The organism is Aquibium pacificum (assembly GCF_040839445.1).
GTDB classification, from domain to species: Bacteria; Pseudomonadota; Alphaproteobacteria; order Rhizobiales; family Rhizobiaceae; genus Aquibium; species Aquibium pacificus.
In genome coordinates, this window is sequence record NZ_JBDPGJ010000002.1 from 558,130 (window position 1) to 613,122 (window position 54,993).

General features: G+C 66.1%; 58 protein-coding genes (2 of these 58 cut by a window edge). 32 read left to right on the forward strand and 26 right to left on the reverse strand.

Features of this window, described 5'->3' with window-relative positions:
* A protein-coding gene (locus ABGN05_RS09050) for a cytochrome b (protein WP_367953680.1) crosses the window boundary here: on the reverse strand, positions 1-139 show its start. It extends 383 nt beyond the left edge of the window; 139 of the gene's 522 nt are visible here — the first part of the coding sequence; its start codon is at positions 137-139; its stop codon lies off the left edge, out of view.
* A 172-nt stretch (positions 140-311) separates the two neighbouring features.
* Here ABGN05_RS09050 and ABGN05_RS09055 point away from each other — a divergent pair, with 172 nt between their 5' ends.
* Together ABGN05_RS09055 and ABGN05_RS09065 are read left to right on the forward strand one after the other, a co-directional pair.
* Positions 312-1,136, forward strand: coding sequence for a chromate resistance protein ChrB domain-containing protein (locus ABGN05_RS09055; RefSeq protein WP_367953681.1), 825 nt, complete (start codon positions 312-314; stop codon positions 1,134-1,136).
* 259 nt (positions 1,137-1,395) lie between these two features.
* Positions 1,396-1,590 carry a hypothetical protein gene (locus ABGN05_RS09065; protein WP_367953682.1) on the forward strand — a complete coding sequence of 65 codons (195 nt, stop codon included), beginning with the start codon at positions 1,396-1,398 and terminating at the stop codon, positions 1,588-1,590.
* Between the two features lie 110 nt (positions 1,591-1,700).
* Here ABGN05_RS09065 and ABGN05_RS09070 read toward each other — a convergent pair whose 3' ends face one another.
* A complete protein-coding gene (locus ABGN05_RS09070) occupies positions 1,701-2,087 on the reverse strand; it encodes a DUF2267 domain-containing protein (protein ID WP_367953683.1) in 387 nt (128 codons plus the stop codon).
* Between the two features lie 171 nt (positions 2,088-2,258).
* Between ABGN05_RS09070 and ABGN05_RS09075 the strand changes: the two genes are divergently transcribed.
* From ABGN05_RS09075 to ABGN05_RS09085, 3 genes are read left to right on the forward strand one after another with little or no spacing between them, the layout of a single operon-like run.
* Positions 2,259-3,173 (forward strand): DNA-binding protein, encoded by a 915-nt coding sequence (locus ABGN05_RS09075; RefSeq protein WP_367953684.1) that lies wholly within the window; start codon positions 2,259-2,261, stop codon positions 3,171-3,173.
* Positions 3,170-3,610, forward strand: coding sequence for a DUF3775 domain-containing protein (locus ABGN05_RS09080; protein WP_367953685.1), 441 nt, complete (start codon positions 3,170-3,172; stop codon positions 3,608-3,610). The genes ABGN05_RS09075 and ABGN05_RS09080 overlap by 4 nt, the downstream gene beginning before the upstream one ends.
* A 26-nt stretch (positions 3,611-3,636) precedes the next feature.
* On the forward strand, positions 3,637-4,311 hold the full coding sequence (locus tag ABGN05_RS09085; RefSeq protein ID WP_367953686.1) for a phosphoribosyltransferase: 675 nt from the start codon (positions 3,637-3,639) through the stop codon (positions 4,309-4,311).
* Positions 4,312-4,333: 22 nt separating this feature from the next.
* Here the strand turns inward: ABGN05_RS09085 and ABGN05_RS09090 are convergent, their stop codons facing one another.
* Positions 4,334-4,981, reverse strand: coding sequence for a BON domain-containing protein (locus tag ABGN05_RS09090; protein ID WP_367953687.1), 648 nt, complete (start codon positions 4,979-4,981; stop codon positions 4,334-4,336).
* Positions 4,982-5,257: 276 nt separating this feature from the next.
* Between ABGN05_RS09090 and ABGN05_RS09095 the strand changes: the two genes are divergently transcribed.
* The 4 genes from ABGN05_RS09095 (at position 5,258) to ABGN05_RS09110 (ending at position 8,800) form a co-directional block, all read left to right on the forward strand.
* Entirely contained in the window at positions 5,258-5,563 is a 306-nt protein-coding gene (locus ABGN05_RS09095) for a hypothetical protein (RefSeq protein ID WP_367953688.1), read from the forward strand.
* Between the two features lie 127 nt (positions 5,564-5,690).
* On the forward strand, positions 5,691-5,966 hold the full coding sequence (locus ABGN05_RS09100) for a hypothetical protein (protein ID WP_367953689.1): 276 nt from the start codon (positions 5,691-5,693) through the stop codon (positions 5,964-5,966).
* A gap of 39 nt (positions 5,967-6,005) precedes the next feature.
* Complete coding sequence (glgP, locus tag ABGN05_RS09105; protein ID WP_367953690.1) at positions 6,006-7,703, forward strand: alpha-glucan family phosphorylase; 1,698 nt, start codon at positions 6,006-6,008, stop codon at positions 7,701-7,703.
* A gap of 116 nt (positions 7,704-7,819) precedes the next feature.
* Positions 7,820-8,800: a ribose-phosphate diphosphokinase gene (locus tag ABGN05_RS09110; protein ID WP_367953691.1), complete on the forward strand. Its 981-nt coding sequence runs from the start codon at positions 7,820-7,822 to the stop codon at positions 8,798-8,800.
* Here the strand turns inward: ABGN05_RS09110 and ABGN05_RS09115 are convergent.
* Both ABGN05_RS09115 and ftsH read right to left on the reverse strand, forming a co-directional pair.
* Positions 8,745-9,785 (reverse strand): hypothetical protein, encoded by a 1,041-nt coding sequence (locus ABGN05_RS09115; protein ID WP_367953692.1) that lies wholly within the window; start codon positions 9,783-9,785, stop codon positions 8,745-8,747. The two genes, ABGN05_RS09110 and ABGN05_RS09115, sit on opposite strands and share 56 nt — an antisense overlap.
* An 80-nt stretch (positions 9,786-9,865) precedes the next feature.
* A complete protein-coding gene (gene ftsH, locus ABGN05_RS09120; RefSeq protein WP_367953693.1) occupies positions 9,866-11,686 on the reverse strand; it encodes an ATP-dependent zinc metalloprotease FtsH in 1,821 nt (606 codons plus the stop codon).
* Positions 11,687-11,957: 271 nt separating this feature from the next.
* Here ftsH and ABGN05_RS09125 point away from each other — a divergent pair, with 271 nt between their 5' ends.
* The gene (locus ABGN05_RS09125) at positions 11,958-12,419 is read left to right on the forward strand and encodes a BA14K family protein (protein ID WP_367953694.1); all 462 of its coding nucleotides are present in this window, start codon (positions 11,958-11,960) and stop codon (positions 12,417-12,419) included.
* Positions 12,420-12,493: 74 nt separating this feature from the next.
* Here ABGN05_RS09125 and galE read toward each other — a convergent pair whose 3' ends face one another.
* Positions 12,494-13,495: a UDP-glucose 4-epimerase GalE gene (gene galE / locus ABGN05_RS09130; RefSeq protein WP_367953695.1), complete on the reverse strand. Its 1,002-nt coding sequence runs from the start codon at positions 13,493-13,495 to the stop codon at positions 12,494-12,496.
* Between the two features lie 279 nt (positions 13,496-13,774).
* Here galE and ABGN05_RS09135 point away from each other — a divergent pair, with 279 nt between their 5' ends.
* From ABGN05_RS09135 to ABGN05_RS09165, 7 genes are all read left to right on the forward strand, one after another.
* The gene (locus ABGN05_RS09135; RefSeq protein WP_367953696.1) at positions 13,775-14,590 is read left to right on the forward strand and encodes a class I SAM-dependent methyltransferase; all 816 of its coding nucleotides are present in this window, start codon (positions 13,775-13,777) and stop codon (positions 14,588-14,590) included.
* Positions 14,587-14,985 (forward strand): GtrA family protein, encoded by a 399-nt coding sequence (locus ABGN05_RS09140; RefSeq protein WP_367953697.1) that lies wholly within the window; start codon positions 14,587-14,589, stop codon positions 14,983-14,985. Before ABGN05_RS09135 ends, ABGN05_RS09140 begins: the two co-directional genes overlap by 4 nt.
* Positions 14,986-15,014: 29 nt before the next feature.
* Complete coding sequence (locus ABGN05_RS09145) at positions 15,015-16,214, forward strand: glycosyltransferase family 2 protein (protein ID WP_367953698.1); 1,200 nt, start codon at positions 15,015-15,017, stop codon at positions 16,212-16,214.
* 3 nt (positions 16,215-16,217) lie between these two features.
* On the forward strand, positions 16,218-16,907 hold the full coding sequence (locus ABGN05_RS09150) for a class I SAM-dependent methyltransferase (protein ID WP_367953699.1): 690 nt from the start codon (positions 16,218-16,220) through the stop codon (positions 16,905-16,907).
* A complete protein-coding gene (locus tag ABGN05_RS09155) occupies positions 16,898-18,868 on the forward strand; it encodes an ArnT family glycosyltransferase (protein ID WP_367953700.1) in 1,971 nt (656 codons plus the stop codon). Before ABGN05_RS09150 ends, ABGN05_RS09155 begins: the two co-directional genes overlap by 10 nt.
* Positions 18,869-19,054: 186 nt before the next feature.
* Positions 19,055-21,013 (forward strand): FAD-binding monooxygenase, encoded by a 1,959-nt coding sequence (locus tag ABGN05_RS09160; protein ID WP_367953701.1) that lies wholly within the window; start codon positions 19,055-19,057, stop codon positions 21,011-21,013.
* Positions 21,014-21,133: 120 nt separating this feature from the next.
* On the forward strand, positions 21,134-21,364 hold the full coding sequence (locus tag ABGN05_RS09165) for a hypothetical protein (protein WP_367953702.1): 231 nt from the start codon (positions 21,134-21,136) through the stop codon (positions 21,362-21,364).
* A 7-nt stretch (positions 21,365-21,371) separates the two neighbouring features.
* Here ABGN05_RS09165 and msrB read toward each other — a convergent pair whose 3' ends face one another.
* Positions 21,372-21,776, reverse strand: coding sequence for a peptide-methionine (R)-S-oxide reductase MsrB (gene msrB, locus ABGN05_RS09170; protein ID WP_367953703.1), 405 nt, complete (start codon positions 21,774-21,776; stop codon positions 21,372-21,374).
* 99 nt (positions 21,777-21,875) lie between these two features.
* Positions 21,876-23,066, reverse strand: coding sequence for a vWA domain-containing protein (locus ABGN05_RS09175; RefSeq protein WP_367953704.1), 1,191 nt, complete (start codon positions 23,064-23,066; stop codon positions 21,876-21,878).
* Positions 23,067-23,162: 96 nt separating this feature from the next.
* Here ABGN05_RS09175 and ABGN05_RS09180 point away from each other — a divergent pair, with 96 nt between their 5' ends.
* Entirely contained in the window at positions 23,163-23,414 is a 252-nt protein-coding gene (locus tag ABGN05_RS09180) for a FitA-like ribbon-helix-helix domain-containing protein (RefSeq protein ID WP_367953705.1), read from the forward strand.
* A complete protein-coding gene (locus tag ABGN05_RS09185) occupies positions 23,411-23,860 on the forward strand; it encodes a type II toxin-antitoxin system VapC family toxin (protein WP_367953706.1) in 450 nt (149 codons plus the stop codon). The genes ABGN05_RS09180 and ABGN05_RS09185 overlap by 4 nt, the downstream gene beginning before the upstream one ends.
* Before the next feature lie 36 nt (positions 23,861-23,896).
* Here ABGN05_RS09185 and ABGN05_RS09190 read toward each other — a convergent pair whose 3' ends face one another.
* The 5 genes from ABGN05_RS09190 to ABGN05_RS09210 form a co-directional block, all read right to left on the reverse strand.
* The gene (locus ABGN05_RS09190) at positions 23,897-25,105 is read right to left on the reverse strand and encodes a cytochrome P450 (RefSeq protein WP_367953707.1); all 1,209 of its coding nucleotides are present in this window, start codon (positions 25,103-25,105) and stop codon (positions 23,897-23,899) included.
* A gap of 57 nt (positions 25,106-25,162) precedes the next feature.
* Positions 25,163-25,600 (reverse strand): GNAT family N-acetyltransferase, encoded by a 438-nt coding sequence (locus ABGN05_RS09195; protein ID WP_367954351.1) that lies wholly within the window; start codon positions 25,598-25,600, stop codon positions 25,163-25,165.
* Between the two features lie 36 nt (positions 25,601-25,636).
* Entirely contained in the window at positions 25,637-26,530 is an 894-nt protein-coding gene (locus ABGN05_RS09200) for a haloalkane dehalogenase (RefSeq protein WP_367953708.1), read from the reverse strand.
* A 56-nt stretch (positions 26,531-26,586) separates the two neighbouring features.
* Positions 26,587-27,426, reverse strand: a complete 840-nt coding sequence (locus ABGN05_RS09205; protein ID WP_367953709.1) for an AAA family ATPase — start codon at positions 27,424-27,426, stop codon at positions 26,587-26,589.
* Positions 27,427-27,505: 79 nt separating this feature from the next.
* Entirely contained in the window at positions 27,506-28,168 is a 663-nt protein-coding gene (locus ABGN05_RS09210; RefSeq protein ID WP_367953710.1) for a YggS family pyridoxal phosphate-dependent enzyme, read from the reverse strand.
* A gap of 120 nt (positions 28,169-28,288) precedes the next feature.
* Here ABGN05_RS09210 and leuS point away from each other — a divergent pair, with 120 nt between their 5' ends.
* The 3 genes from leuS (at position 28,289) to ABGN05_RS09225 (ending at position 32,508) form a co-directional block, all read left to right on the forward strand.
* On the forward strand, positions 28,289-30,928 hold the full coding sequence (gene leuS / locus ABGN05_RS09215; RefSeq protein ID WP_367953711.1) for a leucine--tRNA ligase: 2,640 nt from the start codon (positions 28,289-28,291) through the stop codon (positions 30,926-30,928).
* 43 nt (positions 30,929-30,971) lie between these two features.
* Complete coding sequence (locus ABGN05_RS09220; protein WP_367953712.1) at positions 30,972-31,487, forward strand: LPS assembly lipoprotein LptE; 516 nt, start codon at positions 30,972-30,974, stop codon at positions 31,485-31,487.
* Positions 31,488-31,584: 97 nt separating this feature from the next.
* Positions 31,585-32,508 carry a 1-acyl-sn-glycerol-3-phosphate acyltransferase gene (locus tag ABGN05_RS09225; RefSeq protein ID WP_367953713.1) on the forward strand — a complete coding sequence of 308 codons (924 nt, stop codon included), beginning with the start codon at positions 31,585-31,587 and terminating at the stop codon, positions 32,506-32,508.
* A 10-nt stretch (positions 32,509-32,518) separates the two neighbouring features.
* Here the strand turns inward: ABGN05_RS09225 and ABGN05_RS09230 are convergent, their stop codons facing one another.
* Together ABGN05_RS09230 and fsa are read right to left on the reverse strand one after the other, a co-directional pair.
* Positions 32,519-33,331: a 2-keto-4-pentenoate hydratase gene (locus ABGN05_RS09230; RefSeq protein ID WP_367953714.1), complete on the reverse strand. Its 813-nt coding sequence runs from the start codon at positions 33,329-33,331 to the stop codon at positions 32,519-32,521.
* Between the two features lie 6 nt (positions 33,332-33,337).
* Positions 33,338-33,991 (reverse strand): fructose-6-phosphate aldolase, encoded by a 654-nt coding sequence (gene fsa / locus ABGN05_RS09235; protein ID WP_367953715.1) that lies wholly within the window; start codon positions 33,989-33,991, stop codon positions 33,338-33,340.
* Between the two features lie 90 nt (positions 33,992-34,081).
* Between fsa and ABGN05_RS09240 the strand changes: the two genes are divergently transcribed.
* The 9 genes from ABGN05_RS09240 (at position 34,082) to ABGN05_RS09280 (ending at position 43,295) form a co-directional block, all read left to right on the forward strand.
* Positions 34,082-36,265, forward strand: coding sequence for a primosomal protein N' (locus tag ABGN05_RS09240; protein WP_367953716.1), 2,184 nt, complete (start codon positions 34,082-34,084; stop codon positions 36,263-36,265).
* An 8-nt stretch (positions 36,266-36,273) separates the two neighbouring features.
* Positions 36,274-36,636 (forward strand): ASCH domain-containing protein, encoded by a 363-nt coding sequence (locus ABGN05_RS09245; protein WP_367953717.1) that lies wholly within the window; start codon positions 36,274-36,276, stop codon positions 36,634-36,636.
* Between the two features lie 322 nt (positions 36,637-36,958).
* Positions 36,959-37,405, forward strand: coding sequence for a hypothetical protein (locus ABGN05_RS09250; protein WP_367953718.1), 447 nt, complete (start codon positions 36,959-36,961; stop codon positions 37,403-37,405).
* Between the two features lie 196 nt (positions 37,406-37,601).
* Positions 37,602-37,988 (forward strand): DUF4345 domain-containing protein, encoded by a 387-nt coding sequence (locus ABGN05_RS09255; protein ID WP_367953719.1) that lies wholly within the window; start codon positions 37,602-37,604, stop codon positions 37,986-37,988.
* A 232-nt stretch (positions 37,989-38,220) separates the two neighbouring features.
* The gene (locus tag ABGN05_RS09260) at positions 38,221-38,781 is read left to right on the forward strand and encodes a F0F1 ATP synthase subunit delta (protein WP_367953720.1); all 561 of its coding nucleotides are present in this window, start codon (positions 38,221-38,223) and stop codon (positions 38,779-38,781) included.
* On the forward strand, positions 38,781-40,310 hold the full coding sequence (gene atpA / locus ABGN05_RS09265; protein ID WP_367953721.1) for a F0F1 ATP synthase subunit alpha: 1,530 nt from the start codon (positions 38,781-38,783) through the stop codon (positions 40,308-40,310). The genes ABGN05_RS09260 and atpA overlap by 1 nt, the downstream gene beginning before the upstream one ends.
* A gap of 25 nt (positions 40,311-40,335) precedes the next feature.
* Positions 40,336-41,217: a F0F1 ATP synthase subunit gamma gene (locus ABGN05_RS09270; protein ID WP_367953722.1), complete on the forward strand. Its 882-nt coding sequence runs from the start codon at positions 40,336-40,338 to the stop codon at positions 41,215-41,217.
* Between the two features lie 22 nt (positions 41,218-41,239).
* Positions 41,240-42,793, forward strand: coding sequence for a F0F1 ATP synthase subunit beta (gene atpD / locus ABGN05_RS09275; RefSeq protein ID WP_367953723.1), 1,554 nt, complete (start codon positions 41,240-41,242; stop codon positions 42,791-42,793).
* A 94-nt stretch (positions 42,794-42,887) separates the two neighbouring features.
* Positions 42,888-43,295 carry a F0F1 ATP synthase subunit epsilon gene (locus ABGN05_RS09280; protein WP_367953724.1) on the forward strand — a complete coding sequence of 136 codons (408 nt, stop codon included), beginning with the start codon at positions 42,888-42,890 and terminating at the stop codon, positions 43,293-43,295.
* 263 nt (positions 43,296-43,558) lie between these two features.
* Here ABGN05_RS09280 and ABGN05_RS09285 read toward each other — a convergent pair whose 3' ends face one another.
* The 11 genes from ABGN05_RS09285 to obgE form a co-directional block, all read right to left on the reverse strand.
* On the reverse strand, positions 43,559-44,080 hold the full coding sequence (locus ABGN05_RS09285; RefSeq protein WP_367953725.1) for an RNA pyrophosphohydrolase: 522 nt from the start codon (positions 44,078-44,080) through the stop codon (positions 43,559-43,561).
* 3 nt (positions 44,081-44,083) lie between these two features.
* Positions 44,084-45,256: a divergent polysaccharide deacetylase family protein gene (locus ABGN05_RS09290; RefSeq protein WP_367953726.1), complete on the reverse strand. Its 1,173-nt coding sequence runs from the start codon at positions 45,254-45,256 to the stop codon at positions 44,084-44,086.
* 76 nt (positions 45,257-45,332) lie between these two features.
* Positions 45,333-46,658, reverse strand: coding sequence for a S41 family peptidase (locus ABGN05_RS09295; protein ID WP_367953727.1), 1,326 nt, complete (start codon positions 46,656-46,658; stop codon positions 45,333-45,335).
* Positions 46,648-47,982, reverse strand: a complete 1,335-nt coding sequence (locus ABGN05_RS09300) for a murein hydrolase activator EnvC family protein (RefSeq protein WP_367953728.1) — start codon at positions 47,980-47,982, stop codon at positions 46,648-46,650. Before ABGN05_RS09300 ends, ABGN05_RS09295 begins: the two co-directional genes overlap by 11 nt.
* 141 nt (positions 47,983-48,123) lie before the next feature.
* Positions 48,124-48,606, reverse strand: coding sequence for a 23S rRNA (pseudouridine(1915)-N(3))-methyltransferase RlmH (gene rlmH, locus ABGN05_RS09305; RefSeq protein ID WP_367953729.1), 483 nt, complete (start codon positions 48,604-48,606; stop codon positions 48,124-48,126).
* Positions 48,607-48,625: 19 nt separating this feature from the next.
* Positions 48,626-49,000 (reverse strand): ribosome silencing factor, encoded by a 375-nt coding sequence (gene rsfS, locus ABGN05_RS09310; RefSeq protein WP_367954352.1) that lies wholly within the window; start codon positions 48,998-49,000, stop codon positions 48,626-48,628.
* Positions 49,001-49,155: 155 nt separating this feature from the next.
* Complete coding sequence (locus ABGN05_RS09315; protein WP_367953730.1) at positions 49,156-50,448, reverse strand: MFS transporter; 1,293 nt, start codon at positions 50,446-50,448, stop codon at positions 49,156-49,158.
* An 85-nt stretch (positions 50,449-50,533) separates the two neighbouring features.
* On the reverse strand, positions 50,534-51,124 hold the full coding sequence (locus ABGN05_RS09320; RefSeq protein WP_367954353.1) for a nicotinate-nucleotide adenylyltransferase: 591 nt from the start codon (positions 51,122-51,124) through the stop codon (positions 50,534-50,536).
* A 117-nt stretch (positions 51,125-51,241) separates the two neighbouring features.
* Complete coding sequence (locus ABGN05_RS09325) at positions 51,242-52,528, reverse strand: glutamate-5-semialdehyde dehydrogenase (protein WP_367953731.1); 1,287 nt, start codon at positions 52,526-52,528, stop codon at positions 51,242-51,244.
* Between the two features lie 4 nt (positions 52,529-52,532).
* A complete protein-coding gene (gene proB / locus ABGN05_RS09330) occupies positions 52,533-53,675 on the reverse strand; it encodes a glutamate 5-kinase (RefSeq protein ID WP_367953732.1) in 1,143 nt (380 codons plus the stop codon).
* A 25-nt stretch (positions 53,676-53,700) separates the two neighbouring features.
* On the reverse strand, positions 53,701-54,744 hold the full coding sequence (gene obgE, locus ABGN05_RS09335; RefSeq protein WP_367953733.1) for a GTPase ObgE: 1,044 nt from the start codon (positions 54,742-54,744) through the stop codon (positions 53,701-53,703).
* A 125-nt stretch (positions 54,745-54,869) separates the two neighbouring features.
* Here obgE and ABGN05_RS09340 point away from each other — a divergent pair, with 125 nt between their 5' ends.
* Positions 54,870-54,993 carry the 5' portion of an endonuclease/exonuclease/phosphatase family protein gene (locus ABGN05_RS09340; RefSeq protein WP_367953734.1) on the forward strand. 746 nt of this gene lie beyond the right edge of the window, so only the first 124 of its 870 coding nucleotides appear in the window; it begins with the start codon at positions 54,870-54,872; its stop codon lies beyond the right edge, outside the window.

Genomic DNA, 54,993 nt, shown 5'->3' on the forward strand with positions numbered 1-54,993 from the left:
GCGGATTGTGGGTGCGCGGAATAGCGCCGGACGTCGCCCACTGGACGGCGATCATACCTACCACGGCCCAATGGACTGCAATCTGGAGTCTTGAATACGCTTTCAACGCTCGAATCCCCCTGGCGAACGAGATTGCCACGAACGTCTTGCGGGGCGGTAAATCGATCGAAGCGACGCGCTCGGCGTCCGCGGTTGACGCGCTTGACAGACCAGGGTCGCCGGCGCGAAAAGGTACGCATGGGGACTGCGGTCTCCCCACGAGGCTCCGGCCCAAGAATCGCGTCCATCAACCCGGCAACGGAGGACGCGCCATGCCATCTCCCACCACCATCTCCATCGACAAGCTTGCCCGACTGTTCGGGACTCCCGGTTGTCCGTCGCTGATCGACGTTCGGACCGACGAGGATTTCTCCGCCGATCCGCGACTGCTGCCTGGATCGATCCGAAGGCTGCACGCATCCGTCCCGGACTGGAGCGGTAAGCTGGAAGCTTCGTCCGCGATCGTCATCTGCCAGAAGGGCAGGAAGCTCAGCGAAGGCGTCGCCGCGTGGCTGCGTTGCGGCGGCATTGCAGCCGAGGCGCTGGAAGGCGGCTTCGAGGCCTGGGCGGCGGCAGGGCTTCCGACCGTTCCCGCCGCGCGCATCCCGACCCGCGACAGGGACGGCCGCTCGATCTGGGTGACGCGGGCGCGGCCGAAGATCGACCGCATCGCCTGTCCCTGGCTGATACGCCGCTTCGTCGATCCCGACGCGGTGTTTCTGTTCGTCGCCCCGCAGGAAGTGGAGGCGGTCGCCGAGCGCTTCGTCGCAACGCCCTTCGACGTCGAGAATGTGTTCTGGAGCCATCGCGGCGAGCTCTGCACCTTCGACGTGATGGTCGAGGAATTCGGCCTCGCGACCGAGCCGCTGCTGCGGCTGGCGCGGATCGTGCGGGCCGCCGACACGGCGCGGTTCGACCTCGAACCGGAAGCCGCGGGCCTGCTGGCCGCCTCGCTCGGCCTGTCGCGCCTGTTCGCGGACGATCTCGCACAGCTCGCAGCAGGGATGACCCTCTACGACGCGTTCTATCGATGGGCGCGCGACGCGACGGGCGAGGCGCACAACTGGCCATCGGCCAAGGCGGGAGGCAAGCCCTGAGACGCCGGCCGACGCGACGACGATCACTCCCGGCTCCGCGGCCCGCGAACACCGCATACCCTTCTCCGGGGCTGTTCAGGTCAGGGCGCGCGGCGGCGCGCTCTCCTTCGGCGGTCCGGCGGTCCAGATCGCCGTCATGCGCCGCATCCGGTGGGGGAAAAGCGCTGGATCGGCGAGAACCGCTCCCTGCACGCCCCTCTCCCTGACCCACATCCGCTAGAAGGTCGCCGCGCGGGCCGGGCAGCCCTGTCCGAAGGGGGTGGCGACGCTGTGGCCGCACCAAACGACGATCCTCCGCGCCATCCCCGAAGGCAACCATGATCTCCATCTTGCGCTGTCTGCCGACAGGCCGATCGACATCGACAGGACGGACCTGGGCGACGAGCGCCTGGCCGACATGCATTTTGCCGTTGCCGATGCATTCAAGAGGGCACGCCGCCGCCCGCAGGACTAGGCGCGCAGGCTGCAGGGCCAGGTCAAGCGCCACTCCTTGCCGAGATCCCCAGCGACGGGCGAATAGCCGAGGGTGTCCGGGTAGCCTGTCCACCCGGGCGCTCGCGAGCATCAACCCCGCCGCGCCACGTCCGGCCAGAGCGCCCGCAAGGGAACCGGGAGGGAATCGATGACCTTCGCCGTCGCGCCGGGATCGATCTCCTGCCACAGCAGGTCGAACACCGCCTTCGCCGTGCCGACGGCATCGCGCGGAAACTGCGGCGGGAGTTCTTTGGCGATCACTTGCGCGAAGTCGTCGATCTGCCTTTCGCCCGAGGGACCTTCGCCGATGTGCCAGCCTTCGTAGTAGATCCCTCGTATGATGGTCGGCAACTGGGCGCCGAAATGCACTGCCTGTTCGGCTGTCATGCGATCCCTGAGCGCATGGAGCACGGCGCGCAACGCGCTGTAGGCCTGATGCCGATCGTGGAAATGGTGGTCCGCCATCAGTTTCTTCAACCAGGCATTGGTCTGCTGGAAGCCGAGGGTCGCTCATGACTGGTTCCTCCTGATTGCGATTGCCACAATATGCCGGCGCCGCCCTCGCGAATTGATGCCGGTCAAGGAGCGCGGTGGCCCCAGCGTTAAAATCTCTCAAATGCAGCGTCGCCGCCCGCAGAGATCGACAGAATGGATGCGCAATTCGTAGTCCGGCCAGAACGGACGGATCGCAAGGACGACACCTCGAAGCCGGGCTCGCCGCTTGGCGAGAACATCGCGGTTGCCGCGAAGCTGAACGATTTTGCCGAGCTGCTGGACCAGCAGGGCGCCGATGGCTTCCGCGCCCGGGCGTACCGGGGCGCTGCCGAAACGGTGGCAGGGCTGAAAGACCCGGTCTCCGGAATTCTCGCCAGGGAAGGCCGCGCCGGACTGGTGTCCCTGCCCGGCATCGGGGAAGGGATCGCCGGCGCGATCGCGGAGATGGTGGCCACGGGGCGCTGGTCGCAGCTCGACCGGCTGAGGGGTGATCTCGTTCCCGAGGCGCTGTTCCGGACATTGCCGGGCATCGGTCCGGAACTCGCCCATCGTCTTGCCGAGGACGCACAGCTGGAGACCCTCGAGGAGCTCGAGGCGGCCTTACACCTGGGCGACCTGAAAATCGAGGGACTTGGTCCGCGCCGTCGCGCCATGCTGGCCGCGAGCCTGGCGGAACGCCTTGGCCGGCCTATTTTATTGCGCGTTTCGCCGAACGCGAGCCCCCCTCCGGTTGCGATGCTCCTGGAAGTCGACCGGATGTATCGCGACAGGGCCGCGAAGGGAGAACTGCGCACCATCGCGCCGAAACGGTTCAATCCGGCCGGCGAAGCCTGGCTGCCGATCCTGCACGCCCGCCATGGGGAATGGCATTTCACGGCGCTATATTCGAACACGCTCCGCGCTCACCAGCTCGGCAAGACCCGCGACTGGGTCGTGATCCATTTCCATGCCGACCGACAGCCGGATGGGCGATGCACCGTCGTCACCGAGACCAGGGGACCCTTCGCCGGCCGCCGCGTCGTCCGGGGCCGCGAGGACGAAACGCCCATCGAGGAGCAATCGCCATGACCATCCTGTCGAGGCAGACCACGCAGGAGGAGAGCGAACTCGGCATCCCGCTCTCGAAGGTCTGCTACATCATCATCAAGGCGCGCGAGTTCGATGCCAAGGATGTCCAGACGGACCCGGATCCGGGTTCCAATCCGTCGGACGATCGCGACATCTCCGTCCTCGAGGAGCATGAGGACGATCCGGCCGAGGAGGAACTGCGCAGCCTCATCGACGCTCTCTCCGTCGACGAGCAGGTGGATCTCGTCGCCCTCGCCTGGCTCGGCCGCGAGGAGTATCCCGACGACTGGACCGAGGTCCGTGCGATAGCGGCAGAAGAGCACAACGAACGCACGGCCGCGTATCTGTGCGGAAATCCGCTGCTTGCCGATCACCTTGCCGACGGGCTCTCGGCTCTCGATCTGAACTGCGGCGATTTCGAAGCCGCCCATCTGTGATGGCGAGCTGCCCGGGAGGAGGCGCCATGTTCCAGGACCGAACGGATGCGGGCCGGCAGCTTGCCGACGCGCTGGCACGATATGACGGCGAGGATGTCGCCGTCCTGGCGCTGCCGCGCGGCGGGGTGCCCGTCGCGGTGGAGATCGCAGCGCGCCTGAACGCGCCGCTCGACCTCCTTCTCGTGCGCAAGATCGGCGTGCCCTCGCAGCCGGAACTCGCCATGGGGGCGATCATGGACGGGCCGGAGCCGACGATCGTCCGCAACGAACTGATCATCCGCCAGGCGTGGGTCTCCGGTGCCGAGTTCCAGACCGTGTGCAACCGGGAACTGGGCGAACTCGAGCGCCGCCGCCGGGCCTACCTGGCGGATCGCGAACCGGTCGAGATCGGCGGCCGGACCGTCATCCTCGTCGACGACGGGATCGCGACCGGCGCCACCATGCGGGCGGCCGTCGCCGGGTCGCGCAAACGCGGGGCGAAGAGGATCGTGGTCGCCGTCCCGGTCGCTCCGTCGAATACGGTCGAGCGGCTGAGGCGGGAGGCGGACGAGGTCGTCTGCCTCGAAGAGCCGGCACCGTTTCACGCCATCGGATTTCACTATCTGGATTTCCGCCAACTCGCCGACGGGGACGTCACGAAGGCCATCCGCCAATTCGATGCGGATCGCAGCGAAGACCGCAGGCCGATCCCCACGGACTGAACGCCTGCGTGGAGAGGGAATTTCAGTCGAGCAGGATCCGATCCTCGACCGTGTGAATGCCGGGACTGGCCCAGGCCACCCGTTCCGCGGCGTGGCGCTCCGGCCAATCATACACGCGGCCGGCGAGCACGACCTTTCCATCCTGAACGGCGACACGGATACCGTGCGCCTCGACATTGGCGTCGCGCCGCAGGGCCGCCTCGATCCGGTGCTTCACGTCAGACTGACATGGGCGCCGGACTGTGGCGATGCGGTCGACCACATCGATCACTCCGACCAGGTTGCAGACACATTCGACGACCGCTTCCTTCCTGTAGTGCCATGCGACCGCTCCCGTCAGCGTGACGCAGCCGTCCCGGACCGAAACGTCGATATCGTCGCCGTCGAGCAGCCCGCTCCAGCGAAGCGCCTTTGTGGCGCGATCCAGGATGACTTCGTCCGCCACCTTTTCCGATTGCCGCGGCACCACCCTGATCGACTGGCGTATTCCACGGATCCCCCGAAGCCTGGCAACCGCCTCCTCCGCGACTCTCTTCTCGCGGCAACTGCAGACCGTGCCGGTAAGCGTCACGATGCCCTTCCTGGCGTGCACGTCGAGGTTCGAAGCATCGATACTGGGTTCGAATGCGAGTTCGTCGAGAACGTTCTGGCGCAGTCGGGCGTCCAACATAGTCTCCTCCCGTAGCAACCCCCGTTGCATCCTCGACTGGCACAACCCTGCGGCCTGCTCGTTGATGCACATCAATGGCATCGGCGATTCTCGCGCCGGCAGGGAGGATTTCCACGACGGAATCCCCCGGCGGCGGATGGTTGGATTCGACAAGGCTCGTCGACCGCCGCGCGCCCGTCTTGCGCCGCAGCCACGCCGCTTGGCGGCATCGTAACTTGACAGCATCCGACCCGAGGAGGATGGTTCCCATGGGGGTGCGCCGAATGGTTTTTTGCGATGACCACCCAAACAACCCACATGCTCTCGTGCGAATGCGGCCATGAAGGCTTCCTGGACGCGGAGGAGGATGGCAGCCGCGCGATCGGGTTGTGGATCCACTATTCTTTGCGCGGCTTTTCCGGCGGCAGCCTTACCTTGATCAATCACAGCAGCGCCTCGAAAGATGTGCTGGAACAGATGGCACCCCGATGCCCGGCCTGCGGCAGGGTGGGAAAGGTCATGTGCAGTGCGGACGGCTGCGAGCCACGATCCGCATGCGAGCGAGGCGAGCATGAATCCGATGCGCAGCGGACGCACGGTTGATCAGGATCAAAGTCAGGCGCAGGAATTGCGAGAATGCTTATCATTCGATGAACATCGATCGCGCAGCGTTCGGCGCGTGCCGGAACGAACATCTGGCCGGTTACGATATCGCAGGGAGGCGAAGACGATGACTGAGCATCCTGATACTCACGATACGAAGGTGCGGGGGCGGAAACTGACCATCCCCTTCGTCTGCCGCAACGGCTCCCAGGTGTCGGTGACCATCAATCCCGCACTGGGCGCCCGTTCGCATGCTGAGGCGATTGCCGACGCGAAGGAGGCGGTGAAGCAACTCGCCGCTTCTTTCGCCTATGATGATGGCCGGGCGGGCGCTACTTTTGCCGACAGAGCAAAGGACACGGGAGATGATGCGGTGTTCCGGTCCTGGGCCTTCGGACAGTAGCGGAACCGAGACGGCGCCGCTTGCGGCCGCGCGCGCCGGATGACTTCGCTCGACTCCTTTGTCGGGAAAACGCGGATAGCCTATTTCTCGATGGAAATCGCCATCATTCCGGAGATGCACACCTACTCCGGAGGATTGGGCGTGCTGGCAGGTGATACGGCGCGATCCTGCGCGGACTTGAACCTTCCGATGGTATTTCTGACCCTTCTCAGTCGGGAAGGCTATCTGCGCCAGGAGATTGGCATCGATGGCGGCCAGATAGAACATCCGGATCCATGGAAGCCGGAATTGTGGGCCGAACCGCTGGGAGCGATGATCTCGGTGCGCATCGAGGAACGCGACGTCTGGATCAAGCCTTGGCTGAGGCTCCTGCGATCGCCGAACGGCAATGAAGTCCCCGTCCTGCTTCTGGATACCCGCCTCGATGAAAATTTACCGGAGGACCGGGATATCACCGATCGTCTCTACGGGGCGGGCGAGGAATACCGGCTGAAGCAGGAGATCGTTCTGGGCGTGGGAGGTGCCCGCATCCTTGACGCGCTGGGATTCGGGATCGAGACCTTTCACCTGAACGAAGGCCATGCCGCCCTGCTGGCGGCGGAGCTCCTGCGCAGACACCCGCATCGCAACGGGCATGGAAGTACGGCGGCGGTCACTTTCGACGTCGGCCGAATCCGTGATCGGTGTGTCTTCACCACGCATACCCCGGTCGAGGCGGGCCACGACAAATTCTCCTATGAACTGGTGCAGCGTCTGCTTGGGAACGACTTCCTGCCGATCGATGCGTTCCGGGCCGTCGGCGGCACCGACCGCCTGAACATGACGTGCCTCGCGCTGCATCTGTCCGGCTTCGTTAACGGCGTCGCCAGAAGCCACGGCGACACGGCCCGCCGTATGTTTCCGGCCTTCGACGTGCGCGACATCACCAACGGCGTGCACGCTGCCTCATGGGTACACCCTGCCCTCGGCAAGATCTTCGACGTGGTCGCGCCAGGCTGGGGCCACGAACCGGAACTGCTAATCAACGCGGACCGTCTCAACGACGTGGACGTCTGGTCAGCGCATGAGACGGCGAAGGCCGAACTCATCGCGCTGGTCGCCGAAAGAGCCGGGAGGAGGCTCGACCCGGCACTTCCGATCCTTGGCTTTGCGCGGCGGATGACCGGCTACAAGCGCCCTGACCTCATCTTTACGAATCTGGAGCGTTTGCGCGCGATCGCCCGCCGGCAGCCTTTTCAGCTCGTCATGGCGGGCAAGGCGCATCCCCAGGACGAAGGCGGAAAGCAGCTGATCGTCGCCATTCACCGCCACATGCGGGAACTCGAACATGACATTACGGTGGCGTTCGTTCCGAACTACGACCTCTCGGTTGCCAGGACGCTGGTCGCGGGTGCCGATGTGTGGCTGAACACGCCGATGCCCCCGATGGAGGCATCCGGCACCAGCGGCATGAAGGCCGCGCTCAACGGAGTGCTCAACCTCAGCGTTCTCGACGGCTGGTGGAGCGAGGGCTGCATCGAAGGCGAGACCGGATGGGCCGTCGGTGAGCCGGGGGCGGGGCCGGATAGCCACGCCGCAAGCCTCTTCGACAAGCTCGAGGAGACGGTGCTTCCGCTTTTTCGCGAGGATCGGGCACGCTGGACGTGGATGATGAAGGAGGCGATCAGCAAGCTCGGCAGCCGCTTCAACAGCCAGCGAATGATGCGACGATACGCGTCGGAGGCTTATCTGCGCTGATGACGGCCGCCGGAAATGGTGCGCGCCCTGTATCTCTGTCCACCGGCTCCCGGCGAGGCAAGCTGCGGTTTATCGCACGTGCCGGAGGGTGCAAAAACGAAACCAGGAGACGAAGCATGCGCCTGTTTGCTCTCAAGGGAACCGAGGCGTTGGGCGCCAGCATCGCGGCCGCGCTCGGTCACCCGCCGGACGCGCACGAGGAACGCGATTTCGAGGATGGGGAGCACAAGGCTCGCCCGCTCGTCAGCGTGCGCGGTCAGGCCGTCTACGTCGTCCACGCCCTGGACGGCATGGCCGGAGCCTCGGCGAACGACAAGCTGGTGAAGCTCCTCTTCTTCATCGCCGCCTGCCGCGAGAACGGCGCCTCCTCCGTCACCGCAATCGTCCCCTATCTCGCCTACGCTCGCAAGGACCGTCAGACCAAGAGCCGGGATCCGGTCACCACGCGCTACGTGGCCCAGCTGTTCGAGGCGGTGGGAACGGACTGCCTGATCACGCTGGAGGTCCACAATTTCGCGGCTTTCCAGAACGCTTTCCGATGCCGGACGCTGCATCTCGAGAGCCGGCAACTTTTCGTGCCGGTCATTCGCAGGCGCGCGGATGGTCTTCCCGTCACCGTCTTTTCGCCCGACGGCGGGGGCGTGAAAAGGGCCCAGCTCCTGAAGGAGGCGCTGGAGAGCGAAATCGGGACCGAGGTCGGTTTCGGCTTCATGGAAAAACGGCGCAGCCGCGGCGTCGTCTCCGGCGACCTGTTCGCCGGAGACGTCGAGGACCGGGTCGTCTTCATCGTCGACGACATGATCAGCACCGGCGGCACGATCCTGAGGGCGGCAAGTGCCTGCCGCGAACGGGGCGCGAAACGGGTGTTCGCGCTGGCCGCGCACGGTCTGTTCCGCGCCGGGATCGAGCCTTTCGTGGATAGCCCCGACCTTGAGGGTGTCGTGGTGACCGATACGGTCGCCGCGGCGGGACAGCAGGCCGGCCGCTTCCCGGGAAATATGCTGGAGGTCGTCTCCTGCGGCCCGATGATCGCAGAGACGATCAGGCGCCTGGAGACGGGCGAGCCGCTGTCGGGCCTTCTCGGGATGGAAGATTGAGGCAGTCGCGCTGCGCGGCCGCGATGTAGCGCAACGCCAGCGGCTTCCATTTCAGAGGATGCCGCACCGGCGTCTCCAGCAGGTGCGCCATGCAGAGCCGCGCGCGCAGCAAGGCGCGGAAGGCGCCGTGGAACGCAAGCAGTTGCGGGCCGGGGCGCCCGCCATGCCGCTTTTCCAGGATGTCGAGGAGCATCGGCCGGACCCACGCGGCGCCGAGCACGTCGCATTCGAGGCCGAGATAGCCGACCTCGTCATAGGGGTCGATGAGCCGCATCGCGCGGTTGAACTCCAGGCAATCGATGATCTGGACAGGTTCGACGAGACAGACATGCTCGGGCCTCAGATCGCCGTGACCTTCGACGATCAGGCCCCGCCGGATGCGGTCTTCAATCGTCGGAGACAGGAGTTCGAGGGCCGAACCGACCGCCTCCAAGGCCGCGGCTGCTTCATCGAGGCCCAGGTCGCGCCGCGACAGGATAGTCCGGTTGAGGACGTGCTCCCGCCGGAGATGTTCGAGGTAGAGGCGGCCGTCGTCCGGTTCCGGCCTGCGGGCGCGGTAGAAGCGAGCCAGCGTCTCGCCGATCCGCGCGACATCGTCTTCCCCAAACCGGCCGTGCCGGATCTTCTCGTCCAGCATTTCGGCTTCCGGCAGCCGCTCCATGACGACCAGCCAGTCGACGGCCTTCCCTTCTCCGCCGATGGAGAGGGAGCCCGCGGAGCCTTGGCACAAGGGGATGACGGCCCGGTAGGTCTCCGCCGCCAGCCTGCGGTTGAGGCGCAGTTCCTCCTCGCAGAAGAACTTGCGCTTCGCCGGTGTGCCGAAGTCGAGGAAGGGGTAGCGCACGGGTTTCTTGAGCTTGTAGACGGAGCGCTCGCCGATGAAGACCCAGGACATATGCGTCTCGTGCGCGCGCACCACGCCTTCCGTGCCGGAGTAGGCGGCGGGGTCGCTCAGGAAGCGGACTTTCTCCGCAAGGCTCGCCATTCGCGCTTTCTCGGTGGTGGGTTTTCGCGGGTGCCGGTAACCCGGTCCTTGCATCTTGCGGCGCTCCGGAGCGCTCGTCTTCAGGCGGCGGGAACGACAGTGCGGGAGCCCTTCAGCTGCGGAAAATCTTCCGCCGTCAGCGTCTCGCGCTCGAGGAGCAGCTCCGCACCCGAATGAAGATCGGCTTGCCGCCCTGCGAGCAGGTCCTTCGCCGCGTTGAAGGCGTCTTCGATCAACCGTCGGACGGCCAGGTCGATCTCGCGTGCGGTCTCTTCCGAATAGTCCCTCGCGCGCGCCGCTCCCGGAACCTCCCCGAGCCATTGCTGGCGCTGCTCCTCGAGCACGGCCTGACCGACCTTCTCGTCCATGCCGAAGCGGGTCACGTACTGGCGTGCGATATCGGTCACCTTCGCCAGGTCGTCGGCGGCGCCGGTAGAGACCTCGCCGAAGACGAGCTGCTCGGCCGCCCGGCCGCCCATGAGCACCACCATGCGGTCCTTCAGTTCGCCGACCGTGATCAGGAAGCGGTCTTCGGTTGGGCGTTGCATCGTGTAGCCTAGGGCTCCGATGGAGCGCGGGATGATAGAAACTTTGTGCACAGGGTCGGCACCCGGGGTCGCGGCCGCGACGAGGGCATGGCCCATCTCGTGATAGGCGACGCGCTTGCGCTCGTCCGGCTTGAGGAGTCGGCTCTTGCGTTCGGCACCCGCCACGATCCGCTCGACCGCTCGCGTGAAGTCGTCCATGCCGACGCTTTCCGCACCGCGCCTGGTGGCGAGAATCGCAGCCTCGTTGACGAGATTGGCGAGATCGGCGCCGGTGAAGCCGGGCGTGATGGCGGCTATCTCGGCGATTGAGACGCCAGGGTCCACCTGGATGGCGCGGACATGCACCTTCAGGATGGCCGTCCGCCCCGGGCGGTCCGGCCGGTCGAGCACGACCTGGCGGTCGAATCGCCCGGCCCGCAGCAGGGCGGGGTCGAGGATCTCGGGACGGTTGGTCGCCGCCAGCAGGACGATGCCGACACGCGGGTCGAAGCCGTCCAGTTCCGACAGGAGCTGGTTCAGCGTCTGCTCCTTCTCATCCGCCCCGCCATATCCGGCGAAGGCGCTGCGGGCGCGGCCCAGCGCGTCCAGTTCGTCGATGAAGATGATGCAGGGCGCCGCCTGGCGGGCCTGCTGGAACAGGTCGCGCACCCTTGCGGCGCCCACGCCGACGAACATCTCGACGAATTCCGAGCCGGAGATCGAGAAGAACGGCACGCCTGCTTCGCCGGCGACGGCGCGCGCCATCAGCGTCTTGCCGGTGCCGGGCGGGCCGACCAGCAGGATCCCCTTCGGGATCCGTGCGCCGAGCCGGCCGTAGCGTTCCTTGTCCTTGAGAAACGAGACGATCTCCTGGAGTTCGAGCTTTGCCTCGTCCACGCCGGCAACGTCGTCGAAGGTCACGCCTGTCTTGCGCTCCATGTAGACCTTCGCCTTGGATTTGCCGATGTTGATCAGACCGCCCATGCCCTGCCGGTCGGCGAAACCCCGGAACAGGAACATCCACAGTCCGAAAAAGATCAGGGCGGGCACGATCCAGGACAGGATCGCGGTCAGCCAGTTGCTGTCGCTGGCGCCGGTGACCCTGATGCCCTTTTCGGCGAAGGCTTCGGCGAGGGCGGGGTCGACGCGATAGGTGACGAAGCGGCTCTTGCCGTCCCGTGGCGACGTGAATTCCCCGCTGATGGTGGATTCGGTCACCGTGGCCGCGGCGATCTGGCCACCATCCACCATCTGCATCAGTTCGCTGTAGGGGACGACCGCGACGTCGCGATAGGCAAGCCATGCCTGGAAGATCAGTATGAGGACGAACGCCCCGATCAGATAGCCGATGTTCAGTCCGTGTTTGCGATCCATGCCTGCTCCGCGCTGCTACAGCACCGCCGCGAACATGATGATGGCGCCGACGTTCCATGGTGCGGGGCGGCTTCTTCTGTGTGGAACGAGCACGAGAGCCTCCTTTGCGAGGTCACGCATTCCTAGGGCGAGCCGCTTTGGTCGACATTGATCAGCGTCAATGGGCGGAAATTCGCACCGATGGCGTCGCGGCGCGGTCGAAGTTGACCCAGCGCAAGGAAGGGGGAGCGCGCGAGGGCCAATATGCACCTCATTCAAAAAGGAGGAACCAATGAAACGTTTCGTCTCCGCGCTTTGCGCGACCGCCATGATGCTCGCCGTGGCTGCTCCGGCCAACGCAGGTGTATTTCGGGCAGCTTCCCTTCCCGTAGGTTCCGACATCGTTCGGGTCCAGGGCATGGACTACTCGGGCGGAGGCTACAACCCGGACGATCATCGCCGATACGGCGACCGCGTCATTCGTCGCGGCGACTACCGCTACTGGCGCGGCTATCGCGGCAGCCGCCACCACCGTCCCGGCTACCAGCGCCACGGAGACTGGTGGTTTCCGGCCGGGGCCTTCATCGCCGGTGCGATCATCGGCGGCGCCATCATCCGGCAGCCGGGCGTACAGTACCGCTTGAGCAGCGCGCATGTGCGATGGTGCCACAGCCGGTACAAGTCCTACCGGGAATGGGACAATACGTTCCAGCCCTACCATGGTCCACGCCGGGCGTGCGTTTCGCCTTACTGAGCCGTCGACCGCGACGGTTCTGCCGCGCCGGCGCCCATGGGGGTGAAAACGCTGCGAGTGGCGACGCCGCGCGGTCAAGCCCGCGTCGGCGCGCCCACCTTGTCGCCCAGCCGCCCCCGGTGCCATTCGAGCGCCGAGCCAATGATCTCCTCCAGCCCGTATCGCGGGTTCCAATTCAGCACGTCCCTGGCCATGGAATTGTCGGCGACGAGAGCGGCCGCGTCTCCGTCCCTCCGCGCCCTGACCGCCACGGGAAATTCCCGCCCGCTCAGCCGCCTGACGGTCTCCACGAGTTGCCGGACCGTGGTGCCCCGGCCGGTTCCGAGGTTCAGGGCGAGGCTCGATCCGCCCTCGATCAGATGGCGGACCGCCCGGCTGTGGGCATCGGCCAGATCCATGACGTGGACGAAATCGCGCACACACGTGCCGTCCGGGGTATCGTAATCCTCGCCGTTGATGGAGAACCCGTCGCGCAGGCCGAACGCGGCCTCGATCGCGATGGGTACCGCATGGGTCTCAGGCTCGTGCCACTCGCCGATGCGGCCTTCGGGATCGGCGCCAGCGGCGTTGAAGTAGCGCAGCACGACGGATTTCATGTTCAGGTAGCGGCCGGCGTCCTTCAGCATCTCCTCGATCATGAGCTTGCTGCGGCCATAGGGATTGACCGGAACCTGCCGGTGCTCCTCCGACATCGGCACCGATTGCGGCTCGCCGTATGTCGCGCAGGTGGACGAGAAGACGAGCTTGTCGATGCCCGCCCTTTGTGCGGCACCGAGCAGAGAGATCGTGCCGGCGACGTTGTTCTCGTAGAAGCCGATCGGGTCGCGGGTCGATTCCCCGACCTCGATCGAAGCGGCGAAATGAACGATGACGTCCGGGGAATACCGGGCCAGCACCGAGGCCAGCCGGCCCGTGTCGCGGATGTCCCCTTCCTCGAAGGGACCCCATTTCACGAATTCCCGATGCCCGTTGCTCAAGTTGTCGTAAACGACCGGCTGGAAGCCTTTGTCATGCAGGTCCAGGCACGTGTGCGAGCCGATATAGCCCGCGCCCCCGACCACCAGTATGTTCTTCACGCGTGCGCCTCCCCGGCATTCGGCTGGATCCGTCCGATATTCCGGCGCCACCGCCCGGATATCCCTGGATCATGCCTCGCACTTCGACCCGGACGCGGAATACAGCTTGGGTGCATGCCTTGCAATCGGGCTCGGAACGGGCGCCGACGCCAGCATCTCCCGCGAGCGTCGGCAATCCTGTCGCCGTTTCCAACGACAAGTCCCCGAGCGTCGCGCCCGGAGTTCCTTGACAAGATGTGCGCCATATTGCTTACAGGGGCCCGAATTGGCGGAGATTCCATGAAGGATATCGTCGAAAACCGGTCGCATATCGGCCTCGGCACGAAGTTGCGCCTGGCGAGGCTAGCGGTCCAGGAAAACGGACTGCTGTGGACTCTGCAGATGGGGACCTACTATCTCGCCAGCGGTTTGGCGGAATCGGTCTATTCCGCCGCGGCGTCGCGCCGCACCGCCAAGAACCTTCCCGGCGTCAACAGCGCGCGGATGAACAAGCTGATCTGGGACAGCTGGGACTGGAACGCCAAGGGCGAAGAGTGGTCGATCTCGCCCGAGTGGAAGGATTCGGTGATCAGGACGCTGCTCCGGCCGAACGTTCCCGAACAGGGCGACGTCGTCGAGATCGGGCCGGGCGGCGGCCGCTGGACCGAGGAACTGATCGCCCGCTGCCGCAAGGTGACGGCGATCGACATTTCCGAGACCTGCGTCCGGGAGTGCCGGGAGCGCTTCAAGGGCGCGGCGAACGCCGAGTTCATCGTCGGCAGCGGTTCTGACCTCGCGCCGCTGGCGGCCGAATCGGTCGACGCGGTCTGGTCGTTCGACGTGTTCGTCCACATCAACAAGCCAGAGTTCAGGAACTACGCCAGGGAGTTCGCGCGGGTGCTGCGCCCCGGCGGCAAGGGCGTCCTCCAGCATGGCGCGGTGGGCGGCGAGAAGGGCGGATGGCGAAGCGACGTCACGACCTCCGACGTCGCCCGCTTCCTGACGGAGGCGGGTCTGGAGGTCGAAAGCCAGATTACCGACTGGCACGACGGCGGAATGGAGTTCAAATCTGGGCTCTACGGCGACGTCGTCACGACCTTCCGCAAGCCGAAATGACCGTTCTGCGGTCAGTCTGGGACGGGCATCCGGGCCTCCGCTTCCTGGTCGTGGGCGGTTCATGCGCGGTCCTCTATTTCGCGCTCTGCCTGACCCTGATCGAGGTCGGCAACCTTGGTCCGGCGCCGGCCAGCGCGATCACCTACTTCATTTGCTTCTGGATCAGCTACGGCGCACAGCGCGAGATTGCCTTCCGGTCCACGAGCAGCCATTCGGTGACGCTCGTGCGCTATGCGATCTGGCATCTCTTCGGCGCCACCGCGGTATCGCTCGGGACAGCCTATGCCAGCGAAGCATCCGATCTCTCGCCGGCCTTCGCGGCGGTCGTATCCACGGTTCTGTGCGGGATCGCCAGCTTCTTCATTTCGTCCCGCTGGGTCTTCCGGCAGGGCTAGGGACATGCGACGAACGGTCGGGGGATCACATGTCTGTTGTTGCTGATGCCGATATGCAGCCGAGCGCCGGTTCGCGGGCGGAGGCCATCGAACTGACGGTGCTGATGCCTTGCCTGAACGAGGCCGAGACGCTCGCAACATGCATCGACAAGGCGATGGCCTATCTGTCCAGGGCGAACATTGTCGGCGAGGTCCTCATCGCCGACAACGGAAGCACGGACGGCTCCATCGAGATCGCCGAGGCGCACGGCGCAAGGGTCGTCCACGTGCCGGTGCGCGGCTACGGCGCAGCGCTCAGACACGGGATCGAGAACGCCCGCGGCAAATTCGTCATCATGGGCGATTCAGACGACAGCTACGATTTCAGCCGTCTTGACCCGTTCGTCGAAAAGCTGCGCGAAGGCTATGACTTCGTCATCGGCAACCGGTTCAAGGGCGGTATCGCGACCGGCGCTATGCCGTTCCTGCACCGCTATCTCGGCAACCCGGTCCTCTCCTTCCTCGGCAGGCTCTTCTTCCGGTCCGACATCGGCGATTTCCATTGCGGGCTGCGCGGGTTCCGTCGGGAATCCATCAACGCGCTCGGCCTGAAGGCGCCCGGCATGGAATTCGCCAGCGAGATGGTGGTCCGCGCCTCCCTGGGCAAGCTCCGCATCGCCGAGGTGCCGACCACGCTTTCTCCCGACGGCAGGTCCCGGCCTCCGCATCTGCGCACCTGGACGGACGGCTGGCGGCATCTGCGCTACCTCTTGCTCAACAGCCCGAAATGGCTGTTCGTCTATCCGGGAGCGGCCATCCTCGCCTTCGGAGCGATCCTGACCGTCATTCTCCTCCAGGGACCGGTCCAGGTTCTCCCTGGCGTGGTCCTCGATACGCACAGCCTGATCGTCGGATGCATGGCCATGCTCGTGGGAGCGTCATGCCTCTCCTTCGGCGTCATCGCGCGATCCTATTCCGCGACGCGCGGCTTTCTGCCGGTCAACACCCGTCTCGCCCGGGTAAAGGCCTACGCCACGCTGGAGCGTACGCTCCTGTGCGCAGGCGCCCTTGCGCTCGCCGGCCTGAGCGGACTGGGCTATGCCGTCTGGCAATGGGCGGCTGCGGATTTCGGGGCGCTCGAGTACAACGGCATGGTGCGCATGTTGACCGTCTCCTGCACCCTGATCGCCCTTGGCCTGCAACTGGCGTTCGCGGCTTTCCTCGGTGCCCTGATCGACATCGAGACGTAGGGGATGGCGTCCGGCAAGCCGAACAGCCAGTACAACGTCGCGAAGCCCGACAGCCTCGCCATCCGCCTGGCGCATCGCCAGCGCGAGGTGATGTTCGAGCGCTGGCTCCGGACCTGCTCGGTCGGACCGCAGGACACGATCCTCGACGTCGGCGTCACCTCCGACACCACCTACAGTTCCTCCAACTACCTCGAGGCGTGGTATCCGCAGAAATCGAAGATCGTCGCCTGCGGCATCGACGACGCCTCGTTCCTTGAGGACATGTATCCCGGAATGACGTTCGTGAAGGCGAACGGGCTCGACCTTCCGTTCGAGGACGGATCCTTCGACGTGGTTCATTCCTCGGCCGTGCTGGAACATGTCGGCTCGTACGAGAACCAGATGCGGTTCGTCCGCGAATGCGCGCGCGTCTGCCGCCGGACCTTCTTCCTCACGACGCCCAATCGCTGGTTCCCCGTCGAGTTCCACACCTCGCTGCCGCTCGTCCACTGGCTGCCCAAGAGCATGTTCCGCGGCCTCCTGCGGCGAACGTCGCTCGGCTTCTTTGCGGACGAAGCCAACCTCAACCTCATGACCGGCCGGGAACTCGCCGGCATAGGCAAGTCGCTCGAGGGATGGTCGACGACCGTCGAGACGGTCTCGCTCGGCGGCCTCACCAGCAACATCGTGCTGGTCGGGACGAGATGCACCTGAGCGCTCGGGAAGCCATCGGGACGAAGCAGGCGATCGGGCTGCTCGTCTGCCTGTTGGCAGCCGTCGTCAACGTCGTCATCGCGACACACACGCCCATGACGCTGCTTGCGGACGCATTCGGCGACGACGCGACGTTCATCCGCGCGGCGAACACCCTGCTGTCCGGAAATTATCTCGGAGACTACAATTCCGCGACGCTGACAAAAGGCCCCGGCTATTCCATCTTCCTGGCGCTCGGCCACCTCACGGGCCTGGCTGCAAGCCTGACGATTGCGCTGTTTTTCCTCACGGCGCTCGCAGCCTTCAGCTACATGGTCGCGAGGACGTACGGGGCATTCCTCGCGGGAGCCCTGGTCTTCGTCCTTGGCGCGTTGCATCCCGTCTTGCCGATGGAACGCTTCGTGCGGGATTCGATCTATCCGGCGCAAGTGCTGCTGATGCTGGCCGCGTTCATGGCCGCGTTCTACGTCTTCCGGTACCGTCCCTTCCGCTTCGGCATTCTCGCGGGTCTCGCGCTGGGCTGGTTCTGGCTGACGCGCGAGGAGGGGCCGTGGGTGATCCCGGGTCTCGGCCTGCTCGCCTTCGGCGGGTTCGCGGTCGCCTGGCGCGACGGGCGCGGATTTCGACAGCCGGCCTACGCATCGCTGGCGATCGCCGGTGGCCTCCTGTTCTGCAATCTGGCCTATATCACCGCGAACTGGGCCGCCTACGGCTCCTTCGTCGGCAACGAGTTCAAGGAGAAGAACTTCAGCCGGGCCCTCTCCTTGCTTCAATCGGTGCGGGACGGAGACCAGATTCCCTACGTGCCGATATCGAAATCCACGCGCCGCGTCGTGTACGGTGTCAGCCCGACCTTCGCCTTGCTCGAGAAGGGCCTCGATCCGACGAATCGTCCGATCGCCGATCATGGCTGCCAGTTTTACAAGCAGACATGCGGAGACTACGCCGGCGGTTGGTTCATCTGGCACTTTCGCTCCGCGGCGGCGGACGTGGGAGCCTTCGAGTCCCCGGAAACCGCGAGCGTCTTCTTCGGAAAGATGGCCGACGAGATCGAGGCGGCATGCCGGGCGGACAGGCTGACATGCGAACCCGGCTTCCTGTCGCTGATGCCGCAGGTTCATCCAGAACAGGTTCGCATGCTCCCGACGAAGTTCCTTCACGCGTCGGGTTTCTTGATGGATCCCGCGCGCCTCATCCACGACCGGCCGTCAAGCGGCTCGCTCGATCTTCGGAACTTCGCGCTCGACGTCTTGAATTATCCGCGAATCCGATCGACCGCGGGCCCGGGCAGGACGTTGATCCTGCGGTTCTGGTGGACGCCCAAGGCCGAAGCGTGGCCCGCGTTCACCGTCATGGATGCCGCGGGATTTCCGGCCATCCAGACGCTCGAATACCAGGCCGCGGGAGGCAGACCGGCATCCGGTCCGGTCGGGCTCACGATTACGACGCGATGCGACGTGAAGTGCACCCTGCTAGTAGAACCGGGGCCGGGCCGGGAACGTCTGACGATTCCCCTCGCGGATGCGTTCGACGAGCCGAAAACGTACGCCACCGCCTATGGTCGGCTGCTGCTGAGCGTCAACGACACGCTTCCCGATGGACAAGAATCGACGATCGTCCCAAGGATACGCGGCATGATCGCCGCGGCATACGTGCCGCTTCTCTGGGTCCTCGTGCCGCTGGGAGTGGCTACGATGGCCGTCGCGGCACCGATGTCGCTCTTCAGGCGGGCACATCTCGAATGCGCGGTGCTGGCGGCGAGCCTCTGGGGCCTGGTGATCTGCCGGCTCGCGCTCATCGCGCTGATCGAGATCTCGGCCTTTCCCGCCATGAACAAGTACTATCTCGGGCCAGCCATCATACTCGTCATTCCCGCTGCGCTTTGTTCGATCTTCGCACTCTTCGTGATCCTGCGCTCACATGAGCGGTTTCCGCTGCGGAGGTATCTGGTCCGCGCCTGACACCCCCGTAGGGCGGTCCGGAAGGGCAGCGAATGTCGCGGCAATCATCTGCAGAAGGTCCCTTCGCGTCCTACCGTCGCTTCGTTCTCGATGGCCACGCGCCGACATTTGTCGTTGACGTCTGTCCGCTCGATGCGCATATAGTAAGTCTACTTATCAATTGAGCGGCGTGACGAGAGGCTGGCGATGCAGTTCCACCTGAATGGTTTCCGTCCGGGCGATCCGGAAGTATCCGATGCCGCGCCCGGTGGCGAAGACCCGGGCGCCGGCCTGCCGGAGGTGGTGGACGTGCTGATCGTCGGAAGCGGGCCGGCGGGCCTGACGCTCGCGGCGCAGCTTGCCGCTTTTCCCGAGATCACCACCCGCATCGTCGAGCGCAAGCCTGGGCCCATGGAGAAGGGGCAGGCCGACGGCATCTCGTGCCGGTCCATGGAAATGTTCAACGCCTTCGGATTCGCCGAAAAGGTGCTGAAGCAGGGCTACTGGGTGAACGAGACGACATTCTGGAAGCCGGACCCCCGCCGGCCGGACCGCATCACCCGGAACGGACGCATCCAGGACGTCGAGGACGGGCTATCCGAGATGCCGCACATCATCCTGAACCAGGCGCGTGTGCACGATATGTATCTCGAAATCATGCGCAACGCGCCGTCGCGGCTGGTGCCGGACTATGCGCTGCAGCTATTGGATCTGACGGTCGATCCCGCCGGCGGGGACCATCCGGTCACGGTCACCCTTGAGCGGCTCGATCCCGAGCGGCAGGGTGAGACGGTGACCCTGCGCGCGCGCTATGTCGTTGGCTGCGACGGCGCCCGCAGCGCGGTGCGCAACGCCATCGGGCGCGAGCTTCTCGGCGATTCGGCCAATCAGGCCTGGGGAGTCATGGACGTCCTTGCGGTGACCGACTTTCCCGACATACGCTGCAAGACGCTGATCCAGTCGGCCAGCGAAGGAAACATCATCATCATCCCCCGCGAGGGCGGCTATCTCGTGCGCCTCTACATCGAACTCGACAAGCTGGCGGCTGGTGAGCGGGTCGCCAACAGGAACATCACGCTGGACACGCTGATCGCGGCCGCCAGGCGAATCTTCCGGCCGTGGTCGATCGACGTGAAGGAGGTGGCGTGGTGGTCGGTCTACGAGATCGGCCAGCGCCTGACCGACAGGTTCGACGACGTCCCGCCGAACGAGGCCGCCACCCGCCAGCCGCGCGTCTTCATTGCCGGTGATGCCTGCCACACGCACAGTCCCAAGGCGGGCCAGGGAATGAACGTCTCCATGGGTGACGCCTTCAATCTCGGCTGGAAGCTCGTTTCCGTCCTGAAGGGCCGCTGTCGGCCAGAGATCCTGCACAGCTATTCCGCGGAACGGCACGCGGTGGCGAAGGATCTGATCGAATTCGACCGGGAGTGGTCGCGCATCATGAGCGAGCGGCCCGAGGAGACCGCGACCGATACCGCGGAGGAGCCCAAGTTCCAGCGCTACTTCATACAGCACGGCCGCTACACGGCGGGAATGTCCGTCAGATACACGCCGTCGGTACTGACCGGCGCGGCGACATTTCAGTCGCTCGCCGTGGGGTTCGAGATCGGCACCCGCTTCCACTCCGTCCCGGTGATACGGCTGGCGGACGCCAGGCCGATGGAACTGGGCCACACGGTGGCGGCCGACGCGCGCTGGCGCGTGTTCGCCTTCTGCCCCGACGAAAACCCGGCGGAGGATGGCTCGATGATCCAGCGCCTCTGCCGGTTTCTCGCCGAGGACCCCGGCTCTCCGGTGCAAAAGTACACTCCGCCGGGAGCCGACGTCGATTCCGTCATCGACGTACGGGCAGTGTTTCAGCAGGGCCACCGGGACCTGGCGCTCGAGCGCCTGCCGGATGTCCTCAAGCCGCGCAAGGGCCGGCTCGGCCTCGTCGACTACGAAAAGGTGTTCTGCCCAGATCTCAAGGGCGGGCGCGACATCTTCGACCTTCGCGGGATCGACCGGCGCCGGGGCTGCCTCGTGATCGTCCGGTCCGATCAGTATGTCGCGCACGTCCTGCCGCTCGACGCCCACGACGAACTCGCGCGGTTTTTCGACGGCTTTATGCTGCCGGCTTTCGCCGGACGCGAAGCGCGTTCGATCCCGGCAATGGCGGAGTGAGGGCTCGCCATTTCCAGACCGCCCAACGTCACGCCGGCAAGAGGCGGAAAACGCAGGGAAGGTTTCTTCCGGGCGCGACGGCGCGGCCATGTCCCGCTTGCGAGTCTCTTCTGGCGCGACATGGTGTTCGTCGGCAGCGCGATCAATGCGGTTGCGCTGATTGCGGCCTTCGCGGCGCTCGAAGGCGGCGCCGCGGCATGGATCGTGATGGCGGTGTACCTGTCGCCGCTTCCCTACAACCTCTTCCTGTTCGCAGCCGTGTGGCGAACGGCGCCGCGGGAACCGGAGCCCTGGTGCTCGGCTGCGCGGTTTGCGGCGCTCGCCTGGCTGGCGCTGGCCGTCCTGCTCTGAGCCGGTCTCAGGCAGCCGGCGCGAACTTCAGCGCGACGCCGTTGATGCAGTAGCGCTGGTGGGTCGGCGGCGGGCCGTCGGGAAAGACGTGACCGAGATGGCTGCCGCAGGTGGCGCAGTGGCATTCCGTGCGCACCATGCCGTGGCTGCGGTCCACGGTCGTCTCCACTGAGCCGGGAACAGGATCGTTGAAGCTCGGCCAGCCGGTGCCGCTCTCGAACTTCAGCTTGGATTCGAACAGGGGGCTGTCGCAGCCGACGCACTTGAAGGTACCGGCCCGCTTTTCATGGAGCAGGGCGCAGCTTCCCGGCCGCTCGGTGCCGTGCTGGCGCATGATGTAATACTGCTCGGGCGTCAGCCGCTCGCGCCACTCGGCGTCGGTGCGGGTGACGGGATAGGTGTGGGTGTCCATGGGAGTTTTCCGTTGATGCACGCAACCAATGTAGTGCGCCGGGATCGGCTTGTCGAAGGGCAGCCGGCAATGACAGGCGATCCCGAATGACGCGTGCAGTCAATGCTTCCGCGACAATTCCCGCGTCGCCCCTTCGATTCCCGACAGCGTCAACGGGTACATGCGCTCCGAAAAGATCTCGCGGATCATGCCGATCGAGTGCGTGTAGTCCCAGTGCTTGCGCTGGACCGGATTGATCCAGACCGCGTTCGGCCACTGGTTGATCACCCGCTGGAGCCAGGCGATGCCCGCCTCCGCGTTCCAGTGCTCCACCGACCCGCCGGCATAGGCGATCTCGTAGGGGCTCATCGAGGCGTCGCCGACGAAGATCACCTTGTAGTCGTGGCCGTACTTGTGCAGCACGTCGAAGGTCGGGATCACTTCCGTATGCCGGCGCCGGTTGTCCTTCCACACGCCCTCGTAGAGGCAGTTGTGGAAGTAGAAATACTCCATGTGCTTGAACTCGCCGCGGACGGCGGAAAAGAGCTCCTCCACAACCTTGATGTGGTCGTCCATCGAGCCGCCGACGTCGAAGAACATCAGCAGCTTCACCGCGTTTCGTCGCTCCGGCCGCGTCTTCACGTCGAGATAGCCGTGCTCGGCGGTGGCGTGGATGGTGCCGGGAATGTCGAGTTCCTCGTCGGCGCCCTCGCGCACCCAGCGGCGGAGACGCTTGAGCGCCACCTTGATGTTACGCGTCCCGAGTTCGACGCTGTCGTCGAAGTTCCTGAACTCGCGCTTGTCCCACACCTTCACCGCGCGGCGGTGGCGGCTCTCGTGCTGGCCGATCCGCACGCCCTCGGGATTGTAGCCATATGCGCCGAAGGGCGAGGTGCCGGCCGTGCCGATCCATTTCGAGCCGCCCTGGTGGCGGCCCTTCTGCTCCTCCAGCCGCTTCTTCAGGGTCTCCATCAGCTTCTCGAAGCCGCCGAGCGCCTCGACCAGCTTCTTCTCCTCCTCGGAAAGATGCTTTTCGGCCAGTCGCCGCAGCCATTCCTCGGGCAGGTTCGCGACGTCGACCGCGCCTTCCCCCGACACCGCCTCGACGCCCTTGAAGACGTGGGAAAAGACCTGGTCGAAGCGGTCGATGTGCCGCTCGTCCTTCACCAGCGCCGCGCGGGCCAGATAGTAGAACCCCTCCACGTCGTAGTCGACGAGATGGGCCTCCATGCCTTCCAGCAGCGTCAGATACTCGCGCAGCGACACCGGGACGCGGGCGGCTTTGAGTTCGAGGAAGAAGGGAATGAACATGGCGTTTGTTTTGAGCAGGCCCGGCGGGAATTGCAAGCGTGGACCGACTGCTAGCAAAATGATAGCATTCTTTCCGATGAGATGGGAGTGCCCGGAATGGCCAGCCTGCACGTCAGGAACGTCGACGAGGAGATCGTCCGCAAGCTCAAGGAACGCGCCGAGCGCAACGGCCGGTCGGCGGAGGCGGAGCACCGGGCGATCCTGAACGCGGCGCTGGTCTGGGATGCCGCTCCGGAAACGGACGTTGCGGAGTGGAAGCGCCGGGCAGCCGATTTCCGGGCAGGCCTCGAAGGGCGCGTGCTCACACCCTCGGAAGTGCTGCTACACGAATCGCGGGACGAGCGTTGACCTCACCCATCCTCGTCGTGGATGCCAGCGTAGCGATCAAATGGGTCGTACCGGAAGTCGGTTCAGACGCCGCGGAAGCGTTGGTAGGTGCCTATCGGCTGATCGCGCCGCAACTCATCTATGCCGAATGCGCCAACATTCTGTGGAAGATGACCCGCCGTGGGGAATTGTCGGGCGTGGAAATGATGAAGGCCAGCACTCTCGTCGATGATTTTGCCATCCACACGGTATCGATGCGCGAACTCGTCCCGCTCGCGCTCGACGCATCCGTCCGGATCGATCATGCAGCCTACGATTGCTTCTATCTTGCCTTGGCGTTTCTGCAGGAATGTCCGATGGTCACCGCAGACTCGCGTTTAGTCCGAAGGCTCCGATCGCGGCGGGACGCATGGGCCGACCTCGTCGTCGAGCTTGCAGACATCCCGCCGGCGTCGGACCGGCCATAGAAACAGGACGGCTCTGCGACAGGGCCATTGCACCCCTCACCCCCACGCCACCCGCATCCCGGTTATCCCGCGTATCCCGGTATGCCCCTTCGCGATCGGCGGGTCGCCCGCGAGCCTCAGCCCCGGCAGCCGCTGCGACAGAGCGATCAGCGCTTCCTCCATCTCCGCACGCGCCAGTGCCTCGCCGACGCAGCGGTGCGCGCCGTGCCCGAAGCTCAGCGACCAGCGCGGATGGTCCCGTCTCTCGATGTCGAAGACGTCCGGTTCGGCGAAGACGGTCTCGTCTCGCTGGCCGGACAGGATGGACAGGTTCACCACCGTCCCAGGCTTCAGAGCCACGCCATCGATCTCGACCGGTGCCGTCACGACGCGGCCGATCGCGCCGACGGGCGGCTCGAAACGCAGGCCCTCCAGGACAGCGCCGGGCACGAGCGCAGGATCGCTCCCTAGCGCCTCCCACTGCGGCCGCCTCTGCAACAGCTGCGAGACGGTGGAGGTAAGTCCGAAACGCGTCGTGTCGCTGCCGCCGATGATGACGCTGACGATCTGCATCAGCGTCTCGATGGGCGAAAGCGCTCCGTCCTCGTCCACCCGTGCCAGGTAGGAGGACAGGAAATCCTCGCGCGGCTCCTGCCGCCGCGCTTCGAGCAACTCCTCCACATAACCCATCAGTTGCGCTGCCGCGGCCTCGATCGCGGGAAAATCCTCGTCACGGAAGCCGCCGAGCCCGCGGGTCATGGTGTAGACCTTGGCGGCGAACTCCGGCGCCTGCTGGCGCGGGATGCCGAGAATGTCGGCGATCAGCCGCGCGGGAAGCGGCGAGGCGAGCGCGGCGAGGAAATCGGCCTCGCCGTCCGTCTCGATCTCGTCCAGCATCTCGCAAACCAGCGCGCGGATGTGCGGCCTCAGATCCTGGATCAGCCTGAACGCGAAGGCGCGCGAGAGCGGCGCGCGGCGCCTGGCATGCGCGGGTGCGTTGGAAAGCAGCAGACTGTTGGCGTAGAAATCGAAGAGCGATCCCTCGGTGATGCCGCGGAAAGCAAGCGCCTCGGTCTCCAGTTGGCGGGTATGCGTGTCGGTCATCAGCGCCATGATGTCGGCGTAGCGCACGACCGTCGGAAACCCGCCGCCGATCTCCAGCACGCCGCTGACCGGGCGGTACCTGGCATAGCCCGCATGCGGGTCGGGCCGGAACGCGTCCGGATCGACCTTCGTCGGCCTCTTGCGCGCGGCCGTCGTGGTCATGTCGAAATCCTCCCATCGGTCCGCGCCACGCCTCTCGGGCGACGCGATGCCGGCCATCTACGACAGATCGTACTCGATGAACCCTGTCCGCCGCGCCACACGGTCGTAAAGTTTTCGCGCGGTGGCGTTGGTCTCGTGCGTCATCCAGTAGACGTTGGTGACGCCGACCGCGTTTGCCTCGCGCTTCACCTCCTCGATCAGCACCCGGCCGAGCCCCGTGCCGCGCAGGTCAGGCTCGACATAGAGGTCCTGCAAATAGCAGTTGTTCGCCGGCGACCAGCAGGTGCGATGGAAGAGATAGTGCACCAGCCCGACGGGTTGCGTCTTCACCACCGCCAGCATGCATTTCGGCTCGAACTCGCCGCCGGAATGGATGCGCTCCCAGGTGGTACGGTAGACCTCCTCCGGTACCTTCGTCTCGTAGAAATCCAGATAGGCCGTCCACAGCCGCCGCCAGTCGCCCTCGTCCTTTCGCGTCGGCACCCTCAGCTCCATGCCTTCCACGGCGTATTCCTCCTATCGACCGATGCCTCAGCCTCCGAACGATGCCAGCGCCGCTTCGGCCACCTCGTCGCCCCATTCCTGCACGAAATGCCCGGCATCCTTCAGCACCAGCGGCTCCGGACAGTTCCGGATCACCTTGCGCATCGCTTCCATCACGGGAATTCCGAGCACCGGATCCTGCGCGCCGATCGCCATGAAGCTCCTGCCGGTCCATTCCTCGCGCCAGAACCGCGCCGCCTTCCGCGATGTATCCGCGCCTTCCATGCCGGGATCGGTCATGACCATGGCCGGGAACCGCCGTACGCCTGCCTTGTAGGTCACGTCCGGGAACGGCGCGTCGTAGGCGGCCGTCTCGGCCTCCGTCAGGTGCGGACACGACCGCTTCATCAGCTTGCCCACGGCGAGATCGGGATTGGCCGCGACATAGGCGCGCCACTGGACGAAGCCCTCGCTCGGCGCAGCACCCGTGGCAAGGGCGGTGTTCATGACGATCAACCTGGTAAAGCGCTCCGGCATTTCCATCGGCAGCGTCAGGCCGAGCAGGCCGCCCCAGTCCTGCACGACCAGCGTGATGTCTTTCAGGTCCAGCCGCTCGATGAACGCGAGCAGCATGCGCCGGTGGAAATGGAAGCCGTAGGTTTCGTCCTCCTCCGGCTTGTCGGAACGGCCGAAGCCGGCGAAATCGGGCGCCACCACGCGCCCGCCGGCGGCGGTGAAGACCGGGATCATCCTGCGGTAGAGATAGCACCAGGTCGGCTCGCCGTGCAGGCACAGATAGGTGTGCCGGGCATCGCGCGGGCCTTCGTCGAGATAGTGGATGCGCAGGCCGGGGATGTCGGTCAGCCCTTCCGCATAATGCGGCGCGAAGGGAAAGCCGGGCAGGTTCTCGAACCGCTCCTCCGGCGTCCTGAGAATAGTCATGCCGTCTCCTCCTCCGGGTTCGCGGCCCTATCGCCGCACGTGGCCTCGGTCCCGGCTCACCCCTGCCGTCGCGCCATGAATGCCAGCCGCTCGAACAGGTGCACGTCCTGCTCGTTCTTCAACAACGCGCCATGCAGCCTCGGCAGCGCGTTCTTGGCGTCGCCGCGCAGGTCGGCCGGGTCGACGTCGTCGGAAACCAGCAGGCGTATCCAGTCCAGCGCCTCCGAGGTCGACGGCTTCTTCTTCAGCCCGGGCACCTCGCGCACCTCGTAGAACTGCGTGAGCGCCGCGCGCACCAGGTTCTGCTTGATTCCGGGATAATGCACGTCGACGATCCGCTGCAGCGTCTCCATCTCGGGGAAGCGGATGTAGTGGAAGAAGCAGCGGCGCAGGAAGGCGTCCGGCAATTCCTTCTCGTTGTTGGAGGTGATGATGACGATCGGCCGCTGCCGGGCCTTCACCGTCTCGCCGGTCTCGTAGACGTAGAACTCCATGCGGTCGAGTTCCTGCAACAGGTCGTTCGGAAACTCGATGTCGGCCTTGTCGATCTCGTCGATCAGAAGCACCACCTTGCGGTCGGCGCCGAAGGCCTCCCACAGCTTGCCGCGCTTGATGTAGTTCCTGATGTCGTTGAAGCGTTCGTCGCCGAGCTGGCTGTCGCGCAGCCGCGACACGGCGTCGTATTCGTAGAGGCCCTGCTGCGCCTTGGTGGTGGATTTGACGTGCCACTCGATCAGGTCGAGGTCCAGCGCGGCGGCGACCTGCCGGGCGAGTTCGGTCTTGCCCGTCCCCGGCTCGCCCTTCACCAGCAGCGGCCGCTCCAGCGCGATCGCCGCGTTCACCGCCACCATCAGATCCCTGTCGGCGATATAGGCCGACGTGCCTTCGAAACTCATGCGCAGATTTCCCGGATGATTGTTCAAACTTGTCGCGAACCCTAGGGAGTGCACACGGCAGGCGCAAGCCGCGAGTGGCTCACCGGCTGCCGAAGATGGCCGAGCCGACCCGCACGCTGGTTGCCCCGAAGGCAATCGCGGTCTCGAAGTCGCCGGACATGCCCATCGAGAGTTTTTCCACCCCCGCCTCGCGCGCCAGCTTCTCGAGCAGCGCGAAGTGCGGCCCGGGGTTCTCCTCTAGGGGCGGGATCGCCATCAGCCCCTCGATAGCGAGCCGATGCACGTCCCGGCAGCGCGCGACGAAGGCGACCGCCTCGCGCGGGTCGATCCCTGCCTTCTGCTCCTCGAGCCCGGTGTTCACCTGTATGTAGAGCTGGGGAAACTTGTCCTGTTTGCGCATTTCCTTCGCCAGTTCGGCGGCGATCTTTTCTCGGTCGACGGTTTCGATGACGTCGAACAGAGCCACGGCTTCCCTGGCCTTGTTGGATTGCAGCGGTCCGATCAGGTGCAGTTCGATGTCAGGAAACGCTTCGATCAGTGCCGGCCACTTGCCCTGCGCCTCCTGGACACGGTTCTCGCCGAAGACCCGCTGGCCGGCCTCGATCACCGGCCGGATCGCCTCGGCGTCGAACGTCTTGGAGACGGCCACGAGCGTCACCGCGCCCGGCTCGCGTCCGGCCTCTTTCGCGGCACTCGCGATGCGGCGTCTGACCTCCCCGAGCCTGTCGACCGCGCTTTCCATCCGTTCTCTCCGACTGCAATTCGATCCGCCGGTGCGTCGCCTCGGAGTTGACGCTCCCGGCAATCCGTGGTGAAGGTCCGCCCGGCATTTTCCGGCACCTTATCGAGCGAATTCACGGTCATGGCAACCGAACGATACAATCCCCGCGTGGCGGAGCCGCGCTGGCGGAAGGCCTGGGACGAGGCCGGGCTCTTCCGGACCAGGAACGACGATCCGGGTCCGAAGTACTACGTGCTGGAGATGTTCCCCTATCCGTCCGGGCGCATCCACATGGGCCACGTGCGCAACTACACGATGGGCGACGTGGTGGCGCGCTACAAGCGAGCCATGGGCTGCAACGTGCTGCACCCGATGGGCTGGGACGCCTTCGGGCTGCCGGCCGAGAACGCGGCGCGCGACAACAAGGTCAATCCGCGCGACTGGACCTATGCCAACATCGAGACGATGAAGGGCCAGCTGAAGACCATGGGCCTGTCGCTCGACTGGGACCGCGAATTCGCGACCTGCGATCCGAGCTACTACCGGCACCAGCAGAAGATGTTCCTCGACTTCTGGAAGGCCGGCCTGGTGGAGCGCAAGTCGGCCAAGGTCAACTGGGACCCGGTCGACATGACGGTGCTCGCCAACGAGCAGGTGATCGACGGGCGCGGCTGGCGCTCCGGCGCGCCGGTCGAGCAGCGCGACCTGACGCAGTGGTTCTTCAGGATCACGAAGATGAGCCAGGACCTGCTCGACAGCCTGGACACGCTCGACCGCTGGCCGGACAAGGTCAAGCTGATGCAGGCGAACTGGATCGGCCGCTCCGAAGGCCTCCTGATCCGCTGGCCGCTGGCGAAGGACACCGCGCCTCAAGGCGAGACCGAACTCGAGGTCTACACGACCCGGCCCGACACGATCTTCGGCGCCTCCTTCATGGCGGTGGCGGCCGACCATCCGCTGGCGCGGAAGGCGGCAGAAGGAAATCCCGAACTCGCCGCCTTCATCGACGAGATCCGCCACATGGGCACCTCGGCGGCGGCGCTCGAAACGGCGGAGAAGAAGGGCTTCGACACCGGCGTCCGCGTCGTCCATCCCTTCGACGAGAGTTGGACGCTGCCGGTCTACGTGGCGAACTTCGTCCTGATGGAATACGGCACGGGCGCCATCTTCGGCTGCCCGTCGGGCGACCAGCGCGACCTCGACTTCGCCAACCGCTACGGCCTGCCGGTCGTGCCGGTGGTGATGCCGGAGGACGCCGACCAGGCGAGTTTCCAGATCATCGACGAGGCCTATGTCGACGACGGCGTAATGATCAATTCGCGCTTCCTCGACGGCATGAAGCCCAGGCAGGCCTTCGACGAGGTGGCCTCTCGTCTGGAGAAGGCGACGATCGGAAACCGTTCGATGGCGGAGCGAAAGGTGCAGTTCCGCCTGCGCGACTGGCTGATCTCGCGCCAGCGCTACTGGGGCTGTCCGATCCCGGTGATCCACTGCGACGAATGCGGTTCGCTGCCGGTCTCCGACGACCAGCTTCCGGTCGAACTGCCGGGCGACGTCACCTTCGACCGTCCCGGCAATCCTCTCGACCATCATCCGGCGTGGAAGCATGTCGCCTGTCCGCAATGCGGCGGCGAGGCGCGGCGCGATACCGACACGATGGACACCTTCGTGGACTCGTCCTGGTATTTCGCGCGCTTCACCGATCCGTGGAACGAGGCGGCGCCCACGACGCTGGAATATGTCGACGGGCCGAACGGCTGGCTGCCGGTCAACCAGTACATCGGCGGCATCGAACACGCGATCCTGCATTTGCTGTATTCGCGCTTCTTCGCCCGCGCCATGAAGGCGACGGGACACCTGAACACGGTCGAGGAGCCCTTCGAAGGCCTGTTCACGCAGGGCATGGTCGTCCACGAGACCTACCGGCGCGGGTCCGGTGCGAACGGCAGCTACGTCACCCCGGCCGAGGTGAAGGTCGAGGAGACCGACGGCCAGCGCCGCGCCGTTCTGATGGCGACCGGCGAGGAACTCGTCATCGGCCCGATCGAGAAGATGTCGAAGTCGAAGAAGAACGTGGTCGACCCCGACGACATCATCGCGAGCTATGGCGCCGACACCGCGCGCTGGTTCATGCTGTCCGATTCCCCGCCCGACCGCGACGTGATCTGGACCGAGGCGGGCGTCGAAGGTGCGCATCGCTTCGTCCAGCGCGTCTGGCGTCTCGTCTCGGAAGCCGCTCCCCTCCTGAAGGACGTGATCCCGGCGGCGGGAACCGAGGCGGATGCGCTCGAGGTGTCGCGCGCCGCCCACAGGACGGTCAAGGCGGTCAGCGAGGAGATCGAGCGGCTGGGTTTCAACAAGGCGGTCGCCCGCATCTACGAACTGGTCAATGCGCTCTCCCCGCAACTCGCCAGGGCCGGCGAACCCGGCGCGGCGACGAAGGGTGCACTGCGCCAGGCGGTGGAAATGCTCGTCCTGATGATCTCGCCGATGATGCCGCATCTGGCTGAGGAATGCTGGGCGGCGATCGGCGGCAGGGGAATGGCAGCCGAGCAGGGCTGGCCTGCATACGACCCCTCGCTCGTCGTCGACGACGAAATCGTTCTTCCCGTCCAGATCAACGGCAAGAAGCGCGGTGATTTGACAATTGCCCGCGACGCGGATCAAGCTGCCATCGAATCGGCGGTGCTCGAGCTCGATGTCGTCCGCAAGGCGCTCGAAGGGCGGTCTCCGCGCAAGGTGATCGTCGTGCCGCAGAGGATCGTCAATGTCGTGGTCTGACCGGTTTCACAGACGCCCTTTCTGGTTTCCCCGAGCGGCGGCTATGGCGGCCCTGGGAGGCGTGGCGCTTCTTTCGGCCGCTTGCACGGTGCAGCCGCTCTACGGCAACGTCTCCTCCGTGACACCGGGAATGCCCGACTCGCGCCTCGCTTCGATCTACATTGCGGAGGTCGACACCCGCGAGGCCCAGGAGGTGCGGAACAATCTGATCTTCCTCCTGAACGGGGGTGCCGGCCAGCCGGAAAATCCCCGCTATCGCATGAACCTGAAGATAGAGAGGAAATCAGCCGCCACGGTGACGATCCAGTCGGTCTCCGGCGACAACGAGCCGACGGCCGGATCCGTCCGGCTCGTCGGTCGCTACGTCCTGAAGGACACCGAGACTGACAAGACCGCCGCCCGGGGGGAGCGGAGCGCGAGCGCGTTCTTCGACCGGCCGCCGCAGCTTTTCGCCGAGGATCGGGCGCAGCGCGACGCGGTCAACCGCGCGGCTCGCGAACTGGCGGAGTTCATCCGTCTGGACGTCATGATGGAGCTGAAGCGGATACAGGCGCAATAGCCTTCGGGAACCCGTCAAGGCCTGGAAAGTTAGAGGCCCGACGTCATTCTTGCGTCATAGTATTCGGCCAGACAGGGGCCGATCGGAGTCGATGACCATGGACCTGCAGACGTCGCCATCCTCCATTGCGAGGCTGTTGGGTGGGCGGGCCTTCTACGGGAGCGCAATCGACAGCGATTCCCACATCATCGACCAGCTCATCCACGAACGGTCCCTGAAGATCTCCCGCCATCCGCTCTGGCCGCTGATGCGGCCGGTGCTCCTGCGCATGTTCCATTATGACGAAGCCGTGCGCATGGCCGACGCCATCGCGCCGCTGAACGGCTGGGACGCGCTTCAGCACCTGAGTTCGCTGCTGTCGCTCGACATCAAGGTATCCGGTCTGGAGAACCTGCCGCCCACGGGCGGTTTCATTCTGGCGCCCAACCACCCCACCGGCATCGCCGACGGAATCGCCGTCTTCGACATACTGAAGGACCGGCGTCGCGACCTGACGATCTTCGCCAACCGCGACGCGCTGCGCGTGGCCGCCGGCTTCCGCGACCTCATCATTCCGGTCGAATGGCGCCCCGGCGAGAAATCGCATTCCAAGAGCCGCGACACCTTGGAGATGACGGCGCGTGCCTTTTCGCAGGAGCGCGCGGTCGTGCTCTTCCCGTCCGGCCGCATCGCATTCTGGAACGAAGGCAGCCTCACCGAACGTCCCTGGCAGACATCGGCGGTCGCGCTCGCCCGCCGCTACGGCGTGCCGATCGTGCCAGCGCATATCTCCGCCCGCAATTCGGGGCTGTTCTACTTCCTGGCCAAGCACTCGACCGAATTGCGCGACATGACGCTGTTCCACGAGCTTCTGAACAAGAAGCGCTTCAGCTTTTCGATCACCGTCGGCAGGCCGATCGAGGCGGCACGGCTGGCCGGCGATCCGGTCGACATTACAGCCATGCTGCAGAAGCACACGGTCGAGACGCTGAAGGCAGACCCGCGGGCGGAGTTCGTGCCCGCTGCCACGACGTCCGTCTGACGTCCGTGGGTCAGGAGATTTCGGCAGTCAATCCGGCAAGCGGCAATCCGCCCGTCACCCTTGTCGACCATGCCTGTCCGGCGACCACAGGGAAGGCCCGCGTCAGGGTTCCGGTCGTTATGATCTCCCCGGCCCTGAGCCCCGGATTGTGCGCGTCGCGGTCGAGCACTTTCGCCAGATGCATCAGCGCCTGGACCGGTCCGTCGAGTACGTTCGAGCCGGTACCGGTATCCATCACCGCGCCGTCGCAGGACAGTTCCAGTTCCACAGCGGCGAGCTTTGCGGCCAGTCCCGACCTCTGGCCCGGTTGGAGCGCGTGTCTGGGTCCGATGTGAAGCCCTCCATGCAGGCCGCCGTCGGCGATGCAGTCGGAGGCGGCGAAGCGCCAGCCGGGAAAGATCGACTGCACGATCTCGAAGCCGTGCGCGACCCAGTCCACCGATGCCTCGATCTCCTCCAGGCTCATACCGGCCGACAGATCGCGCCCGATGCCGAGCACGATCTCCGGCTCGATGCGCGGTTCGGGCAGATGTGAGGCGCGGATGACGCCGCCGGGCGCCATCTCATGGAAGGTCGTGTCGTAGACGTCGCCCCAGATCGGCTCGAACACCGCGTATTCGGCCCAGATGTTGCGGTTGGTGAAGCCGATCTTGCGGCCGATCGGTTTTTCGCCGCGCGCGGTGCGAAGCCTGCGCAGTTCCGCCGTCACGGCATAGGCGAAACCGTTGTCGAAGCCGTCGACCCGCCCCGAGAACCGTTCGACCTGGCGGCCGCCGTCCAGCGCGGCCAGAACCTGTGCCGCGAAGTCCCCGGCGTCCGGCATGGCGCCTCAGCCGATCTTCTGGCCCGTCTTGGCCCAGTCGGCCAGGAAGGCCTCCAGGCCCTTGTCGGTGAGCGGATGCTTGACCAGCGCCTTGAGCGTCGCCGGCGGGGCCGTCACCACGTCCGAGCCGATCATGGCCGCCTGCTTCACGTGGTTCACGGTCCGCGCCGACGCCGCGAGGATCTCGGTGGGGAAATCGTAATTGTCGTAGATCGTGCGGATCTCGGCGATCAATTCCATGCCGTCCAGGCCGATATCGTCGAGCCGGCCGATGAAGGGCGATATGAAGCTCGCGCCGGCCTTGGCGGCGAGCAGCGCCTGATTGGCCGAGAAGCACAGCGTCACGTTGACCATGCGCCCGTCCGAGCGGATCGCCTTGCAGGCGCGCAGGCCGTCCAGTGTCAGCGGCACCTTGATGCAGACGTTGTCGGCGATCTTCGAAAGAATGTTCGCCTCCCGCATCATCTCGTCGTACTCGGTGGCGACCACCTCGGCAGAGACCGGGCCGGCGACGATGGAGCAGATTTCCTTCGTCACCTCGGCGATCGAGCCGCCGGACTTGAGGATCAGCGAGGGGTTCGTCGTGACGCCGTCGAGAAGGCCGAGATCGTTCAGTTCCCGGATTTCCTTCACGTCGGCGGTGTCGGCGAAGAATTTCATGACCGTCTCCTTGGGCATACGGGTCCGGCGGCGGATAGCCGCTCTTGTCGGCCTTTGCTCTAGACGAAACTCGGGGCAAGGTCACGCGCAATGAAACCAGATTCGCAGCCCCCCAGGGTCGTTCCCGTGCTTGTGCCGATGCCGGCCGACCGGCCCTATTCCTATTCCGTAGCGGCCGGCATGCAGGTGGGACCGGGCTCCATCGTCCGCGTGCCGCTCGGGCCGCGGCAGGTTGCCGGTATCGTGTGGGACGGCGACGGCGGCAGCGTCGATCCGAAGAAGCTGAGGCCCATCGAGCAGGTCTTCGACTGCCCGCGCGTGACGGACGAGATGCGCCGTTTCGTCGACTGGATCGCCGATTACACGCTCTCGCCTCCCGGCCTGGTGGCCCGCATGCTGCTGCGCGCGCCGGCGGCCTTCGATCCTGAGCCCTGGATAGAGGCGATCGAACGCACGGACGCCGCGCCGGATCGCATGACGGCGGCGCGCGGCCGCGTGCTCGAAACCGCCGATTCCGGCCTCGCCTGGACGCGCTCGGGGCTCGCCCATGCCGCCGGCGTTTCGTCGACAGTCATCGACGGCCTGAAGGCGCAGGGCGTCTTCCGCGACGTGATGCTGCCGCCGCGCCCGATCGTGGCCGCGCCCGATCCGTCCTACGCAACGCCGCAGCTCATGCCGGATCAGGAGAGCACCGCCGCGACCCTGACGGAGAAAGTGTCGGCCGGGACTTTCTCCGTCACGCTGATCGACGGCGTGACCGGCTCCGGTAAGACCGAGGTCTACTTCGAGGCCATCGCCGCGGCGCTGATGAAGGGTCGGCAGGTGCTGATCCTGCTGCCCGAGATCGCGCTGACCCATGCCTTCCTCGAACGCTTCCAGGACCGCTTCGGCACCAAGCCCGCCGAATGGCATTCCGACCTGCCGCCGCGCATGCGCGAAAAGGTCTGGCGGCAGGTGGCGGAGGGCCAGGTGCGGGTCGTCGCCGGTGCCCGCTCGGCACTCTTTCTGCCGTTCTGCGAACTCGGTCTCGTCGTCGTCGACGAGGAACACGACCCCGCCTACAAGCAGGAGGATCGCGTCTACTACAACGCCCGCGACATGGCGGTGGTGCGCGGCCACATCGGCGGGTTTCCGGTCGTGCTCGCCTCGGCCACGCCGTCGCTCGAAAGCCGCGTCAACGCGCTGTCGGGCCGCTATGCCCGCGTTGCCCTGCCCGCCCGCTTCGCCGAGGCCGCGCTGCCGGACCTGAAGGCGATCGACATGCGCCGCTCGCCGCCCGCGCGCGGCGGCTTCCTGTCGCCCATCCTGCTCGACGAGACGAGGCGAACGCTGGAGCGCGGCGAACAGGCGCTGTTCTTCCTCAATCGGCGCGGCTACGCGCCCCTCACGCTCTGCCGTGTCTGCGGCCACCGCTTCCAGTGTCCCGACTGCTCGAGCTGGCTGGTCGAGCACCGTTTTCGTGGCCAGCTCGTCTGCCACCATTGCGGCCACAACGAGCCGCGCCCGGAAGCCTGTCCCGAATGCGGCACGCTCGACCATCTCGTCGCCTGCGGTCCGGGCGTGGAGCGCATCGCGGAGGAGGCCGTCGGCCATTTTCCTGACGCGCGCATCATCGTGCTCTCGTCCGACATGCTGGGCGGGGTGCGCCGTCTGCGCCTGGAGCTGGAAGCGATCTCCAAGGGCGAGGCCGACATCGTCATCGGCACCCAGCTCGTCGCCAAGGGACACAATTTTCCGAACATGACGCTGGTCGGCATTGTCGATGCCGACCTCGGGCTCGCCAACGGCGACCCGCGCGCCGCCGAGCGCACCTTCCAGCTGCTCAGCCAGGTCACGGGCCGTGCCGGCCGCACCGGAAAAAAAAGCCTCGGCCTGCTCCAGACCTACCAGCCCGAGCACCCGGTCATGAAGGCGATCGTGTCGGGCGACGCGGAGGCCTTCTACGAACGCGAGACCGAGGAGCGCCAGCGGGCGGGATTGCCGCCCTTCGGCCGGCTGGCCGGCATCATCGTCAGCGCTGCAACCCGCCAGGAGGCGGAATCGCACGCCCGCGCGCTCCGCCGCGCCGCGCCCGCCGCAACCGACATCCAGGTACTCGGCCCCGCCGAGGCCCCGCTCGCGCTGATCGGCGGCCGCCACCGCTTCCGCCTGCTGGTCCACGGCGAGCGCCGCACCGACATCCAGAAATTCGTCCGCTCCATGCTCGCCGCGGCCGACAGGCCGCGCGGTTCCGTCCGCGTGCAGGTCGACATCGACCCACAGAGCTTTTTATAAGGACCACAATGCAGACCCTCGGCGTCGTTCCCCGCCTCTTTCCGGACATCGTGGCCGGGCGGAAGACCTCCACCATCCGATGGCGGGAAGGGCCGATCGTGCCTGGCCTGTTGCGCTATGTCTGCGACGACGACCCCGCGCTGATGGCGATTGTGCGCGTCACCCGCGTCACGGCCATTCCGCTCCGCGCCGCCGCCGCGTGGCTCGGCCGGCAGGACGACTGGCCGGATGCGGTGATGCTCGAAGGCATGCGCGAGCACTATCCCGCCATCACGCTGGACGACATCGTAGACGTCGTCGAACACCTCACGCCGGAGGAGACCGATACGGGACGGCACGATCCCGCCGATACGACCGAGCCATTGCGGTAGGCGACCCGTACCGGCGGTTCTCATCCCGAGGTGCGAGCCCGAACGACTCCTGCAGGGGGACTTGCAGCCCCCGCCAGCGGTCCTCATCCTGAGGTGCGAGCCCGCACGATATCCGCCGGAAGACCGGAAACCCGGCGGGCGAGCCTCGAAGGACGCACCCCGGCCCAGACTCCGAATACGCCCCACCGCATCCACCCTCACCGTGGACAAATTCCTCCTCCTCCCCCAACGAAACCGCCGCTTCCCACGACTTCCGGCCCTATTGCATCCACACCCCCGGAACCCGGCCCCACAATGGCCCCGGCAAAAAGAGGGTCCGGAGATGGACGGCGGCACATTGGACGATCGGACGCTGAGGCGCATCAACGCGATGCTCGTCGGGCTGTCCGTCCTCGCCGAGCGCGCCGGCGCCCGGTCCTTTCCCGTCCGCTGGTTCGTGCTCACCCTGCTGCGCCATGCGGAAGCCGTGGCGCGGGACTTCGTCGTCGAGACGATCGGATGGGCGTGGCAGGATTTGGAAGACCAATTCGGCTCCGCCGGTGACCCCGGCGGCCCGCTCGGTTCCGGAAACAGCCCAGCCGACGCCATGGCGCTCGCGCTGCGTCTGCGCTCGCTCGCCGCGCTGCTCCGCGCCGTCCTGCCGTTTGCCGACTTTATCGACCGCGAGAACCTAGGCGCCGGCGGCGGGTTCCTCGTTCTGGCATCGCACCTTGCCGGGCTATCCGTCATGCCCGTCAACCGCACGCAGCCGGTGCCCGACACGTCGTAACGGCGACGATCCCCCCCTGGTGCTTCGCATCCCCGATCCGACCGGCCGCGCGATGGTTTCATTGCGCGGGCGTCGGCGCTGACGCACGAACCGGAACCGCCCCCCGGTATCGTGCGGCCAGCCGGCCCCTGACCCCCCGCTGGCGAATCGCCCCGCCCCCCTGCTACAAAACCCTGCACTTCCGCGGGGACCCATCATGGAACTGACGATACCCTGGCCCACCAGCACCGGTGAGGCGCTGGCCTTCGCTTCCGCCGTCTGCGCCATCCTCGCGGGCCTCGCGGCGCTCGTCGCACCGGGTGTCTGGGCGGGACTCGGCGGCGAGCCGCGCGACCGATCCGTTGCGTCCTCCGCGCTCAGGGCCACCGGCGGTTTCCCGATCGGGATCGGGCTCGCCGCCCTGATGCTCGCTCAGCCGCTGCTCTACCTGGCCCTTGGCGCCGGCTGGCTGTTCGCCGCGGTCGGCCGCGCCGTCGCGCTCTTCGCCGACCGTACCGCCTGGGTGACCGCGGTCCTGCGCCTCGTCGTCGACCTCGTCCTCGGGCTATTCCCGCTTGCCTACGTCTTCGGCTACCTCGCGTGAGCGCGGAAGCCGCGCCGCGATCCCGCCGCGATGCGACAAAACTGCCGCGAAAGCTTGCATGCCGGGTTGTTGCGAGTCCGGAATGCCTGTGCTAGACGGCAATCGACTTTCGACCCGGGGAGCGGGCATGCCCGTGTTTGTGGTCGGAATATATCAATAAGGTCAGAGGGTTAGCCAGAGTCTCAGGCTCGCGCCGAAATCCTGCGGCCTCTCCAGTAAGAGAAGACCGTTCGTGGCAAAGTCTACATCGCCAGTTTCCGACGTTGCAGGGCGCTATGCCGGTTCTCTCTTCGAGCTGGCTCTCGAACAGAACGTCGTCGAGAAGGTCGAATCCGACCTCGATGATTTTGAAGCTCTGCTCTCCGAGAGTGCCGATCTGAAGCGCCTGATCGAAAGCCCCGTCTTTTCCGCCGACGACCAGTACAAGGCGATCTCCGCCGTCGTGGCGCGCGCCGGCATGTCCGGCCTCGTGGGCAACTTCCTGCGCGTCGTGGCCCGCAACCGGCGCCTCTTTGCGGTGCCAGGCATGATCAAGGCATTCAGGGCGATCGCCGCCGAACAGCGCGGCGAGATCGTCGCCGACATCGTCTCGGCGCATCCGCTCTCGCCCGAACAGGACCGGGAACTGAAGTCGGCGCTCACCGGCATCGCCGGCAAGACCGTGACCATGAAGGTCACCGTCGACCCTTCGCTTCTCGGCGGCCTCATCGTGAAGATGGGTTCGCGCCAGATCGACACGTCGCTCAAGACAAAACTCAATTCGCTCAAGCTCGCACTTAAAGAGGTCGGCTGATGGACATCCGAGCCGCGGAAATTTCCGCAATTCTCAAAGACCAGATCAAGAATTTCGGCAAGGAGGCCGAGGTCTCCGAAGTCGGGCAGGTCCTGTCCGTGGGTGACGGCATCGCCCGCGTCTACGGCCTCGACAACGTCCAGGCCGGCGAGATGGTCGAGTTCCCCGGCGGCATCCGCGGCATGGCGCTCAACCTCGAAAGCGACAATGTCGGCGTCGTCATCTTCGGTGCCGACCGCGACATCAAGGAAGGCGACACCGTCAAGCGCACCGGCGCGATCGTCGACGTGCCCGTCGGCAGAGGCCTGCTCGGCCGCGTCGTCGACGCGCTGGGCAATCCTATCGACGGCAAGGGCCCGATCGAGGCCGCCGAGCGCCGCCGCGTCGACGTCAAGGCCCCCGGCATCATCCCGCGCAAGTCGGTGCACGAGCCGATGTCGACGGGCCTCAAGGCCATCGACGCGCTGATCCCGATCGGCCGCGGCCAGCGCGAGCTCGTCATCGGCGACCGCCAGACCGGCAAGACCGCCATCCTGCTCGACACCTTCCTCAACCAGAAGCCGCTCAACGACGGCGACGACGAGAGCCAGAAGCTCTACTGCGTCTACGTTGCCGTCGGCCAGAAGCGTTCCACGGTCGCCCAGTTCGTCAAGGTGCTGGAGGAGCGCGGCGCGCTCGAGTACTCGATCATCGTCGCCGCGACCGCGTCCGACCCGGCGCCGATGCAGTTCCTGGCCCCGATGGCCGGCTGCGCGATGGGCGAATACTTCCGCGACAACGGCATGCACGCGCTGATCGGCTACGACGACCTGTCCAAGCAGGCCGTGGCCTACCGCCAGATGTCGCTGCTGCTGCGCCGTCCGCCCGGCCGCGAAGCCTATCCGGGCGACGTCTTCTTCCTGCACTCGCGCCTGCTCGAGCGCGCGGCAAAGCTCAACGACGACAACGGCAAGGGATCGCTGACCGCGCTTCCGGTCATCGAGACGCAGGCCAACGACGTGTCGGCCTATATCCCGACCAACGTGATCTCGATCACGGACGGCCAGATCTTCCTCGAGACCAACCTGTTCTTCCAGGGCGTGCGCCCAGCGGTGAACGTCGGCCTCTCGGTCTCGCGCGTCGGCTCAGCCGCGCAGATCAAGGCGATGAAGCAGGTCGCCGGCTCGATCAAGGGCGAGCTCGCGCAGTATCGCGAAATGGCGGCCTTCGCTCAGTTCGGCTCGGATCTCGACGCCGCCACGCAGCGGCTCTTGAACCGCGGCGCCCGCCTGACGGAACTGCTCAAGCAGCCGCAGTTCTCTCCGCTCAAGACGGAAGAGCAGGTCGCGGTCATCTTCGCCGGCGTGAACGGCTATCTCGACAAGCTGACCATCGCCCAGGTCGGCCAGTTCGAGCAGGGCCTGCTCACGCACATGCGCACGGAAGGCAAGCCCGTCCTCGACGCGATCCGCACCGAGAAGGCGCTCTCCGACGATCTGCGCGGCAAGCTGAAGGCCGAGATCGACGCCTTCGCGAAGAACTTCGCGTAAGCGGCTTTAACGGCAGGGTCGGGGCATGGCTTCACTCAAGGATCTGCGCAACCGCATCGCCTCGGTGAAGGCGACGCAGAAGATCACCAAGGCGATGCAGATGGTCGCCGCGGCGAAGCTGCGGCGCGCGCAGGAGGCCGCGGAAGCCGCGCGTCCCTATTCGCAGCGCATGGGCAAGGTTCTCGCCAACATCGCGAGTGCCGTGTCTGGAGGCGACGCCCCCGCGCTGATGACGGGCACGGGCAAGGACGACGTGCACCTGCTCGTCGTATGCACCGCCGAGCGTGGGCTGTGCGGCGGCTTCAACTCGCAGATCGCGCGATTGGCGCGCGAGCACGTCCGCCGCCTCCAGCGCGAGGGCAAGGAAGTCAAGATCATCACCGTGGGCAAGAAGGGCGCTGACATCCTGCGCCGCGACTTCGCCCGGCTGATCATCGAGCGCATCGAACTGCGCGAGGTCAAGCAGGTCGGCTTCGTCAACGCCGACGCGATCGCCAGGAAGGTTATCCAGCTCTTCAACGAGGGCGGATTCGACGTCTGCACGCTGTTCTATTCCGAGTTCAAGTCGGTGATCAGCCAGGTGCCGACGGCACAGCAGATCATTCCGGCGTCCGCTCCGGCGGTCGAGAACGGCGATGCCGCCAATGGCGGGGCCGTCTACGAATACGAGCCCGAGGCGGGCGAGATCCTCGCCGACCTCATCCCGCGCAACATTTCGGTGCAGATCTTCCGCGCGCTCCTGGAAAACGCGGCCGGCGAGATGGGCGCCAAGATGAGCGCCATGGACAACGCCACGCGCAACGCGGGCGACATGATCAGCCGCCTGACGATTACCTACAACCGTCAGCGCCAGGCGCAGATCACCAAGGAACTGATCGAGATCATTTCGGGCGCCGAGGCGCTCTAGACGAACCAAGAGGGTAAGAGAAATGGCTAAAGCAGCTACCCCGAAGGCACCGGCCGCCGAGAAGGCGCCGGCCAAGCGGGCTCCGCGCAAGACCGCGCCCGCGGCCACCGTCGCCGACACGACCGCCGAGGTGTTCTCCAAGGCGGTCGCGACCGGCAAGGTCGCCCAGGTCATCGGCGCTGTCGTCGACGTGTCCTTCGAGGACAAGCTCCCGGCGATCTTGAACGCGCTGGAGACCGACAATGGCGGCAACCGCCTTGTGCTCGAGGTCGCCCAGCACCTCGGCGAGAACACCGTGCGCTGCATTGCGATGGACTCCACCGAGGGTCTCGTGCGCGGCCAGGCCGTGGCCGACACCGGGCAGCCGATCATGGTTCCCGTCGGCGACGAAACGCTCGGCCGCATCCTCAACGTCATCGGCGAACCCGTCGACGAGGCCGGGCCGGTCGTCACCCAGTCCAAGCGCGCCATTCACCAGGACGCACCGCTCTACGTCGACCAGTCGACCGAGGCGCAGATCCTCGTCACCGGCATCAAGGTCGTCGACCTGCTGGCACCCTATGCCCGCGGCGGCAAGATCGGCCTGTTCGGCGGCGCCGGCGTCGGCAAGACCGTGCTGATCCAGGAACTGATCAACAACGTCGCGAAGGCGCATGGCGGCTACTCGGTGTTCGCCGGCGTCGGCGAGCGCACCCGTGAGGGCAACGACCTCTATCACGAGATGATCGAGTCCGGCGTGAACAAGGACCCGCACGAGCATGGCGGCTCGACCGAGGGCTCCAAGTGCGCGCTCGTGTTCGGCCAGATGAACGAGCCGCCCGGCGCCCGCGCCCGCGTCGCGCTTTCCGGCCTGACGATCGCCGAGCATTTCCGCGACCAGGGCCAGGACGTGCTTTTCTTCGTGGACAACATCTTCCGCTTCACGCAGGCGGGTTCGGAAGTGTCGGCGCTTCTGGGCCGCATTCCTTCCGCCGTGGGTTACCAGCCGACGCTGGCGACCGACATGGGCACCATGCAGGAGCGCATCACGACCACCAACAAGGGTTCGATCACGTCGGTGCAGGCCATCTACGTGCCGGCCGACGATCTGACCGACCCGGCGCCTGCGACTTCGTTCGCGCACCTGGATGCCACGACCGTGCTCAACCGCGCGATCTCGGAAAAGGGCATCTACCCGGCCGTGGATCCGCTCGACTCGACCTCGCGCATGCTCGATCCGATGATCGTCGGCGAGGAGCACTACCGGGTCGCCCGTTCGGTGCAGGAAATCCTCCAGCGCTACAAGTCGCTGCAGGACATCATCGCGATCCTGGGCATGGACGAGCTTTCCGAAGAGGACAAGATCACCGTCGCCCGCGCCCGCAAGATCGAGCGCTTCCTGTCGCAGCCCTTCTTCGTCGCCGAGGTGTTCACCGGTTCCCCGGGCCAGCTCGTGCCGATCGAGGACACGATCCGATCGTTCAAGGGCCTCGTCGCCGGCGAATACGATCACCTGCCGGAAGCCGCCTTCTACATGGTCGGCTCGATCGACATGGCGATCGAAAAGGCACAGCGGCTCGCGGCGGAAGCGGCGTAGGCAACGGCAATAGGCAGTAGGGAGTAGGCAGTCGGGAAAAGAGCGGATGGGCGGCACGACTGCCGACTGCCGATTGCCGACCGCCTGATCAAAGATGGCTGAAGCTTTCAAGTTCGAACTGGTCTCGCCCGAGCGGCTCCTCGTCTCCGAGGACGTCGAATCGGTCGTCATTCCCGGCGCGGAAGGCGAGATGACCGTGATGGCCAACCATGCGCCGGTCATGACCACGATCAAGCCGGGCGTCGTCACGGTCAACACGGCGGCCGGCAAGACCGACCGCTACGTCGTGTTCGGCGGCTTTGCCGACATTCTGCCGGAAGGCTGCACGCTGCTCGCCGAATCGGCCACGCATGTCGACAAGCTCAACCGCGAAGAACTCGCCCGCCGCATCCAGGAAGCCCGAGAGGACCTTTCGGACGCCTCCGAGCACCATGAGCGGACGCGGCTGGAAGAATATCTCGGCCAGCTGACCACACTCGAAGGCGCGATTCTGCCGGCCTGACGATACGGCGAGCTGACGATCATCGACGAAGCCGGGCCTTGCGCCCGGCTTTCGTTTTTCCAGGGTCTATCGGTTGGATGCCACGCGGCATCATCTACCGGCGGGCAGGGTACACCATGACCCGAGTGGAAAGCTTCCCCGATTCCCCTCATGGTGAGCCTGTCGAACCACGCAACGGCCTTGCCGCGCTATCTTGCGTGGTTCGACAGGCTCACCATGAGGGGCAACGGGGATCGCAGGTCTTTCCGCCTGAAGTACTCGCCTCAAGCCGCGAATTGTCGGAACGCGGCGACGACCTGGTCGTAGACCTTGCGCTTGAAGGGCACGATGAGGTCGGGCAGGTCGTCGACCGGCTTCCAGGCCCACTGGTCGAACTCGGGTTCGTGACCCCCGGGCGGCGGGTTGATCTTGATCTCGCTTTCGTCGCCGTCGAAGCGGAAGGCGAACCATCTCTGTGCCTGGCCGCGATACTTGCCCTTGAGCGCGATGCCGACGAGTTCGGGCGGCAGTTCGTAGGTGATCCAGTCGGGCGCCTCGGCGAGCAGCGACACGCTGCGCATGCCGGTCTCCTCGTAGAGTTCGCGCCTGGCCGCCGGCAGTGGGTCCTCTCCGGGATCGATGCCGCCCTGCGGCATCTGCCACAGCTTGGTCGCGCCGGCCATCTCGCCGTCAGTGACATGGATGCGGCGGCCGGCCCAGACCAGGCCTTGGGGATTGAGCACCATCACGCCGACACAGGGCCGGTACGGCAGGCTCTCCGGGTCGACGGGCCTCTTTTTCGCCATGCCTCAGTTCCTTTTCTCCGGGTCAGCCGCCACTGCCGAAACGGGCACGATCTCGATCCCCCGCTTCTTGGCCTCGCGGACCCAGGTAGCGACGGCATCGACCGTCGTGTCGAAGGCCGAACCGGTCCCGAGTGCGTAGCCCTTGGCGCGGGCGGTCGCCTCGAGCTGGTCGAGCTTCCCGAGGATCGCACCGCGGTCGCGGGTTTCGTCAATGATGGTGTCGCCCTGAGCGAACGGGACCTTGCTCTTCGCGGCGAGTTCGCCGGCAAGGCTGCGCGCCGACGACCCGTCGTCCAGATAGAGCAGGCCGCGCGCGCCGAGTTCTTCCATCACCGGCGCGAAGGCGGCGCGGTCGGTGGCGAAGCGGGCGCCCATGTAGTTCATCACGCCGGTGTAGTTGGTCGTGCGCGACAGGGTCCAGTGGAGGTTCGAAATGTTCTGCTGCGTGTCGGCCTCGGTCGTCAGCGTGTTGCGGCCTGGATTGACCCGCGGATAGTCGAAGGGCTCCAGCGGAAGCTGCATCATGATCTCGTGGCCGTCGCGGCGCGCGGCCTGCATCCAGCGGCCGAGGCTGTTGCCTTGCGGCGCGAAGGCGAGCGTGACTTCCGGCGGCAGCTTCTTGATGGCTTCCTGCGTGCCCGTCTGGGAAAGCCCGAGCCCGCCGATGACGATCGCGACGCGGGCGCCGCGCGCGCCGGACCACGGCCGCGCATAGACGTCCACCGCGCGCCGGCCATCGGCGGCACGGACCGGCAGCGGTCCCGATTCCGATTGTTCCAGAAGCGCCCTGTCGGGCAGGTGCGCGACCCGCAAATCCTGTCCGACGGCGGAGGGATCGCGAATCACGATGACGTTCTTCGCGGCGCCGTCGTCGGGAGAGAGCTTGATGATCGAAGGACCGGGCGTCTTGACGCCAGAGACGGGCTGCTCGGGAGGCGTTTCAGTCGTCTGGATCGCGACAGTCCCGGCTTCCCCGGTATCGGATGCGGCGACGGTTCGGACTTCGACCGCCGGCGTACGGAACCGATCCGGTTGCAGGGCGATATAGCCGCCGGCCGCGACGACTGCCGCCGCGAGGGAGAGGCCGCCGATCCGGGCCGGGCCCGGGAATCCCCAGCCGCGCGTTGATTCCCGACGCCTGTCCTGCCCGAGGGGACGTTCGAGTTCCTTGGTCACGGGCGGAAATGAATTCCCTGGAGCGCAAGCGAAGTTGAATGGCGCCGGGCCGCAGCACCGGCGCCAGAGTGAGGCACTACTGGTTCAGAACCGCCTGGTCGGGGTTCGGCGGGAATGCCGGATCCGTCTTCTTACCGCGCAGCAGATCCATGGCGTAGGAGAGCTGGATGTCGTCCTTGGGATCCGGCGGCACGTAGGCGGCGGAGCCCGAACCCTCGTCGTCCTCGGCGGCGCCCTTGATGTGGCCCCGCAGGTCCGATTCTCCGCGCGACACGTCACGGCCGAGCAGTTCCTCTGGCAGGGGCTGCTCCACCTTGATGTCCGGAATGATGCCCGTGCCCTGGATCGACGTGCCCGACGGCGTGTAGTAGAGCGCCGTCGTCAGCCGAAGAGCGCCGTTCTCGGCCAGCGGGATGATCGTCTGGACCGAACCCTTGCCGAAGGAGCGGGTGCCGAGCACCGTGGCGCGGCGATGGTCCTGCAGGGCGCCTGCGACGATCTCCGACGCGCTCGCCGAACCGCCGTTGACCAGCACGACGATCGGCTTGCCGTCGGTCAGGTCGCCGGCGCGCGAGTCGAACCGGGTGACGTCCTTGGGATCGCGGCCGCGAGTGGAGACGATCTCGCCGCGATCGAGGAACGCGTCCGAGACGCTGACGGCCTGGTCGAGCAATCCGCCCGGGTTGAGGCGCAGATCGAGCACGTAGCCCTTGAGCTTGTCAGCAGGAATGTCCTTCTTGATGGCCGCGATGGCGCTGCGCAAGTCGTCGAAGGTCTTCTCCGTGAACGAGGTGATCTTCATGTAGCCAACGTCTTCCTCGACCCGGTACTTGACCGCCTTCACCTTGATGATGTCGCGGATGACGGTGATCTTGATCGGCTCGGTGGCACCCTCGCGCAGGATCGTCAGTTCGATCGGTGTGTTCACGCCGCCGCGCATCTTGTCGACGGCATCCGACAGCGTGAGCCCGCGGACTTCCTCGCCGTCGATTTCGGATATCAGATCGCCGGCAAGAACGCCGGCGCGCGAGGCCGGGGTGTCGTCGATCGGTGTGATGACCTTGACGAGTTCGTTCTCCATCGTGACCTCGATGCCGAGGCCGCCGAACTCGCCCTTGGTCTGGACCCGCATGTCCTTGGCGGCTTCCGGGTTGAGGTACGAAGAATGCGGGTCGAGCGAGGTGAGCATGCCGTTGATGGCGCTCTCCACGAGCATCTTGTCTTCAGGCGGGGTGACGTACTGCGCGCGGACCCGCTCGAAGATGTCGCCGAAGATCGCGAGCTGGCGATAGGTGTCGGAGCCAGCGGCGTTGGCCGTGGAACTCGGCGAACCGTAAACGACGCTCATTGCTGTCGCGCCCATCAGGGCGCCGGCAAGAAGAAGCGACAACCTACGTACCATTTCCTGTCCTTCCAGAACTGCGTTCCGTCCACCAGGGTGACGGATCCACGGGTTTTCCATCTTTTCGGAACTCGACGTACAGTTCCGGATTGGTGTTGGTACTACCGAACGCCATCATGCTGGCGAGCCTCGCCTCGCCCATGGCACCCACCGGCTCTCCGGCAACGACGGACTGACCGAGCGAGACGCTTGTTCTTCCCAATCCCGCCAAGACCACATGATAGCCGTCGCCCGCGTCCAGGATCAAGAGTTGACCGTAGGAGCGGAACGGTCCGGCATAGAGAACGCTACCATCTGCAGGTGCGGTGACGATAGAGCCGGATTGTGTTTGAACCGTGTCGCCGAGCATGTGCCCACCGACCCCGTCGCTGTCGCCAAAGCGGCGCACGAAGGCACCGGGAACGGGCAGTGAAACCTTCTTCAGCAGGCTGTCGAACGGCATTCCGCCGACAAGCTGGTTCTGCTCGGGGATGGGCTTTCCGGCCGCTTCCGCCTCGCGCCGCGCCCGCTCTTCCTCGGCGCGCCGCGCCTCTTCCGCCGCCTGCCGGACGGCCGTGATCTCTTCTTCCAGCGACTCGATCAATTCCTTGAGAGTGCCTGCGCGAGCGGCCAGATCCTCGGACATGCGACGTTCCGCTTCCGCGGTGGATTGCGATTCGCGCAAGAGGAGCTGTTTCTCCTCCTGGAGTAGCGCGAGGCGTTGCTTCTCGGCCGCCTGATCGCGCAGCGTGGCAAGCAGGCGCTCCTTCTCGCCGTCGATCGACGCGCGCAGGGAAGCCAGTTCGCGCAGGTCGGAAATCAGGATCTCGGTCTCGCTGCGCAGTTCGGGCACCACCGCGCCGAGAACAATGGCGCTGCGGACGGACGAGAGCGCGTCCTCAGGCTTCACGAGGATCGCGGGCGGGGGGTTGAGACCCATGCGCTGCAGCGCGCCGAGGACCTCGGCCAGGACGCCGCGCCTCGCATGCAACGAGCGCTTGATGCCCGACTCCTGGTCCTCGAGCCCGGCCAGCCTTTCCTCGATCTCCGAAATATCCTCCGCGAGCTTCCGCTCGGTCTTGGCGGTCTGGACCAGCGCCGAGGTTATCGCCGTGGTGTCCTTGCGCACCGCGGCGATCTCGTCGGCGAGTTCCTGGAGCCGATCGTCGGTGAGCGTCATGGCCTCCAGGATGCTCTCGTATTCCGACCGGGTCTGCTCCCTCTGTTCCGCAAGTTTGTCCGGGTCCTGAGCCATCGCCGCCGGCGCCATGACAAGCGCAAGCGCCGACGACACGATGCCGACGTGCATCGCGCGGCGTAGCTGCCGGCAGGCGGAACGGGTCATCTTGGCCGCGGGGTCCATCCGTCCAGAGTAGGGACAAGCCAGTTAACGAAGCATCAACCATACCGGGTGGGTTGCAAGCCTCCTGACCCTCAGTCGACAGTCTTTTTGGCGAAAATGATACCGTCCGGCGGATAAAATCGCTCAGGCGCGGTGATAGGGGTGGCCGGAAAGGATCGTCACGGCCCGGTAGAGCTGCTCCGCCAGCATGACCCGCGCCAGTTGATGCGGCCATGTGAGCGATCCGAAGGAAAGCACGAGCGCCGCCTTCCGCGCCGCATCCTCCGCGTGGCCATCCGGACCGCCAATGGCGAAAAGCATCTCACGCTGGCCCTGGTCGCGACGCTCGCCGATCCAGGAAGCAAGCGCCTCGGACGACAGGTTCCTGCCCCGTTCGTCGAGAATCACGAGGGCCGCGCCGGCAGCCGCTGCTGTTTCGAGCCTCTGTGCCTCGTCGCGCTTGCGCTCGGCCGCGCTCTGCGCGCGGCTCTCGGCCATTTCCGTCAATCCGGCCCATTCGAGCCCGACGGGGGGACCGGCCCTGGCGAACCGGTCGAGATAGCGGTCGGCCAGTTCCCGCTCGGGGCCGGCCTTCATCCGGCCCACAGCATGAACGGCAATCTTCATTCAGCCCCGACGAAACAGTTCAATGAACCGTTTCGTCCTCCAGGTCCGGTGCCTGCCACATCTTCTCGATGCTGTAGAACTCTCGGACTTCCGGCCGGAAGACATGCACGATCACGTCGCCGGCATCGATCAGCACCCAGTCCGCGCTGGCGAGGCCTTCGACCCGGGCAGTGCCCAGTCCAGCCTCCTTCAGCGCCTTGATCAGGTGATCGGCCACGGCCGAGACATGGCGGTTCGAACGGCCTGAGGCCACGACCATGTAGTCGGCAATGCTCGATTTGCGCTGGATGTCGATGGGGACAACGTTTTCGGCCTTCGAGTCTTCGAGAGAGTCAAGGACCGTTTTCAGGGCATGGGCAACACCGTTCCGGTTCAACCCAGCCAGCGAAGGCATATTCTCAGCCTTCTTCACCAAAGCTGTTCTCAGTGTCTTTCCTTTCGCATCAAGAACAACGACATCGCCGTGAATCACGGTCGACAGGTGAAAGATAGGCAGAGTCCCCTAACACTTTCAAGACACGCCGCCTTCACATTCCGGGCGTGCCAGTTCTACCGCGAGCGGGAGGGGCCTTCGTCCGCCGGCGCGAAGGCCAGTTCCGCGGCCGGAGGCGTGTGGGCGGACAACGGGGCGAAGTCTCCGCTCTCGGCCACCGGCACCGCCTGCGTCTGTGTCAGCCGCCACAGCACGAAACTCCCGAACGCGAGCGCGATCACGATGGCGATGACGATGAAGGCCCCGGTCCCGACGATCGCCGTGAGCGCGGTGGCCATGCCGGGAATGAGAAAGCCGGACAGCGACCAGGCGAACAGCATCGTGCTCGCCAGCACGACCAGATCGCCCTTTTCGGCGCGATCATTCGCATGGGCGCTGGAGATCGAGTAGATCGATTCGGTGGCGCCGCTCCACATCATGTAGACCACGATCATCCACCAGAAGACCGAGCCGTCCGCGCCCGTCGCCAGGAGACCGGCGCCGATCACGATACCCGAGGCCGCGACCAGCACGTAGCGGCGGTCGGTGCGGTCGGAGACCCAGCCGAGCGGCAGCTGCACGATCAGCGTGCCGAGCGGCATGGCCAGCAGCAGCAGGGCGACGTCGTTCTTTCCAAAGCCGATGGCGGTCGCGTGGATCGGCGCGAAGCCGGCCACCATCATCGACAGTCCGCCGACCGCGAGCATGCCGGCCAGCCCGACCGGCGAGATGGCCCATGCGCGCCTGAGCGCGATGGATGCAATCGGCGGGGGCGGCGGCGTCCTCAAACGTGTCAGCCCGACGGGAATGATGGAAACTGCAGCGAAGGCAACGGCAAGCACCGGCGCGGCGTTGGTCATGGCATCGATGAACGCAAGCAGATACGAGCCAATGCCGAGCCCGACGATGTAGCTCATGTAGAAGGTCGCGGTGACGCGCCCGCGGATATCGTTCTCCACGACGTCGTTGAGCCAGCTCTGCGCCACGATGAACAGGCCCGATATGGCAAAGCCGTAGAGCACCCGCGCCACGATCCAGAGCCAGGGGTCGACGGTCACGCCGACCGCGACATTCGACAGGATGATCAGCGCCGAAAAGGTCATGAAGGCGCGCGCATGGCCGACGCGATTGACCATGCGCCCGGTGAGGAAGCACCCGGCCATGCCACCGGCGGACAGGCCGGTCAGTATCAGGCCGGCCCAGGTCGGCGGCAGGCCTTCCGCGCCGAGACGCACGGGAATGAACGCGAACATCAGGCCGTTGCCGATGGCGACCAGCGCCGACGACAGGATGACGCTGGCGATCGCCGTCAGCGGCGCTGGCAGCGCCTCGGCGGCTGTGTCTTGATCGTTGGAAGCTGAGGCGCTCATCGTCAGGCACAATGTCGGTTTCACATCCCGCCGAATGCGACGAAAGCGGCAGAAACTGTCCCGAACCGGACGACGCTTCGCCGGCTCAGTCCCGCGGTAGGCCGTTGCGCAGGGCGGTCGAAGAAAGGGACGACCGCGGCCCGTGGATGAAGGTCCAGGCGGGAGCCTGCATGCGCGCCAGTTTCGGCGCCTCGTCCTCGTCGACGCGTGAGCGCGCGAAGGTCTTGGCCATGACGGAGGAGAGGAACGCGAGCGTCGAGCCGGGGCGGTCGATCACGGCGATCGGGAACGTGGCGGCGATCGCCCGCCAGCGCTGCCAGCGGTGGAAGGTCGCCAGGCTGTCGGCGCCCATGACCCAGACGAAATGGACGCCGGGATTGCGTTCCTTCACCAGCGCCAGCGTCTCGGCGGTGTAGCGGATGCGCCAGGCGGCTTCGAACGCGGTGACCTTGACGCGGGGATCGTGCATGAGCGCCTGCGACCGCGCGATCCGATCGCCGAGCGGTGCGAGTTCGCTTGCGTTCTTCAGCGGGTTGCCCGGCGTCACCATCCACCACAGCTGGTCGAGCCGCAGGCGCCTCAGTGCGATCTCGGCGGCCAGCGCGTGCCCGCGGTGGGGAGGGTTGAACGAACCGCCGAACAGCCCGACGGCCATGCCCTTCTCGACATGTGGCATGCGCAGATACGCGTTGCTCAAGCGATCGAGACTCATTGCGCAGGCCACTCGCATTCCCGCCAGTCGCGGCGGCCGTGGATTGCCCGCAGGATTGTCACGCGCTCGTCCGGACGGACCTCACGGTCGTACCTGCCCCGTGCCCCTTACGCGATACTTGAACGAAGTCAGCTGTTCGACGCCCACCGGTCCGCGCGCGTGCATGCGGCCGGTCGCGATGCCGATCTCGGCGCCCATGCCGAACTCGCCACCATCGGCGAACTGGGTAGACGCGTTGTGGAGCAGGATCGCCGAGTCGATCTCGTTGAAGAACCGCTCGACCGCGGCCGCGTCCTCGGCGACGATCGCCTCGGTGTGGTGCGAGGAATGGGCTTCGATGTGCTCGATCGCGTCCGCGACGCCGTCGACCAGCTTCACCGAGATGATCGCGTCGAGATACTCCGTCGTCCAGTCCGCATCGGTCGCGGCCTTCGCTTCCGGATAGAACTCGCGCGTCTCCTCGTCGGCCCTGATCTCGCAGCCGGCCGCCGCCAGGGCTTTTAGGATCGGCAGGAGGTGGGTGTCCGCGCAGGCGCGGTCGACCAGCAGCGTCTCGGCGGCGCCGCAGATGCCGGTGCGCCGCATCTTGGCATTGACGGCGATCTTCACGGCCATGTCGAGATCGGCAGACTTGTCGACGTAGAGATGGCAGATGCCTTCCAGGTGCGCGAAGACCGGCACCCGCGCCTCGGTCTGCACCCGCTCGACGAGGCCGCGCCCGCCGCGCGGGATGATCACGTCGATGTTTCCGCCGAGCCCCTTCAGCATCTCGCCGACCGCCGCGCGGTCGGTCACCGGCACGAGCTGGATCGCATCCTCGGGAAGTCCGGCGGCCCGCAAGCCCTCCGCTAGGCAGGCATGGATCGCCGCCGACGAATTCGAAGAGTCCGAACCGGCGCGCAGGATCACGGCATTGCCGGCCTTGACGCAGAGTGCGCCGGCGTCTGCCGTGACGTTCGGCCGGCTCTCGAAGATGACGCCGATCACGCCGAGCGGCGTGCGCACGCGCTCGATGTGCAACCCGTTCGGGCGGTCCCACGCGGCGATGACCTCGCCGATCGGATCCTTCAGCTCGGCGATGGCACGCACCCCGTCGGCCATGGCGCGGATGCGTTCGGGCGTCAGCTTCAGCCGATCGAGGAAGGAAGCGGCGAGGCCGTTCTCCTCGCCCTGCGCCATGTCGAGCCCGTTGGCTTCCATGATCGCCGCCTTGTTGCGCAGGAGCGCGTCGGCCATGGCAAGGAGGGCCGTATGCTTGCGCTCCGCGCTGGCCATCGCCAGCGGCCGGGCGGCGGCGCGCGCCTTGCGGCCGATTTCCGCCATCATTGCCGTGACGTCTTCGCTCGATCTCTCGTTTCTCGTCAGCATGGCGTCAGTCCTGGGGCTCCATCCGGGAGGCGCTTTGCGTCACCACGAGGTCGTCGCGGTGGATCATGGCGGCGCGGCCTTCGTAACCGAGCACGCCCGCGATCTCGTTGCTGCGCAGGCCGGCGATCCTTACGGCATCCGCGGCGTCGTAGGCAACCAGACCGCGCGCGATCTCGCGGCCTTCGGGCGCAAGGACCGCGACCGTGTCGCCGCGTGCGAAGCTGCCCTCGACGCGCCTGACGCCGGCCGGCAGCAGCGACTTTCCGGCCATCAGGGCGCCGACCGCGCCCGCGTCCACGGTCAGCCATCCGGCCGGCTCCAGATTGCCGGCAATCCAGGTCTTGTATCCGCGCACCGGGTTGGCGCTCGGCCTGAAGAAGGTCGCACGCTCGCCCCGGTCGATCGCCGAGAGCGGGTTGAGCCGCGTTCCGGAGGTGATGATCATCGCCGTGCCCGCGGTGGTGGCGATCTTGCCAGCGTCCAGCTTTGTGCGCATGCCGCCGCGCGAGAGCTCGGAAGCCGCCGCACCCGCCATGGCCTCGATCTCCGGCGTGATGCGGTCGACGACGGGAATGAACTCGGCACCGGGATCGAGCGCCGGCGGCGCGGTGTAGAGCCCGTCTATGTCCGACAGAAGCACCAGGAGATCGGCCGTCATCATCGTCGCCACCCGCGCCGCCAGGCGGTCGTTGTCGCCGTAGCGGATCTCCGAGGTCGCAACCGTGTCGTTCTCGTTGATGACAGGGACGGCCTTCATCCTCAGAAGGGTGGCGATGGTCGCGCGCGCATTGAGGTAGCGCCGCCGCTCCTCGGTGTCGCCGAGCGTCACCAGGACCTGTCCCGAGGTCAGGGAATGGCGGCCGAGTTCCTCCGCCCACGCGCCGGCGAGCGCGATCTGGCCAACGGCCGCCGCGGCCTGGCTTTCCTCGAGCTTCAGCGGCCGCCGGCCGAGAGCGAGGATCGTCCGGCCGAGCGCGATCGCCCCGGAGGAGACCACGCACATCTCCACGCCCGCATCCGCCAGGGCGGAGACGTCGGCGCAGAGCGAACGCAGCCATTCCCGCTTCAGGCCGGATTCTCGGTCGACCAGCAGGGCCGACCCGATCTTGACGACGATGCGGCGATGGGAGGAGAGGGGGCGGGTCATGGGAGGCTGGTCATCCTTTCGCGCGTCACGCCTCCCGATCCTGCCACCGTTCGTCCGCTGCGACTGGAGCGTCTCCGGCGCGCGTCTCCTCGATGACGGTCATGAGCCGGCGCAGCACCTCCTCCACGCCCTCGCGCGTGGCCGAGGACAGCATCAGCGGCTGCACGCCGGCGGCGCGCTTCAGCGCGGCGGTCTTCTTCTTTCGCTCCGCCGCATCGATCGTGTCGACCTGGCTCAGCGCGAGGACCTCCGGCTTCTCGGCAAGCCCGTGTCCGTAAGCCTCGAGTTCCTGCCTGATGGTCTTGTAGGCCTTGCCCGGGTGTTCCTCGCGCGCCGAGACGAGATGCAGGATGACGCCGGTTCGCTCGACATGGCCGAGGAAACGGTCGCCGATGCCGGCGCCCTCGTGCGCGCCTTCGATCAGCCCGGGAATGTCGGCAATGACGAATTCGCGCGCATCGATGCGCGCAACGCCGAGCCCGGGATGCAGCGTGGTGAACGGGTAGTCGGCGATCTTGGGCTTGGCGGCAGTCACGGAGGCAAGGAAGGTCGATTTGCCGGCATTCGGCAGGCCGACAAGCCCGGCGTCGGCGATCAGCTTCAGCCTCAGCCAAATGGTCATCTCCTCGCCGGGCAGGCCGGGATTGGCCCGGCGTGGCGCCTGATTGGTCGAGGTCTTGAAATGGGTGTTGCCGAAGCCGCCATTGCCGCCCTTTGCCAGCAGATAACGCTGACCGATGTGCGTGAGGTCGCAGATCAGCGTCTCGTTGTCTTCCTCGTACACCTGAGTTCCGGCCGGAACCTTCAGCACGACGTCGGCGCCCTTGCCGCCGGTGCGGTTGCGGCCCATCCCGTGCGTGCCGGTCTTGGCCTTGAAATGCTGCTGGTAGCGATAGTCGATGAGGGTGTTCAGCCCGTCGACCGCCTCGAGCCAGACGTCGCCGCCGCGCCCGCCATCGCCGCCGTCCGGCCCGCCGAACTCGATGAACTTTTCGCGGCGGAACGACACCGAGCCGGCGCCGCCGTCGCCGGAGCGTATGTAGACCTTGGCCTGGTCGAGAAACTTCATGTCTGCACGATCATCCTTCTGGCCGCCGCGGCTTGCCTCGGCGGACGTCAGTTGCTCTAACCCATGCGCGGCGGCTGCGCGAGGGGCCGCCGGGCGGAATCCGAACCAGCGCACGGGGCCGAACCATGAAATGCGTGACCTACAACATCCAGTACGGCATCGGCATGGACGGCCGCTACGATCTTTCCCGCATCGCCGACGCGGTGCGCGGGGCCGACCTGATCGCGCTGCAGGAGGTCTCGCGCAACA

Bases quoted from the DNA above. Each gene is read 5' to 3' on its own strand.
- ABGN05_RS09110 (WP_367953691.1), top strand. From the start codon at position 7,820: ATGCGCCTGTTTGCTCTCAAGGGAACCGAGGCGTTGGGCGCCAGCATC.
- ABGN05_RS09155 (WP_367953700.1), top strand. From the start codon at position 16,898: ATGCACCTGAGCGCTCGGGAAGCCATCGGGACGAAGCAGGCGATCGGG.
- ABGN05_RS09205 (WP_367953709.1), bottom strand. From the start codon at position 27,426: ATGAGTTTCGAAGGCACGTCGGCCTATATCGCCGACAGGGATCTGATG.
- ABGN05_RS09325 (WP_367953731.1), bottom strand. From the start codon at position 52,528: ATGCTGACGAGAAACGAGAGATCGAGCGAAGACGTCACGGCAATGATG.
- ABGN05_RS09225 (WP_367953713.1), top strand. From the start codon at position 31,585: ATGGACCTGCAGACGTCGCCATCCTCCATTGCGAGGCTGTTGGGTGGG.
- ABGN05_RS09295 (WP_367953727.1), bottom strand. From the start codon at position 46,658: ATGGTACGTAGGTTGTCGCTTCTTCTTGCCGGCGCCCTGATGGGCGCG.
- ABGN05_RS09315 (WP_367953730.1), bottom strand. From the start codon at position 50,448: ATGAGCGCCTCAGCTTCCAACGATCAAGACACAGCCGCCGAGGCGCTG.
- ABGN05_RS09100 (WP_367953689.1), top strand. From the start codon at position 5,691: ATGACTGAGCATCCTGATACTCACGATACGAAGGTGCGGGGGCGGAAA.
- ABGN05_RS09150 (WP_367953699.1), top strand. From the start codon at position 16,218: ATGGCGTCCGGCAAGCCGAACAGCCAGTACAACGTCGCGAAGCCCGAC.
- ABGN05_RS09080 (WP_367953685.1), top strand. From the start codon at position 3,170: ATGACCATCCTGTCGAGGCAGACCACGCAGGAGGAGAGCGAACTCGGC.
- ABGN05_RS09180 (WP_367953705.1), top strand. From the start codon at position 23,163: ATGGCCAGCCTGCACGTCAGGAACGTCGACGAGGAGATCGTCCGCAAG.
- ABGN05_RS09320 (WP_367954353.1), bottom strand. From the start codon at position 51,124: ATGCCACATGTCGAGAAGGGCATGGCCGTCGGGCTGTTCGGCGGTTCG.
- ABGN05_RS09135 (WP_367953696.1), top strand. From the start codon at position 13,775: ATGAAGGATATCGTCGAAAACCGGTCGCATATCGGCCTCGGCACGAAG.
- ABGN05_RS09125 (WP_367953694.1), top strand. From the start codon at position 11,958: ATGAAACGTTTCGTCTCCGCGCTTTGCGCGACCGCCATGATGCTCGCC.
- ABGN05_RS09090 (WP_367953687.1), bottom strand. From the start codon at position 4,981: ATGTTGGACGCCCGACTGCGCCAGAACGTTCTCGACGAACTCGCATTC.
- proB (WP_367953732.1), bottom strand. From the start codon at position 53,675: ATGACCCGCCCCCTCTCCTCCCATCGCCGCATCGTCGTCAAGATCGGG.
- ABGN05_RS09270 (WP_367953722.1), top strand. From the start codon at position 40,336: ATGGCTTCACTCAAGGATCTGCGCAACCGCATCGCCTCGGTGAAGGCG.
- rlmH (WP_367953729.1), bottom strand. From the start codon at position 48,606: ATGAAGATTGCCGTTCATGCTGTGGGCCGGATGAAGGCCGGCCCCGAG.
- ABGN05_RS09165 (WP_367953702.1), top strand. From the start codon at position 21,134: ATGGTGTTCGTCGGCAGCGCGATCAATGCGGTTGCGCTGATTGCGGCC.
- ABGN05_RS09250 (WP_367953718.1), top strand. From the start codon at position 36,959: ATGGACGGCGGCACATTGGACGATCGGACGCTGAGGCGCATCAACGCG.
- ABGN05_RS09085 (WP_367953686.1), top strand. From the start codon at position 3,637: ATGTTCCAGGACCGAACGGATGCGGGCCGGCAGCTTGCCGACGCGCTG.
- rsfS (WP_367954352.1), bottom strand. From the start codon at position 49,000: ATGCCTTCGCTGGCTGGGTTGAACCGGAACGGTGTTGCCCATGCCCTG.
- ABGN05_RS09210 (WP_367953710.1), bottom strand. From the start codon at position 28,168: ATGGAAAGCGCGGTCGACAGGCTCGGGGAGGTCAGACGCCGCATCGCG.
- ABGN05_RS09115 (WP_367953692.1), bottom strand. From the start codon at position 9,785: ATGGCGAGCCTTGCGGAGAAAGTCCGCTTCCTGAGCGACCCCGCCGCC.
- ABGN05_RS09220 (WP_367953712.1), top strand. From the start codon at position 30,972: ATGGCGGCCCTGGGAGGCGTGGCGCTTCTTTCGGCCGCTTGCACGGTG.
- ABGN05_RS09055 (WP_367953681.1), top strand. From the start codon at position 312: ATGCCATCTCCCACCACCATCTCCATCGACAAGCTTGCCCGACTGTTC.
- ABGN05_RS09160 (WP_367953701.1), top strand. From the start codon at position 19,055: ATGCAGTTCCACCTGAATGGTTTCCGTCCGGGCGATCCGGAAGTATCC.
- leuS (WP_367953711.1), top strand. From the start codon at position 28,289: ATGGCAACCGAACGATACAATCCCCGCGTGGCGGAGCCGCGCTGGCGG.
- msrB (WP_367953703.1), bottom strand. From the start codon at position 21,776: ATGGACACCCACACCTATCCCGTCACCCGCACCGACGCCGAGTGGCGC.
- ABGN05_RS09140 (WP_367953697.1), top strand. From the start codon at position 14,587: ATGACCGTTCTGCGGTCAGTCTGGGACGGGCATCCGGGCCTCCGCTTC.
- ABGN05_RS09300 (WP_367953728.1), bottom strand. From the start codon at position 47,982: ATGACCCGTTCCGCCTGCCGGCAGCTACGCCGCGCGATGCACGTCGGC.
- ftsH (WP_367953693.1), bottom strand. From the start codon at position 11,686: ATGGATCGCAAACACGGACTGAACATCGGCTATCTGATCGGGGCGTTC.
- ABGN05_RS09190 (WP_367953707.1), bottom strand. From the start codon at position 25,105: ATGACCACGACGGCCGCGCGCAAGAGGCCGACGAAGGTCGATCCGGAC.
- ABGN05_RS09255 (WP_367953719.1), top strand. From the start codon at position 37,602: ATGGAACTGACGATACCCTGGCCCACCAGCACCGGTGAGGCGCTGGCC.
- ABGN05_RS09095 (WP_367953688.1), top strand. From the start codon at position 5,258: ATGACCACCCAAACAACCCACATGCTCTCGTGCGAATGCGGCCATGAA.
- ABGN05_RS09240 (WP_367953716.1), top strand. From the start codon at position 34,082: ATGAAACCAGATTCGCAGCCCCCCAGGGTCGTTCCCGTGCTTGTGCCG.
- ABGN05_RS09145 (WP_367953698.1), top strand. From the start codon at position 15,015: ATGTCTGTTGTTGCTGATGCCGATATGCAGCCGAGCGCCGGTTCGCGG.
- ABGN05_RS09230 (WP_367953714.1), bottom strand. From the start codon at position 33,331: ATGCCGGACGCCGGGGACTTCGCGGCACAGGTTCTGGCCGCGCTGGAC.
- atpD (WP_367953723.1), top strand. From the start codon at position 41,240: ATGGCTAAAGCAGCTACCCCGAAGGCACCGGCCGCCGAGAAGGCGCCG.
- ABGN05_RS09280 (WP_367953724.1), top strand. From the start codon at position 42,888: ATGGCTGAAGCTTTCAAGTTCGAACTGGTCTCGCCCGAGCGGCTCCTC.
- ABGN05_RS09075 (WP_367953684.1), top strand. From the start codon at position 2,259: ATGGATGCGCAATTCGTAGTCCGGCCAGAACGGACGGATCGCAAGGAC.
- fsa (WP_367953715.1), bottom strand. From the start codon at position 33,991: ATGAAATTCTTCGCCGACACCGCCGACGTGAAGGAAATCCGGGAACTG.
- obgE (WP_367953733.1), bottom strand. From the start codon at position 54,744: ATGAAGTTTCTCGACCAGGCCAAGGTCTACATACGCTCCGGCGACGGC.
- atpA (WP_367953721.1), top strand. From the start codon at position 38,781: ATGGACATCCGAGCCGCGGAAATTTCCGCAATTCTCAAAGACCAGATC.
- ABGN05_RS09200 (WP_367953708.1), bottom strand. From the start codon at position 26,530: ATGACTATTCTCAGGACGCCGGAGGAGCGGTTCGAGAACCTGCCCGGC.
- ABGN05_RS09195 (WP_367954351.1), bottom strand. From the start codon at position 25,600: ATGGAGCTGAGGGTGCCGACGCGAAAGGACGAGGGCGACTGGCGGCGG.
- glgP (WP_367953690.1), top strand. From the start codon at position 6,006: ATGACTTCGCTCGACTCCTTTGTCGGGAAAACGCGGATAGCCTATTTC.
- ABGN05_RS09175 (WP_367953704.1), bottom strand. From the start codon at position 23,066: ATGTTCATTCCCTTCTTCCTCGAACTCAAAGCCGCCCGCGTCCCGGTG.
- ABGN05_RS09285 (WP_367953725.1), bottom strand. From the start codon at position 44,080: ATGGCGAAAAAGAGGCCCGTCGACCCGGAGAGCCTGCCGTACCGGCCC.
- ABGN05_RS09245 (WP_367953717.1), top strand. From the start codon at position 36,274: ATGCAGACCCTCGGCGTCGTTCCCCGCCTCTTTCCGGACATCGTGGCC.